The following is a 56,867-nucleotide window of genomic DNA, read 5'->3' as shown; positions in this document are numbered from 1 at the left end:
TACTACGCGAACCGCATGGCCGTCGTCGACCGGGAGCGGCGCCCCTTCGCGGCGCGCTTCGACACCGTGGCGCTCGGGCCGCTGGTCATAGGCGACCTCAGCTGCGGGGCCGACGTCCGGATGAGCTTCGGCGAGCTCGGCGCGTACCACCTCAACGCGCCGCTGAGCGGGACCATGGAGATGCGCCAGGGCGGCGGGTCCACGATCGTCGCGACCCCCACCGAGGCGCTGCTCCTCGACCCGGCGGGGGACACCTTCCTCGACCGCTGGAGCGGGGACTGCCGGACCCTGTCCGTGAAGGTCGGCGCGGCCGAACTGCGCGACCGCCTCGAACAGCTGATGGGCCGGGCGCCGCGCGGGCCGCTCGTCTTCGCGCCCCGCCTGGACATCACCCGCGGCCCCGGCCTGAGCTGGGTGCGCTTCGCCCGCCAGGTCGCCGCCGAGGCGCTCGCGGGGGAAGGGCTCGCCACGCACGAGCTGGTCGCGAGACCTCTGCAGGAGGCGCTGCTCAACGGGCTGCTCCTGGCCGCCGAGCATCCCTGGCGCGAGGCGCTCGCCCACCCGGGCGAGGCGCGGCGCCCGGCCCCGGTCAAGCGCGCGATGGACGCGGTGCGGGAGCGCCCCGAGCACCCGTTCACGAGCACCGAACTGGCGGCCCTGGCCCGGGTGAGCGTGCGCCGACTCCAGGAGTCCTTCCGGGAGTACGTGGGGATGTCGCCGATGGCGTACGTGCGGGAGGTCCGGCTCGACCGGGTCCGCGAGGAGCTGCGGGCGGCGGCGCCGGACGAGGTGAGCGTGAGCGAGGTGGCCTGGCGCTGGGGCTTCGCCCACCAGGGCCGGTTCGCGGCCCGCTACCGGGAGAAGTTCGGCGAGTCGCCGTCCCGGACGCTCCGCGCGGGGCGCTGAGCCCGGGCGTGTGCGCCGGTGCGTGCTCCTGTGCACCAACCCGTCGCGCAATCCGGACAGCTGCCGCGTTCCGCGGCTCGCGATGATCTTCGGCCGGGCCTACGGTGAGCGGGTCAGGTGCGCCAGGGTGCACCGAGGCCCGGGCCCCGGCCGGCTCCCCCGTATCAGTCCGGCCGGGTCCTGCGTACCCCTGTCCGGTCCTGCTCAGTGCGGCCAGCGGGGCGGGTCCACGCAGAAGTGGCCGCCCAGGTAGAGGTCGTCGGCGCTGCCCTCCACCAGGGGGCCCTGCTCGGTGAGGACCTTCTCCGCGTACGCCTCCGAGTCGTCCTCCGGCGCGTAACCGAGCGCCCTGGCCGTGGAGAGGTCCCACCACGCGCGCGTGTTGGCGGACGAGCCGTACACGACCGTGTGGGCCACGTCCTCGGCGGTGAGCGCCGCGTGCAGGAGGCGGGCGCAGTCGCCGGGGCTGAGCCACAGCGAGAGCATCCGTACCGAGGTGGGCTCCGGGTAACAGGAGCCGATGCGGAGGGAGACGGTCTCGATGCCGTGCAGGTCCCAGTAGAGCTGGGCCAGGTCCTCGCCGAAGCACTTGGAGAGGCCGTAGAAGGTGTCGGGGCGGTGCGGGGTGTCGACCGGGATCGGCGGCTCGCCCTCGCGCGGGCGCCGGGTGAAGCCGACCGCGTGGTTGCTGGAGGCGAAGACCACGCGCCGGACGCCCTCCTCGCGGGCGGCCTCGTAGAGGTGGTGGAGGCCGGCGATGTTGGCGGCCATGATCTTCTCGAAGTCGGACTCCAGGGAGATGCCCGCGAGGTGCACGATCGCGTCGACGCCCCGGACCGCCTCGCGCAGCGCCGCGCGGTCCGCGAGGTCGGCGGTGATCGCGTCGGGAGCGCCCGGCACGGGGTTGACGTCCAGCAGGCGGAGCTCGTAGCCGTACGGGGGCAGCAGCTCCCGCATCAGCGTGCCGACGCCTCCGGCGGCGCCGGTGAGCAGGACGGTGCGGGGTGCGGTCATGGAGCGGGTCTCCTCCGTCGAGTGGCGTTCACCTGAGCGGCATTCACATCCGTGGACACGCTAGGAAGGCGTCCGACGGAGCGTCAAGATCCTTGGCTGAACGGCACAATCGCCTTGACCGGCCGATCGGCCTGCTCTAGCGTGCGCAAGGTCAGCGTTCATGTATGTGGGTGATGGTCATACGTATGTACGACGGCCTGTTGTTCTTCCCCGTCACCGCCTTCGCGCCCGACGGCTCCGTCGACCTCGGCACCTTCCGCGCCCATGTCCGCGCCGGCGTCGACGCGGGCGCCGCGGCCGTGTTCGCCTGCTGCGGCACCGGCGAGTTCCACGCCCTCACCCCCGAGGAGTTCCGCGACTGCGTCGCCGCCGCCGTCGAGGAGACCGCGGGACGCGTCCCCGTCGTCGCCGGCACCGGCTACGGCACCGCCCTCGCGATCCGCTACGCGCGCCTCGCCGAGGAGGCCGGCGCCGACGGACTCCTCGCCATGCCCCCGTACCTCGTCGTCCCCGACCAGGCCGGACTGCTCCGCCACTACGCCGAACTCGCCGCCGCCACCCCGCTCGACGTCCTCGTCTACCAGCGGGACAACGCGGTCCTCACCCCCGACACCGCCGTCGCCCTCGCCCGCACCGACGGCGTCATCGGCCTCAAGGACGGCCTCGGCGACCTCGCCCTCATGCAGCGGATCGTCAGCGCCGTCCGCGCCGAGGGGCTCGACCTGCTCTACGTCAACGGTCTGCCGACCGCCGAACTCACCGCCGCCGCCTACCGGGGCATCGGCGTCACCCGCTACTCCTCCGCCGTCTTCTGCTTCGCCCCCGACCTCGCCCTCGCCCACCACCGGGCCCTCGCCTCCGGCGACGACGCCACCGTCGCCCTGCTCGTCGACGGCTTCTACCGGCCGCTCGTCGAACTCCGCTCCCGGGGCCGGGGATACGCCGTCTCGCTCGTCAAGGCCGCGGTGCGGAGGGGCGGTCTGGACGTGGGCGAAGTGCGGCCCCCGCTGAGCGAGCCCGCGCCCGAGCACGTCGACGCGCTCATGCTGCTCGTCGAGCGCGCCAGGGCCCTCCTGGAGCGGCACGGCGCGTGAGACCGGGCCCTCCTGGAGCGGTACGGCGCGTGAGACCGGGTCCTCCTGGAGCAGCGCCGCGCGTGAGGGCGGGTCAGGCCTCCCGGGAGGCGTCCGGCAGCGCCGCGAGCAGCCGCAGCGTCGAGGCGCGGGTGTCGGCGACGTGGGCGCGGGCCAGGGCCTCCGCGCCGTCCTCGTCGTGGTCGCGGACCGCCTCGTAGAGCCGCTCGTGCGCCCCGCACATCGGCTCGCCGTCCGACTGCGCCGAGGTGAGCCGGAAGAGGCGGCGCAGCCGGGAGTCGAGCGGGGCCATCAGGTCCACCAGGAGCGGGTTGCCGGAGAGTTCGACGATCCGGCGGTGGAAGTCGGCGTTGAGCGAGACGGCCTCGCGCAGCCGCCCGGACTCCGCCGCCCTCCTCGCCCGCGCCAGGAGCCGCTCCAGGTCCCGCAACGGGGCGGGGGTCGCGTGCCGGGCGGCGAGCCGCGCGGCCAGGCCCTCCAGGTTCTCCCGTACGTCGAAGAGGTACGCGGCGTCCTCCGGGCCGAACTCCGCCACCACCGACCCCCGGCGCGGCTGCACCGAGAGGAAGCCCTCCGACTCCAGGCGCTGCATCGCCTCGCGCACCGGCACCCGGGAGACCCGCAGCTCGTCGGCGATCTCCCGCTCCACGAGCCGCAGCCCCGCCGGGTAGTCGCCCTCGATGATCCGCTCGCGCAGCTCCACGTACACCCGCTCCCGCAGGGACAGGTGGGTGTCCCCGATGGCGGTGCTGCGGGCGGCGGGGCGGGGGGTGGTCATCGGGAGGGCTCCAGTCGGGAGGGGGAGGTGCTGCTTCCCCGATCTTCGCAGACGGGTTCACGGAGGTCCCGAAGTGAGGGCCCCCAGGCCATTGCCTGGTATTCGGTATACCAGTTACCTTTGCGCCGCGCCGCGGTCACCAGGGGGATCCGGCGCACGCCCCTGCGACTCGTACATACCTTCGCGAAGGAGACACCATGAGCGAGGCCTCCGCCCCGCCCAGGCCCACCGCCCTCCTCGGGGCCACCCTCCCCGACGGCCGCACCGCCGACGTCCACCTGGCGGACGGCAGGGTGAGCACCGTCGAGCCGCACGTCCCGGGCCGTCCCGCCCGGCCCGGCGCGCTCGACCTCGGCGGCGCCCTGCTGCTGCCCGCCCTCGTCGACGGCCACGCCCACCTCGACAAGACCCTCCTCGGCGCCCCGTGGCGCCCGCACCGGGCCACCGTCACCCTGCAGGAGCAGATCGAGGCCGAGCGCGAGTCCCGCCACACCGAGGAGGTGCCCGTCGCCGAACGGGCCGCCGCCCTCGCCCGCCGGATGGTCTCCCTCGGCACCGGACACGTCCGCTCCCACGTCGACGTCGACCCCGACACCGGCCTCGACCACCTGCACGCCCTCCTCGACGTCCGCGAGAAGTTCCGCGACCGGCTCGGCATCCAGCTCGTCGCCTTCCCGCAGTCCGGGGTCGTCGCCGCGCCCGGCGTCGCCGACCTCCTCGACGCCGCCCTCGCCGACGGCGCCGATCTCGTCGGCGGCCTCGACCCCGTGGGCTTCGACGGCGACCCCGACGGGCAGCTCGACATCGTCTTCGGCCTCGCCGAGCGCCACGGCAAGGGCATCGACCTGCACCTCCACGACGGCGGCGAGACCGGCACCGCCCAGCTGCGGGACATCGCCGCCCGCACCGCCGCCCTCGGCCTCGGCGGCAAGGTCGCCGTCAGCCACGCCTACGCCCTCGGCGCCGTCGACGACGCCGAACTCGACCGCACCGCCACCGCCCTCGCCGCCGCCGGGGTCGCGATCATGACCAACGGCCCGAGCGGCCCCGTGCCGCCCGTCCTCCGGCTGCGCGAGCACGGCGTCCGGGTCTTCGCGGGCTCCGACAACATCCGCGACACCTGGTGGCCCTACGGCACCGCCGACATGCTCGAACGCGCCACGATCATCGGCCTCAGGACCGGGCTCATGACCGACCCCGAACTGTCCGTCGCCGCCTCCCTCGTCACGGGCGAGGCCGCCGCCGCGCTCGGCCTCACCGACTACGGCATCGCCCCCGGCGCCCGCGCCGACCTCGTCGCGGTCGCCGCAGGATCCGTCCCCGAGGCCGTCGCCGCCCACCCCCGCAGACTGCTCGTGCTGCACGCCGGAAAGGTCGTCGGCCCCTTCGCCGACGACACCTACCCGGCGCTCGTCCCGTCCGCCGTCCCGTCCGTCGTTCCGTCCGCCGTCCCGTCCGCCGGAGGAGCCGCGTGACCACCGACGCCACCTCCCGTACGGCTCCGAAGACCCCGGAGGCGGCGGGGAAGCTCGCCGCCGGCCGCATCGGCACCTTCGACCTCGTCTTCTTCGTCGTGGCCGCCGCCGCGCCGCTCACCGTCCTCGCCGGCGTCGCCCCCTTCGCCATCGGCATCGGCGGCCCCGGCGCCCCGCTCGCCTACCTCGTCTCCGGCGTCCTGCTCGCCCTCTTCGCCGCCGGGTTCACCGCGATGAGCCTGCACGTCCGCAACGCGGGGGCCTTCTACGCGTACGTCGCCCGCGGCCTCGGCCGCACCCTCGGCGTCGGCACCGCCTACGTCGCCGTCGTCTCGTACAACCTCGTCACCCCCGGCGTCGCCGCAGCCTTCGGCTACTTCGCCGCCGGATCCGTACGGGACGCCACCGGCACCGACGTGCCCTGGTGGCTGCTCTCCGGGCTCTGCGTCCTCGCCGTCGGCGTGCTCGGCTGGCTGAAGGTCACGCTCAGCGCCAAGGTCCTCGGCGTCGCCCTGGTCCTGGAGGTCCTCTCGCTCGTCGTCATGGACGGCGGCATCCTCGGCGAGCGCGGCACCGCCGCCCTCGACACCGCCTCCTTCGCCCCCTCCACCCTCGCCGCCGGCGGCGTTGCGGGCATGTTCGTCCTGGTCATCGGCGCCTTCACCGGCTTCGAGGCCACCGCGATCTTCGCCGAGGAGGTGCGCGACCCCCGCAAGACCGTGCCCCGGGCGACCTTCATCGCGATCGGCTTCCTCGCCGTCTTCTACTCCCTCGGCTGCTGGCTGATCATGGGCGCCTTCGGCACCGACAGGTCCGTGGAGCTCGCCCGCGCCGCCGACGGACCGGAGCTCACCTTCAAGGCCGCCGAGCTCTACGCGGGCGCGTGGCTGGCGGACGCCATGCACGGGCTCATCATCGTCAGCGCCTTCGCCGCCACGCTCGCCTTCCACAACGCCGGAGCCCGCTACCTGTACGCCCTCGGCCGCGAGGGCCTGCTGCCCCGCCGCCTCGGCACGGTCTCCGGGAAGCACGGCTCGCCCGGCGGCGCCGTCATCGCCCAGACCGGCTTCAACCTGGTCATCGTCCTCGCCGGGGCGCTGCTCGCCGCCGACCCGTACGGCGAGGTCTTCCTGTGGACCAACAGCGTCGGCGTCCTCGGCATCATGGGCATGCAGGCCCTCGCCGCCCTCGCCGTCTGGGCCTACTTCCGGCGCGACCGGATGGGCCTCTCGGCCGCCCGGGTCGTCTGGGCGCCGCTGGTCTCCTGCGCCGGCCTCGCCCTGCTCACCGCGCTCGCCGTGGTCCACTTCGACCTGCTCACCGGCCGCACCGGCGCCGTGAACACGGCCCTCCTGGTGCCGCTGCCCGTGGTCCTGGCGGCCGGTCTGTTCGTGGCCCTCCGCATCCGGCGCACGGACCCGGAGCGGTACGCCTCGCTCACGACGGTGGACGTGGAGCGGGACTGAGTACGGGTACGTGTACGGGTACGGGGCGGGGGACCGGCCCCCCGCCCCGTACCCGTACTCCTCGATGCCTCAGACCAGGCGGCCGTCCCGCGCCACCACCCGGCCCGCCCGGACCACCAGGTCACGGCGGGGCAGGTCCACCACCGCCTGCGGCAGGCACTCGCCGTCGACGAGCATGAAGTCGGCGGGGGAGCCCGGCCGCAGGTCCGCCCTCGGCAGACCGAGCAGCTCCGCGCCCCCGTCGGCGGCGAGCCGGAAGCAGCCCTCCAGCTCCTCGTCGAGACGGGCGTCCAGGGCCCAGGCGGCGAGCCAGGAGCGGTGCAGCATGTCCCCGTTCCCGAACGGGCTCCAGCTGTCCCGGACCCCGTCCGAGCCGAGACCGACCGTCACCCCGCGCTCAGCGAGCCGCCGGAACGGCAGGATCGTCGTCGCGGACAGCGCGACCGTGGTGAGCGAGACGCCCGCCTCCGCGAGCAGGTCCGCCGTCTCGTCGAGCTCCCCGCCGGAGAGCGCGGCGACCGCGAAGGCGTGCCCCACGTTCACCCGGCCCTGCAGGCCGAGGGCGCGGGTACGGGCGGCGATGTCCCGCAGCGGCGCGAGGCCCTGCTCGCCCCGGTCGTGGAGGTGGATGTCGAGCCCGAGGCCGTGCTTCTCGGCGAGCCCGAAGACCGTGCCCAGCTGGTCGCCCTCCTGGCCGCCGTCCGCGTCGAACCCGGCCGGGTCGATGCCGCCGATGTGGGTGACGAGCCCGCTCGCGGCGGCCTCCGCCAGGAGCTCGGCCACCCCCGGGGTCCGGACCACCCCGTGCTGAGGGAAGGCGACCAGCTCCACGTCGACGATCCCGGCGAGCTTCCGGGCGGCCTCGGCGACCCCCTCGATCCCGGAGAGCCCGTACGCCGGGGCCACGTCCGCGTGGGCCCGCATCGCGCGCGTGCCCTGGGCGGCGGCGTGCGACATGAGGCGCAGGGCCCGCTCGGCCACCGGGGTCGGCAGGGCGCGGGCCAGCTCCACGTCACCGGCGACGTACTCGGCGATGCCGTGTGCGGGGCGGCGGCTGTGCCAGGGCTCGCCCCAGGAGGTCTTGTCGGGGTGGATGTGCGCGTCGACCAGGGTCGGGAGCGCGAGTCGGCCGGCGCCGTCGATTCGTTCGACCTCGGCGCCTTCCGGGACCCCCGCGACGAGCTCGCCGTCCACGGCGATCAGGTCCTGGGTCTGTCCCCCGAAGGGGCGGACGTCGTGGAACAGGGTGGCGGTGCGGGGCGGCGGGGTCACGGCGGGGGCTCCTCGGGTACGGGGTCAGCTGACGCTCCATTTGGTATACCACGCACAGTGTGGTGCGGGTTCAGGCCCGGAAGCCTCTGGCGCCGGCAAAGGGCGCCGTCCGTTGTGCCCACCCTCCCCCAAGCTCTCGGCTTCGCTCGAGCAGGGGGGACCCCCTTGCCCCAGCGGAACGATTGCCCACAACGGGGTGGGCACCGCCCGGCGGAACGCATGCCCACAACGGGGTGGGCGCAGGCCCGCGACGTCACCAGGCCAGGTCCTCCAAGGCGTCCAGGTCCGGTACCGCCATTGCCACCGGTTCCGAGCCGTCCGCGCCCACCTTCAGTTCCGCCCAGATCGTCTTGCCGCGTCGGGCGTACCGCGTGCCCCAGCGCTCCGCGTACTGGGCGACCAGATAAAGGCCGCGCCCGCCCTCGTCCGTCGTCGCCGCGTGCCGCAGGTGCGGTGAGGTGCTGCTGCCGTCCGAGACCTCGCAGATCAGCGTCCGGTCGTGCAGGAGCCGTACGCGCACCGGGTCGGCCCCGTACCGCACCGCGTTCGTGATCAGCTCGCTGAGGATCAGCTCCGCCGTGAACGCGAGCCCGTCGAGCCCCCACTCCGACAGCTTCGCCGCCGCCGCGTTCCGTACCGGCGACACCGCCGACGGGTCCCGGGGCACCTCCCACTCGGCGATCCGGTCCCGGTCGAGCAGCCGGGTCTGCGCCACGAGCAGCGCGATGTCGTCCCGCTGCGTCGGGGAGAGGAGCGTCGAGAGCACGTCCGCGCAGGTCTGCTCCGGGCTCCGGTCCGGCTGGGCGAGCGTCGACCGCAGCATCCCGAGGCCCGTGTCGATGTCCCGCCCGTGGTCCTCCAGGAGCCCGTCCGTGAACAGGACCAGCTTGCTGCCCTCCGGCAGCCGCAGCTCCGTCGACTCGAACGGCACGTCGCCCAGACCGAGCCCGAGCGGCAGCCCCGGCGACAGCTCGGGGAACTCCACCCGCCCGTCGGGACCCACGAGCGCCGGACCCGGATGCCCCGCGCTCGCCAGCTGGCACAGACCGGACGCCGGGTCGTAGATCGCGTACAGACAGGTCGCGCCGATGATGCCCTCGTCCCGCCGCCGCGCCTCGCCGTTCGCCTCCTCCACCTCCCGGTCCTCGATCCGGCCCGTCAGCTCGTCGAGATGGCCGAGGAGCTCGTCCGGCGGCACGTCCAGGGTCGAGAAGTTGTGCACCGCCGTCCGCAGCCGCCCCATCGTCGCCGCCGCGTGCAGCCCGTGCCCCACCACGTCCCCGACCACGAGCGCCACCCGCGCCCCCGGCAGCGGGATCACGTCGAACCAGTCGCCGCCGACCCCGGCCTTCGCCGGGAGGTAGCGGTACGCCACCTCCACCGCGCTCTGCTCGGGCAGCACCCTCGGCAGCAGGCTCCGCTGGAGCGTCACCGCCATCGCGTGCTCCCGGGTGAACCGGCGCGCGTTGTCGATCGCGACCGCCGCCCGTGCCGCCAGCTCCTCCGCGAACGACAGGTCCTCCTCCCCGAACGGCTCCGGCGTGTCCGCCCGCCAGAAGTTCGCCATCCCGAGGACCACCCCACGGGCGAGCAGCGGCACCGTGAGCAGCGAGTGCATCCCGTACGCGAGGGCCTGCGCCGCCCCCTCCGGATCCTGCGCCCGCCAGCCCTCCGCCCCGGCCAGCTCCGGCTCCACCACCGCGTACCCCGCGTTCAGAGCCTTCGCCATCGGGGTGCTGCGGACGTCGAAGTGGATCGTGTCCCCGACCGGCTGCAGGGGCTGGTCCGGCCGCAGCCCGCTCAGCGCCGTCCGCCGCATCTCCGTGGACGCGGCCACGTCCTCCGGCGGCTCCTCCCCGCGCAGCACCGGTTCGAGCAGCTCCACCGTCGCGAAGTCCGCGAACCGTGGCACCGCCACCTCCGCCAGCTCCTCCGCCGTCCGTACGACCTCCAGCGTCGTCCCGATCCGCACCCCCGCCTCGTACAGCAGCTGGAGCCGGCCGCGGGCCACCGCCGCCCGGCCGGTCACGGCCGCCAGCTCGGTGGTGTCCCGCATCGTCATCACGCACCCGGACTCCGAGCCGTGCTGCAGGGTGGGCCGCACGCTCACCGCGAGCAGCCGGTCGCCCGCCCGGTGCACCTCGTCCGTCGCCGCCCGCCCCGACTCCAGGAGCTCGACCGTACGGGGATCGAGACCCAGCTCCGAGACGTGCTGCCGCTCCGCCTCCGCCGTCAGGCCGAGCAGCCGGCGAGCCTCGTCGTTGGCGAGCAGCAGCCGGTGGTCGGGGCCCACGATCAGGACCCCTTCCCGCACGGCGTGCAGCACCGCCTCGTGGTGCTCCTTCATCCGGGTCATCTCCGCCGGCCCGAGCCCGTGGGTCTGCCGCCGCAGCCGCCCGCTCACCAGGGCCGCCCCGCCCACGGCGACCGCCAGGGCGCCGCCCGCCGCGCCGACGAGCAGCGGCAGCCGCTTCTGCACCGACTGCGAGATGCTCTCCACCTCGATGCCGCTGCTGACCAGGCCGACGATCCGGCCCTTCGCGTCCACCACCGGGACCACGGCCCGCACGGCGTCGTTCGGCGCGCCCCGGAACAGCTCCGTGTACGACTCGCCGTCCACCGCCGCCCGCGAGAGGTCACCCTTCGCCTTCTGACCGATCAGCGCCGGATCCGAGTCGGTGTACCGCACCCCGGAGGGGCTCAGGACCGCGATGAAGTCCACGCCCGTGGCCAGCCGGGTCGCCTCCGCCCGGTTCTGGAGTTCCGCCGTCGGATCGGGCGAGGTCAGCGCCGCGTCGATGCCGGGCGCGTGCGCGAAGCCCTCCGCGACCGCGAGCGAGCGGATCCGGGCGTCCCGCTCGGTGTCCCGCCGCTCCTGCTGGAACGTCACGAACGCCGCCACCGCGATCACCAGGAGCGCGATCAGCGCCTCCAGGGCGAACACCTGCCCGGCGACGCTCCGCAGCCCCGTCCGCCGGCCCTTCCCTTTCGGGTGCGCCTGCCCCCGTTCCTGCCCCCGCCTCGTTCCCCGGTACCTGGCCGTCATCCCGTGCTCCGGGCGATCAGGAGCGCCACGTCGTCCGGCGCGCCCGGCCGACGCAGCGCCCGCAGGAGCAGGTCGCAGGTCTCCTCGAGGGGCCCGCGGGCCTCGTCGAGGAGGCGTACGAGCAGGGCGAGCCGATCGTCGATCGCCTCGGTACGGGTCTCGATCAGACCGTCCGTGTAGAGCACCAGACGGTCCCCGGGCCGGAACGGCACCCGCGCCGTCCGGAAGATGCCGCCGCCGACCCCCAGGGGCACCCCCGTGGAGAGCCGCACCAGCTCCGCCGGCCCGTCCACCGGGACCCGGACGGGCGGCAGATGGCCCGCGTTCGCGATCCGGCACCGCTGCCGCACCGGGTCGTGCACGGCGAACAGACAGGTCGCGATGTAGTGCTCCAGGCCCGCCGTGATCCGGTCCAGATGCCGCAGGACCTGCGCGGGGGACAGGTCGAGGTCGGCGAACGCGCAGGTCGCCGTCCGCAGCCGGCCCATCGTCGCCGCCGCGTCGATCCCGCTGCCCATCACGTCCCCGACGACCAGCGCCGTCTTGTCGTCGGGCAGCGCGATCACGTCGTACCAGTCGCCGCCGACCTCGCTCGACGCGTACGCCGGCTGGTAGCGGGCGGCGACCTCCAGGCCCGCCCGCTCCGGGGGAGACCCCGGCAGCAGACTGCGCTGGAGCGTCACCGCCGAGTTCCGCACGCTCTGGTACCAGCGCGCGTTGTCGATGCTGACGGCCGCGCGCGCCGCGAGCTCCGTCGCGAGCAGCACGTCGTCCCCGTCGAACGGCAGCGCGTTGCGGTCCCGCTTGAGGTCGAGCGCGCCGAGCACCTCGCCGCGCGCGATCAGCGGCACCGCCAGGTACGAGTGGACCCCGGCCCGCGCGAGCAGCTCGGCGGCCTCGGAGTTCCGCGCGATCCGCGCCAGGTCGCCGGGGCCCACGTGCTCCACCAGGACCGGCAGACCGGTGTGCACGCACCGGGTGACCAGCCGGTCCGCGCCGTACATCGCGACTTCCCCGGGCGGGTCCGCCGCCGGCAGCGCCTCCGTGCTGCCCTCCGCCTTCACCGCGAGCGCGCGGAACAGCTCGGGCCCCTCCTCGGGCGCGCCCGGCCTGCGCACCGCCAGGACGGAGTCGAGGACGTCGACGGCGGCGATGTCCGCGAGCGCCGGCACCACGACCGAGGCCAGCTCGTCGGCCGTCCGCTCCACCTCCAGGGTGGTGCCCACCCGGGCCGAGGCGTCCGCGATGAGCGCGAGCCGCCGCCGGGACCGGTCGGCGGCCGCGTCCGCCAGATGCCGCTCGGTCACGTCGATCACCGAGGCCGCGACGCCCAGGATGCGGCCCTCGGAACCCTCCAGGCGGTAGAGGGAGACCGTCCAGGCGTGGTCGTGGTCCGGGTCCGCGGGCGTCCGCCCCACCGTGGGGTGGTCGAGCAGCGGCGTCCCCGTGCTGAGCACCGTGCGCAGCGCGGAGTCGAGCGTCACGGCGTCGAGCATCGGCAGCATGTCGCCGATCCGCCGTCCGAGGTGCTCCGCGGCCGGGATGCCGTTGATCCGCTCCAGGGCCGGGTTCACCAGGACGTACCGCAGCTCGGTGTCGAGGACGGCGAGGCCGATCGGCGACTGGGAGACCAGCCGGTCCGAGAGCGCGAGCTCGGTCTCGATCCGCTCGACGGCGGCGGCGTCGGCGGCGATCCCCAGGGCGTAGAGGTCGCCCAGGTCGTCGGTGAGCCGCATGTTGCGGAACTCCACCCGCCGGGTGGAGCCGTCCTTGTGCCGTACGGGGAAGGTGCCCGCCCAGGCCGTGCCGCCGCGCAGCACCTCGCCGAAGAGGCGCATCGCCTCCTCGCGGTGGTCCTCGTCGACGATCAGCCGGGCCACGTACTGCCCGAGGGCCTCGTCGGCGCGGAACCCGAAGAGGGTCTCCGCCTGGGGGCTCCACAGCACGATGCGGCCGCGGGCGTCGATGACGACGGCGGCGACGCCGAGCACGTCGAGGAGTCCCTTGCCGTCCAGGGGCACACCGGCCCGCCCCGTCGTCCCAGGGAAGGATCCGGCCGTCACCCTGCCCTCCTCCCACTGCGCCCGCGCGCCTCCCTCCATGCTCCCCGCCCACTGCCCGCCCCGCTCGTTATGGCCCCGCACCCGGCTGAGCGCCGCCCCCGCCCCGCGCGGGCCGCGCCCGCGCCCGTGTGGGGCCCGCACTCGGCTGGGCGGTGCCCCCCCGCCCGTTGTGGGCGCCTCGTGCCGCCCCCGTTGTGGGCAATCGTTCCGCTGGGGCGGAACGGGTGGGCACAACGGGCCCGCGCCCTGCCGGCGCCAGAGGCTTCCGCGCCTGAGCCCGCACCACGTCGTGCGGCGCCGTTGGGGTGCGGGTCAGGGAGCAGGGGGCGGAGGCGCCGCCGAGGGCGCCGTCCCGTGTGCCCACCCGTCCCGCCCTGCGGGACGATTGCCCACACGGAAGCCGAGGCCCGCCGCCCAGGCGACGCCCGCCAGCGCCAGCAGCGGGAGCAGTACCCGGGCGTCCGTCACCGCGACCAGCCCCGCGCCGAGCGCGATCGCCAGTGCGTTCGGCGCCATGACCAGGGTGTTCGCGGTCGCCGCCACCCGGCCGACGGCCTCCGGCGGGGCCTCCTTCTGGACCGCCGTCATCACCGCGATCAGGACCCACGGCATCCCCAGGCCGATCATCGCGCTCGCCGCCAGGGCCGTCGCCTCGTACGGCAGCGCTCCCCGTACCCCCACCGCCACCGCGAACAGCGCCAGGCCGACGGCGGCGAGGGTCCGCTCCGGGATCCGGCGGAGCAGCGGGCCCGAGACCAGGCCCGCGAGGACCGAGCCCACGCCCTGGACCGCGTACAGGACACCGACGTACGCGGGCGCGTGCCCGAGCCCCTCGTCCACGACGGCGTAGATCGCGGCGCCGTTCACCCCGGCGAGCAGCATCGTGAACGCGCCCGTCGCCACCAGCGGCCGCAGCGGGCGCGAGGCCCGGAGGAGCCGTACGCCCTCGGCCGTCTCGCGCCACCAGTTCCGGGACTCCGGCCGGGCGGGAGGCGCCTCCCGGACCGGCATCAGCGCGAACACGCCGGCCGCGACCGCGAAGGTCACCGCGTCCAGGAGGGCGACGGGCCCGCCGCCGTACGCGGCGAAGAGCCCCGCCGCGACCAGCGGGGCGATCAGCTTCATCGACTCGTTCGCCGTCATCCGCAGCCCGTTGAACGTGCCGAGCCGGTCCTCGTCGACCACGTTCGCCATCAGGGCCTGCTCCGCCGCGTCGTGGACGGAGCCCTGCGCCCCGTAGAGGACGAGGACCGCGAAGAGCAGCCACACCCGGTCCGCCGACTCCACCCACAGCAGGAGCGGCAGCAGGCACGCCATCGCCAGGTTCAGGACGACCATGAGCGGTCTGCGCCGCACCCGGTCGGCGAGCGTGCCGAGCAGCGGCCCGAGGAGCACGGGCGCCCACAGGGCGAAGGAGGCCAGGGCCGCCAGGCTGTCCGAGCCCGTGAGCGACTTGACCCAGATCCCGGAGACCAGCCACATCGCCGTCGTGCCGAATCCGGAGACGACGACACCTGTCAGATACCAATACCAACGCATGGCCGAAGGCTGGCGTCTGAGGCGGTCCGCGGGGATCGGTCAGATGCCCTAGGAATCAGGGCCTGCGGCCCCTCCGCCACCCCGTCACATCCGGCGATCGCCCTGGTCGGGCGGTGTTCCGGCGCCGCGGGGCGCCGGACCCGCGACGGCCCGCAGCGCGGCGTGCGCCGCCGCGCACAGCTCGTCGTCCTCCGGTACGGACCGCCAGCTGCCGTGCTCCACCGGCCGCTCGTCCGCGTCGAGGAACGCCCGGAGCGCGGGTACGGCGGGCGCGGCCGCCGGGCCGATCCGGCCGAGCAGCCGGACCGTCTCGGTGACCGACCGGGTGACGCCCCCGCCGGTGTACGGCTCGATCGCCGCCACCAGCGCGGGCACCACCTCGTCGGCGCGACCGGTGACCCGCCACAGCGCCTCGCCGGCGCGCAGCGGCAGCCAGCCCGTGTCGTCCCGGTGGAGCAGTTCCCGCAGCCGGTCCGTGTACGGGGCTCCCGCCGCGCCGAGCTCGCCGAGCAGGGCCAGGGCCTGGGCGTCCCCGTACGGCTCCGCGAGCCTCGGGAGCAGCAGCTTGCGGGCCGGCTCCCGGTCGCCCGTCAGCCGTCCGTACGCGAGGGCCAGCATGGCCGGCGCGAACGGCCGGCCCGGGGGCCGGACGCGCAGCAGGACCCGCAGCCGCGCCCGGTCCACGGCCGCCGCGGCCTCCGGGCCGATCGCCGAGAGCGCGTCGAGCGCCCAGACGGCGCCGTCGGTCTCAAGGAGGCCGATCAGCTCGGGGATCGCCGGCGCGGCGGCCGGGCCCCAGTCCGTCAGGACCTGGCAGAGCGCGCGTCGGGCGTCGAGGGAGCCGGCGGCGGCGAGCGCGGCCCGCAGCGGCGGCAGCAGCACCTCGGCGTGGGCGGCGAGCGGGCCGAGCGTCTCGTGGAGGCTCAGGTCGTGCGTCCACCAGCTCGGCGAATGGACCGAGCAGTACGCGAAGCCGAGCCGCTCCCCGGCGAGGCGGCGGGCCAGCGGCTCCGCGCAGCACGGGTCGCCGGTCCGGGACAGCGCCCACAGGGCGTGGTCCTGGGCGGGCAGGTAGGCCTCGCCCTCGTCCGTGACCATCGCGGAGAGCCGGTCCGCCCACGGCCGGGCGGCGGTCCCGCACATGCCGAGGACCCGGGCGGCGAAGAGCCGGTTCTCCGGTTCCGGGTCGCCGAGCAGGGCCGCCACCGCGGGCAGCAGGGCCGGTACGGCCGAGCGCCACCGGCCCAGCTCCCCGGCGGCCGCCTCCAGGGCGCCGCGCCGGGTCGTCGCGTCGGCGTGTCCGAGGAGCTTCGCGATCAGGCCGGTGACGGCGGTGCGGTCGGCGCCGAGGAGCCGGAGCGCCTGCGTGACCGACCGGCCGCCCAGCTCGCCGCCGGCCAGCACCTCGGCGACCACGCGCGCGTGCCGTGGATCGGCGGTGCCGGGCTGGGCGGCGCGCAGCGCCTCCACGGCCCGGAGCCGTACGCCGGGTTCGACCCCCGGCCGGGTCAGGTCCCGCAGCCGTCCGACGGTCCGCTCGTGCTCCCGGTCGGCGTGCGGGGCGAGGTCGCGCACGGCCTCGACGATCCCGTGCCGGACGGCGGTGTCGGTCTCCGTCTCCCAGCGGGCCCACAGCAGGGCGAGCACCTCGGCGGCCCGCGGCCGGGCCTCGCCGAGCGCCTCGGTGACGGCCCGTCGTACGTCGGCGGACGGATCGTGGAGGAGGGGGAGGAGGACCGTGACGGCCGCGTCCCAGGCCTCCGCCCAGCCGCGGGCGACCCAGCGCGGTTCGACTCTGTTCCCCTCGCAGGCGAGGCACGCGACGAGGTCCAGGAGGTCCGCCCGGACCGTCACGGCCGGATCGGCGGCGGCGCGGACGAGGAAGGGAAGGGCCGCCACGGCGGAGGAGACTACGCAGCCGCCGCTGTGGTGGATGTTCGTGAGGAGTTCGTCGGCGGCCTCCGCCGCCTCGTCCGGCCGGTACAGGGCCCGGAGAAGGCCGGGGACGTCGGTGGCCGCCCCGTACGCGTGTTCCAGGGAGCCCCAGGCGATGTCGTCGATCCCGTCCGGCTCACGCATGCGCCACCGCCCGCTTCTCGTACCGCAGCGCGACCCCCGTCACCACCGCGCCGAGCCCCTCCCACAGGCCCACGCCGAGGAAGCCGGACGGGGCGCGGCCGGTGACGACCGCCAGGGTGAAGACCGTGAAGGTGAGCAGCCGGAAGGGGACCGTCCAGCGGAAGAAGGGCTTCCAGTCGGCGAGGGCGGCCAGGACGTAGTAGACGCCCATGTTGAGCGCGGCCATCGAGGAGGCCGTCAGGAACACCAGGGTGTGGTCGCCGTCGGCGCGCCCGCCCGCGGGCACCGGCTCGAAGCCCATGACGGTGAGCAGGGCGTCCGGGACGACCAGGCCCACCACCCCCAGGGCGGCGGCGAGCACGCCGAAGACCGCCATGGTCCAGCCGGACAGGGAACGGGGCAGGCGCACGGCGGTCCTCCGCGAGGTGAGTGCAGGGTCAGCGGATCGAATACGTGCTCGGTCCACGAGCGTGACCCTGCATATCGTGCGACGGGGACCCGCGGCCAATCGGCCCCCGTCTCCCGTCACTTCACGTCACTTCACTTCAGCGCGGCTTCCATCATCTTCTGCGCCACCGGGGCCGCCAGGCCGTTGCCGCTGACCTCGGAGCGGGCCGCGCCCGAGTCCTCGATCATGACCGCGACGGCGACCTGCTTCCCGGTCGAGGCGTCCTTGGCGTACGAGGTGAACCAGGCGTACGGCGTCTTGCTGTTGTTCTCGCCGTGCTGCGCGGTGCCGGTCTTGCCGCCGACCTCGGCGCCGTCCACCGCCGCGTTGGTGCCGGTGCCCTTCTCCACCACGGTCACCATCGCGCTGCGCAGCTGTTCGGCCGTCGAGGAGGAGACGATCCGCTCGGTGTCCCCGTCCTTGTACGAGGTCAGCGCGTCGCCGTCGGAGTCGACGACCTCCGAGACCATGTGCGGGGCGGCGAGCAGGCCGTCGTTGGCGATCGCGGCCGACACCATGGCCATCTGCAGCGGGGTGGCGGTCACGTCGAACTGGCCGATGCCGGTCAGCGCCGTCTGCGCCTTGTCCATGCCGGAGGGGTACACGCTCGCGTAGGCGCGGACCGGGACGTCCAGCTCGGCGTCGTTGAAGCCGAACTTCTCCGCCATCGCCCTCACCTTGTCCTGCCCCAGGTCGGCGGCCATCTTGCCGAAGACGTTGTTGCAGGAATAGCGGAGCGCGGTGCGGATCGTGGCGTTCTCGCAGGGCGCGGAGGCGTTCTCGTTCCTCAGCACGGTCCGGGTGCCCGGCAGGGTGTACGGGTCGGGACTCTTCGTCGCCGTGTCGACGGAGCCGTACAGGCCGTCCTCCAGGGCGGCGGCCGCGACGACCAGCTTGAAGGTGGAGCCGGGCGGGAGCGGCTGCCGGAGCGCGCGGTTCACCAGCGGCTTGTCCTCGTCGGCCATCAGCCGCTTCCAGACGTCGCCGTCGTTCGTCCCGGAGATCTTCGACGGGTCGTAGGACGGGGTGGAGACCATGGCGAGGATCCGGCCGGTCGCCGGGTCGACGGCGACGGCCGCGCCCTTCTTGCTCCCGAGCGCCCGGTAGGCGGCCTTCTGCACGGCCGGGTCGATCGTGGTGACGACCGTGCCCGGCTGCTGCTGCTTGCGGGTGACGGCGTCCACGGGGTTCTTCAGCCGGTCGTCGGTGCCGTCGAGGACCTTGGAGTAGATGCCCTCCAGCTGGGTGGCGCCGTACGCCTGCGAGCTGTAGCCGGTGACCGCCGCGTACAGCTTGCCGTCCGTGTACGTGCGCTTGTACGCGAGGTCCGATCCCTCCGTCCTCTTCGAGCCGGTGACCGGGGAACCGGCCACGACGATGTTCCCGAGCGGCTGCGCGTACTGCGCGATGGTCTTCCGCCGGTTCTTCGAGTCGTCCGCGAGCGCCTTGCCTTCGTACGCCTGTACCCAGGTGGCCCGCCCGAGGAGGGCGAGCACCAGGACCAGGACGAAGACCGACGTGTGCCTGATCGTCTTGTTCATCGCACTGGTGGGGACGAACGGGCCGGTGCCGGACGTTCCGGATGTGGCCCGTTTCTCAGCCAACCTTCATGTCCGAGGACCATGTGATCATGTGGGGGCCCTGGGGAGGGGCCCGAGACGCACGGGGTGAGGAGTCGGTGTGAGCAGGGGCGGGGAGCAGGACGGTTCGTCCGTGCCGGACGAGGTGTGGGAGGAGTTCCTCCGGACCTCCGTCGAGGGCGCGGGCGACGCGCCGAAGGAGCCGTCCGCGCGGGCCCGCGAGGTCGCCGGCCGGCTGCGGGCCGAGCCTGCGGAGCCGACGCCGTGGCGCGCGCACACGCCAGCCGGGCGCCCCCGGCGGCGCAAGGGCTGGTACGTGGCGGGGCTCGTGGCCTGCCTCGTGCTGCTCGTCGTGGCCCTGGACCCGGGCGGCTTCGTCGGCTGGTCCGGCGGCGACGGCGACCCGGCCGGGAAGCCCCTCGCGCAGGAGTCGGAGCGGCCGGACCAGGCACCGCCCGCCGAGCCGGGCGGACGGCCCACCCTCGACGAGCCCTTCCGGGGCTCCCCGGCGGCCCACTGGGCGAACGGCACGGCCGGCATCACCGTGCCCCCTGCCAGGGCGACCGGCTGGATGACGAAGGCCGAGGTGGAACGCGCCCTCGCGCGGACCCGCGACTTCCTCGCCGCGTCCGGCCTGGACCCGGCGGTGCTGCGCGGCGGACGCCCGGAGAAGGCGATCGCCCTGATGAACCCGCACCAGAAGGACGTCCAGACCTACGTGACGACCTCCCTGGCCGCCCCCGGCAAGGACCACGACCCGCTGCTGCTCTTCAGCCGCTTCGACCCGGCGCAGGCGCGCCCGGCCGGCGACGTGGTGAAGACCCGTGGCCGGATGAGCTTCCGGGAGGGGCGGCTCGGGGCCCTGGAGGTGACCGCCGACGTCACGTACGTGTACCCGGTCGCGCCGGCCGGCGGCGGCGACGAGGTCGTGCGCGTGATCGTGCGGCGGGAGACCGTGGTGAGCTGGGACGACCCGTCGAAGGTGATCACCGAGAAGGGCACCTTCAGTCTCCTGTCGTACAAGACCGACATGACGAACGGCGGCTGCGACAACGCCACCGGCTATTTCCGGCCGGAGTTCGGCGGGGGAGGGCCCGCTACGAGTGGCGAGGCGGTCGACCCGTACGACCGGACGGGACCGATCGCCGAGGGCCGCGCGGGCTGCGGGACCGCGACGCGCTCATAAGCCGACGACGACCAGCCCCCACCACCCGTTGATGGCCGGCGCCCCGCCGTTGTGGGCCCGCGCCCGCCCCGTCGTGGGCCTGTGCCCGCCCCGTTGTGGGCATGCGTTCCGCCGGGGCGGAACGGGTGGGCACAACGGAACGGCGCCCTTGCCGGCGCCAGAGGCTTCCGTGCCTGAACCCGCACCCTGTGTGCGCCGCGCGGTCGGTGCGGGTCAGGGCGCGAAACGCCTAGGCCCGGCTGGGGGCACCGTCCCGTGTGCCCACCCGTCCCGCCCCAGCGGGACGATTGCCCACACGGGCGGGGGCGAAGGCCCAGCCGGGCGCGGGTCACACGGCACCTGGGCGAAGGCCCAGCCGGGCACGGGCCCACACGGCGGGCGGCGGAAGGACACCGCCCAGCACGGGCGCGGGCCCGCACGGGCAGGGGCGCCGTCCACACGGGCGCGGGTCCGCGCGGGTGCGGGGCCGGTTAGTTCGCTCCCGTGAAGCCCGACTCGTACGCCAGGATCACCGCCTGCGTCCGGTCCCGCGCCCCCAGCTTCGACAGGACCGCCGCCACATGCGTCTTCACCGTCGCCGGCCCCACCCCCATCCGCTCGGCGATCTCCGCGTTCGTGAGGCCCGTCGCCACCAGGCGGAGCACCTCCGCCTCCCGTTCGGTGAGCCGTGCCACCCAGGGCGGTGCCACCGGCGGCCGGCGGCGGGCGTGTTCGGCGGCCAGGCCCCGTACCGCCGCCGGGTAGAGCAGCGAGTCGCTCCGCGCGACAAGCCGGACCGCGCTCACCAGTTCCTCCGCCGCCGCCCGCTTCAGCAGGAAGCCGGCCGCGCCCACGCGCAGCGCGTCGTACACGTAGGAGTCGTTCTCGAAGGTGGTCACCACCACGATCCGCGGCGGCTCCGCCATCCCGGCGAGGATCTGCTCGGTGGCCCGGATCCCGTCGATCTCCGGCATCCGCACGTCCATGAGGACGACGTCCGGCCGCTCGGCCCGCACCACCGACACCGCCTCGGCGCCGGTGGACGCCTCGCCGACGACCTCCAGGCCGGGCTCCGCGTCCAGGATGACCCGCAGGGCCGTCCTGACCATCCGCTCGTCGTCGGCGAGGACGATCCTGATCGCCGGGGCGCTCACCGGGGGATCCTCGCCGTGAGGCGCCACACCGCACCGGCCGGACCGGCGGAGGCGGTGCCGCCGAGCAGCCGGGCCCGCTCGGCGATCCCGCGCAGGCCGCGCCCGCCGTCGGGCCGGGTGACCGGGGGCCGGTCGGGCAGGGGGTTCTCCATGGTGATCTCCAACTCCTCGGTACGGGCGTCGAGTCGTACGGTGACGGGCGCGCCGCCCGCGTGCCGGGCCGCGTTCGTCAGCCCTTCCTGGACGATCCGGTACGCCTCCCGGGACAGCGCCTCCGGTACGGAGTCCAGCGCCCCGTCCACCGTCAGCGCCACCCGCGGCCCGGCGCCCCGCATCAGGGCCTCCAGGGCGTCGAGCCCCGGCCCCACGCCCTCCTCGACCTCCTCGCCCCGGCGCAACAGGCCCAGTACCCAGTCCAGTTCGCCGACCGTGCGCCGGGTGGTCTCCTCGATCGCGGTCAGCGCCTCCCGTACGAACTCCAGGTCGGCCTTGTCGCCGTCCAGGACCCGGCGGGCCGCGCCCGCCTGGAGGGTGACCGCGCTCAGGGCGTGGCCGACCGAGTCGTGCAGTTCGCGGGCGAGCCGGTTGCGGGACTCGGCCTCGGCGGCGCGCCGTTCGGCCGCCGCGAGCCGGTCCGCGGGGCTCGGCCCGAGCAGCCGGGGCGCCTGCCGGGCGAGCAGGGCGCCGGTCGCGGCGGCGACGGCGGCGAGCGCGAGGAGCATCAGCAGGCCCGCCGGGAGCGCGGCCCAGACCCACCAGGGCCGGTCGAGCCCCCAGTACCGGCCGAGTTCGGAGTCCCGGAGGGCCGGCGAGAACGGCAGCGCCATGACGGCGACCGCGAACGGCGGCAGGGCGAGCGTCGCCCCGCTGATCAGCGCCCCGGCGCCCAGGTGGAGGGTGAACCAGCCGGCCGTCCGGACCCTGGCCTCCCGGCCGCGCGCCGGTCCGTCCGCGAACCGGTCCGCCGCCACCCCGCACAGGGCCCGCGCCGCCGCCACCGACATCGGCCGGGCCAGCGGGAAGAGCGCGACGACCGCCGCGAGCGGCAGCCCCACCGCGTACGCCCCGAACTGCACCCCGAGGCCGCCGTTGAACATGCCGCCGTCGTCGAGCAGCGGCCCCGTGACGAGGGTGCCGACCATCCAGAACGGCATGAACAGCGCGCCGCCCAGGATGAGCTGGAGCCAGCGCAGCCTGGCCCGCTGCCCGAACAGGGCCGTCACCGGTCTCACGCCCCGGCGCTCCGCCGCCGAAGGAACAGTGCCACGCACGCGGCGAGCAGGAACCCGGTGATCATGTCGCCAGCGTAGGACAGCTGTACGAGCCCGGGGACGTGCTTCGACGGATCCGGATCCGGCAGCAGCGCCACGAGTGACAGGTAGGCGCCCCAGCAACCCGCGGCACCCGAGGCCGTCCAGGCCAGGGCGAGCGTGGTGCGGACCCGCAGCCGGGCGGGCCGGCGCAGCACCAGGAAGAGGGTGAAGGCGACGGCGACGACGACGAACACGAGCCGGTCGGCCTCCAGGACGTAGTCGTCGGAGTCGCGTTCGGCGATCATCCGGGCGGACAGGCCCGTGATCGAACCGGTCGCCCACAGCAGGTGGAGCGTGGCGGGCACCAGGGCGACGACCGCGCCGGCCACGGCGAGGAGCCGAGCCCCGGGCCCGGACGTGCGGGCGGAAAGATCACCGAGCCGACCCTGCCACAGATGGCTCCAGCGGTCCCGGGCGTACAGGGCGAAGAGGGTGCCGAGGGCGAGGCCCTGAAGGATGAACCCGCCGTAGACGACGCCGAACACCCACTCGTCCAGGAAGGGTTCGCTGGGCGCGGCGGCCTTCGCGTCGCCGGTGACGAGGGCGACCGCGAGCTGCGCCGGATAGCCGGTCATGATCGGGGCGAGCAGCCCGGTCGCCGCCCACATGGGGAGGGCGAGCAGCCAGGCGGGGAACCGGCGGCCCCAGGCCTGGGTGAGGAGCAGGGCGAGGACGACGACGAGGACGTCGGCGACCACCGAGACCGCGTTGACGGCCGCCATCAGCTCCCGGCGCTCCAGGAGCACGCTCCCGGCCGGGATGCCGAGCTCGCTGCCCGCCACCCAGGCGACCTTGAGCGAGATGTACGGGAGGCAGGCGAGGATCGCGAGGGCGCGCAGCGCCCGGCGGGCGGCGTTCGGACGGTGGCCGGCGGCGGGCGCCGGGGCGGGGAGGTGCGCGGTCTGTGTCATGGCTCCACGCTCCCGCGCGGGCCCCGGCCGCCACCTCCTGCCGAACGGTGAACCGCCTCCGCCGCACGGGGGAGGAGCCCTCCTCCTCTCTCCCTGGATTGACCCATGTTTCCGACGGTCGATTGCCCCTGCCGGGAAGGTCAATGGCCTCCTAGGGTGGTGATCATGAACGAGATCGAGACCTTCGCCCCGCTCCTCACCCGCGCCGCCACCGCCGAGACCACCGCCGACCCGAGCAGCGTGATGACCCTCCTCGCCGACTCCGACACCACCGGCGGGCAGCTCACCAGCTACCGCTCCTCGTTCGCGAAGGGCGCGGTCGGCGCCCCGGCGCACTTCCACACCAAGGCCTCGGAGATGTTCTTCGTGCTCGGCGGCTCGCTGCAGGTCCTGGTCGGCGAGGAGCTGACCGTCCTGGACCAGGGCGACTTCCTCCTCGTCCCGCCGCACACCCCGCACGCCTTCGCGGCGGCGCCCGGCGCCGAGGCCGACGTCCTCTTCGTCTTCACGCCCGGCATGGCCCGCTTCGACTACCTGCGCCTCCTCGGCCGCGTCATGCGGGGCGAGGCGAGCGTCGAGGAGATCAAGGCCTCCTCGGAGCAGTACGACAACCACTACGTCGAGAGCCCGGTCTGGCAGAAGGCCCTCGCCGACCGCGCCTGAGCGCGCGCGTCACAGGCGGCGGGTCGCCAGGGCAGGCCGATCCCGTACGTCACAGGCAGCGGGGCGCAAGCGCCGGCCGACCCCGCGCGTCACAGGCGGCGGGTCGCAAGCGTCAGTCGGTCCCGCGCGTCGAACAGCGCGTCCTTGATCATCTGTTCGTGGGCCGGGGTGAGCCGTGCCACCGGCACCGAGCAGCTGATCGCGTCCCGCGCCGGGGTCCGGTAGGGGACCGCGACGCCGAAGCAGCGCAGCCCCAGGGTGTTCTCCTCGCGGTCCACCGCGTAGCCCTGCTCGCGGACGGCGTGCAGCTCCTCGATGAGCTTCTCGCGGTCGGTGATCGTGTGCTCGGTCAGCGCCGGGAGCGTCTCCGGGAGCAGCTTGCGCACCTGCTCGTCGCTGTGGGTGGCGAGCAGCGCCTTGCCCAGCGCGGTCGAGTGCGCGGGCAGCCGGCGCCCGACCCGGGCGAACGGCCGCAGATAGTGCTGGGACTGACGGGTCGCCAGATAGACGACGTTGGTGTCGTCGAGGCGCGCCAGGTGGATGGTCTCGGTGGTGTCGTCGGAGAGCCGGTCGAGGGTGGGCCGGGAGGCGGCCACCACCTCGTCGCCGTCGATGTACGAGGTGCCGACGAGCAGCGCCCGCACCCCGATCCCGTACCGCGTGCCCGTCGCGTCCGTCTCCACCCAGCCCAGCTCGACGAGGGTGCGCAGCAGCATGTACAGGCTGGACTTGGGGTAGCCGACGGCCTCCTGGACGGTGGCGAGCGAGTGCATTCCGGGGCGGCCCGCGAAGTACTCGAGCAGTTCCACGGTCCGCACCGCGGACTTCACCTGTGCCCCACCCGCGTCGGCAGTCGCCATGGCCCCTCGCCCCTTTTCCGTTGTCCGGCCGCCCACCGGCCGCCCCGGCCGGACGGGGCCCTTGTGGAGACGGCCGGGCCGTCAATAGAGTCCCGTCCGGATGTGTTCATCCACGGGAACGGTGTTCAGAGTAGCGAACAGGGGCGTGGCGGTGGCGGCAGAACCAGTGTGGAGTGTGGACCCCCGGACCGGGAAGCCGCGCGAGCAGGTCGCGGTGGAGGCCACGGCCGAGGAGGTCGACCACGCCGTCCGGGCCGCGCACGCCGCCCGCGGGGCCCTCGCCGATCGCGTGGTCCGGTCCGCCTTCCTCCGTACCGCCGCCGACCTCCTCGACGCCTCCGGCGAGCACGTCGTCGAGGCGGCCGACGCCGAGACCGCCCTCGGGCCCGTCCGCCTCACCGGCGAACTGGCCCGCACCACCGCCCAGTTGCGGGCCTTCGCCGAGGTCGTCGAGGACGGCTCCTTCCTCGACGTCCGGATCGACCTCCCCGACCCCGCGGCCGCCCCGCCCCGGCCCGACCTGCGCCGCTGGAAGATCCCGCTCGGCGTCGTCGCCGTCTACGCCGCGAGCAACTTCCCGCTCGCCTTCTCCGTCCCCGGCGGCGACACCGCGAGCGCCCTCGCGGCCGGCTGCCCCGTCGTGATCAAGGCCCACCCCGACCACCCGGCCACCTCCGAGCTCTGCGCCTCCCTGCTGCGCCGGGCCGCCGCCAAGGCCGGCCTCCCCGAGGACGTCGTCGTCCTCGTCCACGGCTTCGACGCGGGGGTGGAGCTGATCCGCCACCCGCTCGTCGCGGCGGCCGGCTTCACCGGCTCGATCCGCGGCGGCCGGGCCCTCTTCGACGCGGCCGCCACCCGGCCCGTCCCCATCCCCTTCCACGGCGAACTCGGCTCCCTCAACCCGGTCGTGGTCACCGAGGCCGCCGCCGCGGAGCGCGCCGAGGAGATCGGCGCGGGCCTGGCCGGCTCCATGACCCTGGGCGCCGGCCAGTTCTGCACCAAGCCCGGCTTCGTCCTCGCCCCCCGCGGAGCGGACGGCGACCGCTTCCTCGACGCCCTCACCGCCGCCGTCAGCGAGACCGAACCGTCTGTCATGCTCGACCACCGGATGCGGGACGCCTTCGTCGCCGGGGTCGCCGAGCGTGCCGCGCTCCCCGGCGTGGACACCCCGGTCACTCCCGGCGCGGGCGGCGCCCACACCGTCAGCGCCGGCGTCCTCGCCGTCGACGCCGCCGTGCTCGCCGACGGCGGCCACCACCTCCTCCTGGAGGAGTGCTTCGGGCCGGTCACCGTCGTCGCCCGCTACTCCGGCCGGGAGGAGGTGACCGCCGTCCTCGGCCTGCTGCCCGGCAACCTCACCGCCGGCCTGCACATCGCCGACGAGGACCCGGACGCGGCCCCGCTGCTCGCCGAACTCACCCCGCTGGCCGGCCGCGTCCTCGTCAACGGCTGGCCGACCGGCGTCGCCGTCGCACCCGCCCAGCACCACGGCGGCCCCTACCCGGCCACCACCTCCACCTCCACCTCGGTCGGCGCGACCGCGATCGAGCGCTGGCTGCGCCCGGTCACGTACCAGTCGACGCCCGACCACCTCCTCCCGCCGGAACTCCGCGACGGCAACCCGCTGGGGCTGCCCCGGCGCTGACGGGTCAGAGGACGGTCAGAGCCTGACCACGATCTTCCCGAAGTGCGTGTTCGACTCCATGAGGCGGTGGGCGTCGGCGATCCGCTCCAGACCGTCGAAGGTCTCGGCGATCACCGGCGCCAGGGAGCCGTCCCGCAGCCCCGAGCCGATGAACCCGGCCGCGAGCCGGCGCCCCTCCGCCGTCCTGGCCAGTGCCCCGTTCGCGTACGTGTGCGTGGTCAGCGGCCAGTTCCGCGACAGCTCGACCGGCCGCGGGTCCAGCCAGCCGTAGAGCACGGCGGTGCCACCGGTCCGCAGCGCGTCCCCGAGCCGGGCGAAACCGGGCCCGCCGATCGCGTCGAAGGCCAGGTCCGCGCCCGCCCCGCCGGTGATCCGCCGCACCTCCTCGACCAGGTCCTCGGTGTCGGTGGTCACCACGTGCGCCGCCCCCAGTTCGAGGAGCCGCTTCCGCTTCCCCTCGCCGCGGGTGGTGGCGATCGGTACGGCCCCGACCCGCAGCGCCGTCTGGACCGCGGCCGTCCCCACCCCGCTCGACGCGCCCGTGATCACCACGTGGTCGCCGGGGCGCAGCCCGCCGGTCAGCGCCATGCCTCCGTACGCGGTGAAGTAGCCCAGCCAGACCGCAGCCGCGGTCACCGCGTCCACGCCCTCGGGCCGGGCCACCACGTACTCCTCGGGGAGCACCACCCGCTCCGCGTGCACGCCGTACGTCCCGAACTCGAAGTTGGCCGCCGCCATCACCGGATCGCCCGGGGCGTACGCCGTGACCCCCGCGCCGACCGCCTCGACCACGCCCGCCGCCTCGTAACCGAGCCGTGAACCCGGCAGTGTCGCCGGGTAGTAGTAGGTGCCGGCGCGGAACAGGGCCTCGGCGCGGTTGAGTCCGATCGCCTCGACGCGGACGAGCACCTCCCCGGGACCGGGCGCCGACAGCGGCACCTCCTCGACCTTCAGGACCTCGGGACCGCCGAGCTCGTGGAACAGAACTGCCTTCGTCGTCATGCCTGTTGTCGTCATGACCTCGACGTTAGGAAGGACCGGCAAGACGATCCATGTCTCCTCGGCTTCCCACCATGTCCGATCGTCTCGCACGCTATCGTTCGGGTCATGGACGTACTGAGCGATGCCATCGCCGCCATGCGCACCGGGCGCCCCCACTCCTCCCGCACCGTCCGCTTCGCCCCCTGGGGCTTCCGCTTCCCGCCGAGCAAGGGCGCCGGATTCCACGTCGTCCTCCAGGGCACCGCCTGGCTGCTGCCCCCGGACGGCGGCGCCCCCGTCCGGCTCGGCCCCGGCGACGTCGTCCTCCTCGCCCACGGCACCGGCCACGGCCTCGCCGACCGGCCCGACACCCCGCTCGTCGACGCCCTGCCCGCCCCCGACGGCTCCTGGCCCACCCGGCCCGACCGTGGACCCGTCGGCGCCGAGGAGACCCTGCTGCTGTGCGGCGCCTACCAGCTCAGCCGGGCCCGCGCCCACCCCCTGCTCACCGACCTGCCCCCGTACGTGCACCTCCCGGCACGCGTCGGCTCCCACCCCCGGCTGCGCGCCGCCGTCGACCTGCTCGGCGCCGAACTCGCCGAGCCCCAGCCGGGCTCCGACGCGATCGTCCCCGCCCTCCTCGACACCCTGCTCCTGTACCTGCTGCGCACCTGGTGGCTCGCCGAACGCGGCGACCGCTCCACCGGCTGGTCGGCCGCGCTCAGCGACCCGGCCGTCGCGGGCGCCCTGCGCGCCCTGCACGGCGACCCCGCCAGGGCGTGGACGGTCGAGGAGCTCGGCGCGCTCGGCGGCCTCTCCCGCGCCGCCTTCGCCCGCCGCTTCACCGCCCTCGTGGGACGGCCGCCCCTCGCGTACCTCACCTGGTGGCGCATGACCACGGCCGGCCGCCTCCTCCGCTCCGACGACCTCCCCCTCCGCGCGGTCGCCGAACGCTCCGGGTACTCCTCGGAGTTCGCCTTCGCCAAGGCCTTCAAGCGGGAGTACGGGGTGGCGCCGGGCCAGTACCGGAAGGGCGCTTAGCGACTCGTTACGGGGTGGGACCCGGCCAGTACCGCAAGGGCGCCTAGCGGGTCCGGCGGCGCGGCAGCCGCAGCGAGACCAGGGTCGTCACGGCCAGCAGCCCGGCGCTGATCAGGAGGCTCGTGCGCAGGGCGCTCGCCATGTCCTGGGCCGCGAGCGAGCCGAAGACCGCGATGGCGAGCGCGCCCGCCGTCTGCCGGATCGCGTTCAGGAGGCCCGCCGCCGTGCCCGCCCGCTCCGCCGGGACCGCCTCCATCATCGCCGCGATCAGCGGCGGCAGGGAGAACCCGGCGCCCAGCGCGAGCGGCACGAGGAGCAGGGCCTGGGCCACCCGCGAGGAGTCCGCGTCCACGGTGAGCAGGCCGAGGAGCCCGGCCACCGCGACCGTCTGGCCCACGACGATCGGCAGCCGCGCCCCGTACCGCCCGGCCACCCTCGCCGACAGGACGTTCACCCCGGCGAGCAGCCCCGTCATCGGCAGGAACATCAGCCCCGCGCCGAGCGCCGAGAGCCCGAGGACCTGCTGGAAGAAGAGGCCGAACACGAAGACCATGCCGTAGAAGGCCACGCTGTTCGCCGAACCGGCCGCCACCGCCACCGCGACCGTCGTGTTACGGAACAGCCCGAGCGGGACCATCGGATGCCGCCGCCGCGCCTCGATCAGCAGGAACGCGGCGAAGGAGACCACCGCGACCCCCAGCGCCCACCAGGCCTCCGTGCCGCCCTCGATCGCGGCGAAGGTCAGCGCCCCGAGCGCCGTCATCGCCGTCAGCTGCCCCGGCAGGTCCAGCGGGGCCGGCCGGCGCTCCGAGCGGGCGACCCGGGTCAGCAGGACGAGCGCGAGGAGCCCGAGGGGCAGGTTGATGAAGAAGATCCCGCGCCAGCTCCAGGCCGTGGTCAGCGCCCCGCCCGCGACCGGGCCGAGCGCCACCGCGACCGTGCCGCCCGCCGCCCACAGCGACACCGCACGGGCCCGCCGCGCCGGATCGCCGTACGCCTCCCGTACGAGGGCGAGGGAGGCCGGCAGCATCACGGCCGCCGCCGCGCCCTGCACCGTCCGGGCCGCCAGGAGTCCGGGGAGGCCGGGGGCCAGCCCGCAGGCGGCCGAGGCGAGGGCGAAGACGACGACCCCCGCCCCGTACGCCCGGCTCGCCCCGACCCGGTCGGCGAGGGCTCCGCTGGAGAGCAGCAGCGCGGCGAAGGCGAGCGTGTACGAGTCGACCACCCACTGCAGGCCCGTCATCCCGGCCCGCAGGTCGGCGCCGATCGCGGGCAGGGCGACGTTCACGACGGAGGTGTCGAGGGTGATGAGGGCGAAGCCGAGCATGGCGGCGGCGAGGGCGGGGCCGGGGGAGGAGCCGGGGGATTCGCGACGGACAACGGGGGCCTTGGAGAGGGCTGTTGAGGACATGCGCCCAGCTTCGTCAGCCGAAGGCCCGTACAGTAGTGGCTCGAATGCCATACGACCGGAGGTTCTGGCCATGCCGTCGAAGCCGTCCTCGCCCGGCGCGTCCGGAGCGTCCCCCGCCTCCCGGGTGCGGCGCGTCGCCGTGATCGCCGCCCCGCCCGTCTCGATGTTCAACCTGGCCATCCCGGAGATGCTCTTCGGCAAGGTCGAGATCGACGGCCGACCCGGGTACGAGACGGTCATCTGCGCCCCCGACCCCGGGCCCGTCACCACCACCGGCGGCCTCGACTTGATCGTCCCGCACGGACTCGAAGCCGTCGAGGGGGCCGACACCGTGATCCTGGCCGGCAGCGGCGCGTACGAGGATCCCGATCCGCGCGTCCTCGACGTCCTGCGCGCCTCCGCCGACGGGGGCAAGCGGATCGCCTCCATCTGCACCGGCGCCTTCGCGCTCGCCGAGGCCGGACTGCTCGACGGCCGGGCGGCGACGACGTACTGGGCGTACCGGCCGCTGCTCGCCGCCCGGCACCCGGCCGTCGACCTCCAGGACGACGTCCTCTTCGTCCAGGACGGTCCCGTGCTCACCTCCTCCGGATACGCGGCGGGCATCGACCTCTGCCTGCACGTCATCCGCACCGACCACGGCGCCGCCGTCGCCAACGCCGTCGCCCGGCTCGCGCTCGTCGCGCCCGTCCGGCCCGGCGGCCAGACCCAGTTCACCCAGACCCCGCTGCCGCCCGAGCGAGGGGTCTCCTTCGCCGACACGCGCGCGTGGGCGATGGAGCACCTCGACGAACCCCTCGGCCTCACCGACCTCGCCCGGCACGCCGGGGTGTCCGTCCGCACCCTCTCCCGCCGCTTCCACGCCGAGACCGGCGTCAGCCCGCTCCAATGGCTGCTCCACCAGCGCGTCGAGCGGGCGAAGGAACTCCTGGAGACCACCTCCCTCCCCATGGACCAGCTGGCCCGCGCGAGCGGCCTCGGCACGGCGGACTCCCTCCGTCAGCACCTGCTGCGCCGCACCGGCCTCACCCCGAGCGCCTACCGGGCCTCCTTCAACCGCCTGACGGGCGCGGGCACGGCCTGACGGCGGGGTGCTCCGGCTCACACCGGGGCCGGAAACGGAATGAACCGGACCGACGCGCGCGTTCCCCACGGCGTACACACCCCCGTACACCCCACCGGCAACCCCTCGGAGAGAAGTCACATGCGCGTCGAGATCTGGAGCGACATCGCCTGCCCCTGGTGCTACATCGGCAAGGCCCGCTTCGAGAAGGGGCTCGCGGCCTTCGCCCACCGCGACGACGTCGAGGTCGTGCACCGCTCCTTCGAGCTCGACCCGCACCGCGCCAAGGGCGACACCGGTCCGGTCCTGGAGATGCTGGCGAAGAAGTACGGCCGCACCCTCGACGAGGCCCGCGCCATGGAGGCGCACGTCGCGTCGAACGCGCACTCCGAGGGCCTCGCGTACCTCACCGACGGCCGCGACCACGGCAACACCTTCGACATCCACCGGCTGCTTCACCTCGCCAAGGAGCGCGGCCGCCAGAGCGAGCTCCTGGACCTGGCCTACCGGGCCAACTTCGCCGAGGAGCGCTCCGTCTTCGACGCCGAGACCCTGGTGGCGCTCGGCGTGGAGGCCGGTCTCGACGAGGCCGAGGTCCGGGCCGTCCTCGCCGACGAGACCGCCTACGCCGAGGCCGTACGGGAGGACGAGCGCGAGGCCGCCGAACTCGGCGCCAACGGCGTGCCGTTCTTCGTCCTCGACCGCCGCTACGGCGTCTCCGGCGGCCAGCCCGCCGAGGTCTTCACCCAGGCCCTGGAGCAGGCCTGGCAGGGCCGCGTCCTCCAGCCGGTCGGCACCGACGCGGAGGTCTGCGGCCCGGACGGCGCCTGCGAGGTCCCGCAGGCCTGATGACGCGCCCGGTCCGGGGTGGGGGGCGTCCAGCAGACCGCCCCCGGCCCCGGACGGGCAGGCTTTCAGCAGACCGCCCCCGCCCCGGACAGGCAGGCCTTCAGCAGACCGCCCCCGCCCCCGACGTGCAGCCGCCCTCCTCGTCCGTCTCCTTCGTCAGGTTCTCGCCGACGAGGCCGAGCAGCCGGGCGAGCTCCGTCCGTTCGGCCGGGGCGAGCCCGGCCAGGGTGCTCTCCTCCAGGTCCGCCCAGGCGCCCTCGACCCCGGCGCGCAGGGCGAGGCCCTGCTCCGTCGCCTCGACCAGGACCGCGCGCCGGTCGGCCGGGTCCGGGCTGCGGCGGACGTATCCGCACTGCTCCATGCGCTGGAGCATCTTCGTCACCGTGGAGGGGTCCAGGCCGAGCGAGTGGATGAGCTCCGACTGGCGGACCGCCCCGCAGTCCCACAGGCGCATCATCATCAGCTCCTGGCCCGGGTAGAGGCCGAGGTCCCGCAGCCGCCGCCCCATGGCGATCCGGTGGAGCCGCGCGACCCACGCGAGGGTGTGGCTGACGGTCCCGGCGCAGGCGCCGGAGGGCTGCGGCCCCGCGGACGGGGCGGTACAGACGGGGTCGGTTCCTGACATGCGGGCTCCTCGGGACGGCTCTCCCCACAAGATTACCTTGGTCGGCCAATGAAATGGGTTACAGTGGCATCGGCCCAATTAGTTGGCCGACCACATATTCCATGTGAGGGACAGCCGTGACCACTGCATTCGACCCGATCGACCTCGCCGGAACCCGCCTCGCCAACCGCATCGCGATGGCCCCCATGACCCGCAGCCGCGCCAACGGCGAGGACGGCACCCCGTCGGCGATCGTCGCCGAGTACTACGCCCAGCGCGCCTCCGCCGGCCTGATCATCACCGAAGGCATCCAGCCCGTCCCCGAGGGCCAGGGCTACCCCAACACCCCCGGCCTCCACAGCCGCGAGCAGATCGCCGCCTGGCGCGAGGTCACCACCGCCGTCCACGAGCGCGGCGGCCGGATCTTCGCCCAGCTCATGCACTCCGGCCGGATCGGCCACCCCGACATCCTCGACGGCGACCTCCACCCCGTCGGCCCCTCGCCGATCGCCGCCGCCGGCCAGGTCTACACGCACGAGGGCCCCAAGGACTACGTCGCCCCGCGCGAGCTCACCGGCGACCAGGTGCACGAGGCGATCGCCGGCTTCGCCTCCGCCGCCCGCAACGCCGTCGAGGCCGGCTTCGACGGCGTCGAGATCCACGGCGCCAACGGCTACCTGATCCAGCAGTTCCTCGCCTCCGGCTCCAACCACCGCACCGACGAGTGGGGCGGCCCGGTCGAGAACCGCATCCGCTTCGCCGTCGAGGTCGTCAAGGCCGTCGCCGCCGAGATCGGCCCCGAGCGCACCGGCCTGCGCATCTCCCCGGCCAACACCCTCAACGACATCAGCGAGACCGACACCGACGAGCTCTACACCCGGCTCGTCACCGCGATCGAGCCCGTCGGCATCGCCTACCTCCACGTCCTGGAGACCGGCCCCGAGCGCCGCCCGCTCGTCCTCGACCTGCGCAAGCGGTTCGCCGGCACCTTCATCCTCAACCCGGCCACCGGCGCCGACCCGACCGGCGCCGAGTCCCTCGCCCTGATCGAGGACGGCACCACCGACCTCGTCGCGTACGGCAGGCTCTTCATCGCCAACCCCGACCTGCCCGCCCGCCTGAAGACCGACGGCCCCTACGCCTCCCCGAACCCCGCCACCATGTACGCCGGCGGCCCCGAGGGCTACATCGACTACCCCGCGCTCTGAACCCCGGGCACGCGAAAGGGGCGGGGGTCCGACCCCCGCCCCTTCCCCGTACGCACGGCTACCAGGCCTCCGTGACCGCCCGGCGCGCGCCCTCCAGGTCCACCGCACGGCCCGACTCGCCGAGCGCCGCGCCCAGGGCCGCGAGCGAGGACTGCACGGCACCCGGCGTCGCGTCCACCCCGTAGTGGTTGACCCGGATCATCTCCTTGGCAAGCGCCCCGCCGCCCGCGATCAGCGGCAGCGACGGATCGGCCGCGAGGGCCTTCGCCACCAGCTCCGAGGCGTCGAGACCCGCCGGCACGCGGAGCGTCGTCGCCACCGGCGCCGCGTCCTTCGCCTCGTACACGTACGGCTCCAGACCGCCGCCCAGGGCCAGCGCGCCCGCGCGGGTCGCGGCCGCCGCCGAGGCGTGCCGGGCCATCAGCGCGTCCAGGCCCTCGGCCTCGATCCGCTCCACACAGGCTTCGAGGGCCAGCATCTCCAGCTGCGCCGGAGCGTGCAGCAGAGCCTTCCGGCCGCCGTCGATCCAGCGCTCCTTCCAGTCGAGGAGGGAGAGGTACGAGCGGCGCGGCGCGGCCGGGTTGGCGGCGAACCGCTCCCAGGCCCGCGCGCTCACCGACACCGCCGACACGCCCGCGGGGCCGCCCATGGCCTTCTGCGCGCCGATGATGCACATGTCCACGCCCCAGGCGTCCGGCAGCACCGGCTCGGCGCCGATCGACGCCACCGCGTCCAGGTAGAACAGCGCGCCGTGCGCCCGCACGACCTCGCCGATCTCCGCCACCGGGTTGGTGTTGCCGGTCGCCGCCTCCGCGTGCACGAGCGACACGAAGTCGATCTCCGGGTGCTCGGCGAGCGCCCGCTCCACCTGCTCGGCCGACACCGCCGTGTGGAAGGGCACCTCCAGGTCGACCACGGTCGCCCCGCAGTCCCGCAGCCAGTTCCCGAAGGTCTGCCCGTACGGACCGGTGACGACGTTCAGCGCGGTCGAACCGGCCCGCGCGCCGCTGCGGATGCACCCCTCCAGGGGCAGCAGCGCCTCGCCCTGGGTGATCACCACGTCCTGCTCCGTGGAGAGCAGGGCGGCGACCCGGCGCTCGATCGACGCGAAGTGCGCGGCGGTCAGCGGGGCCAGGTCCAGCAGCGGATGTGTCACGGTCACGGAGGTTCCTTCTTCGGTGTCGCACGCGTGTCGTATGCGTGTCGCATACATCGGGATGGAGCTCGTGCCAGCGTAAGCGCTCCGCCCGGCGGGGAGGCGACGCGCCGTCACGACGGCGTTCGGAGCGTGTCACAGGGCTCGTACCGTCGGCCCCGGACGCTTCCCTACGGGGCCCTGTCGGTGGGATGTTGCGGGCCGGAGCGGTGCCGCAGGAGCCCGCCGGGAGGAATGGGGTGGACACCATGGTCAGAAGCACCGGAAGCGGGAGAACCGGCGTGCACGACAGAGCGCTGCTGCGCCGGGCGGCGGTGGCCGCCGCGGCGCTCGCCGTCACCGCGCCGCTGACCCTCTGCGCCGCGGGAGCGGCGGGAGCCGCGGGGACGGCGGTGACGGCGGTGACGGCGGTGACGTCCGGGACGTCGGGGGTGTCCGGGACATCGGGGGCGTCCGGGGCCGTCGACGCGGAGGTCGCGGCCGTCTCGGCGTGGTCGACCATAGGCCGCACGATCGTCTTCGCCCGCTACGACGCGGCGGAGCCCATCGAGGACCTGTACGGGATCTCCCCGCTCGGCGGCACGCCCGTCCGGCTCACCCACACCCCCGACGTCAGCGACGTGATGCCCAGCTGGTCCCCGGACGGCACGCGGGTGGCGTTCCTGCGCTACAGCCTCGACGGCACGATCGACGGCATCTGGACGATGAACGCCTCAGGTGGCGACCTGAAGCTCGTGCCCGGCACCAAGGACGCCTCCGACCCCGCCTGGTCCCCGGACGGCACGCGGATCGCCTACTCCCGGCCGGTCGACTCCCAGCGCGAGATCTACGTGGCCGACGTCGACGGCACCCCCGCCACCCGGCTCACCACCACCCCGGAGGACGAGTTCCACCCCACGTGGTCCCCGGACGGCAAGAACCTGGCGTTCAGCCGCGCGGACACCACCTCCGGGAACAGCAGGCTGCTGCGGATCGAGCTGTCCACCCTGACCCAGACGCCGATCACCCTCGCCTTCTCCCAGGACTGGACGCCCGACTGGTCGCGCGGCAACCGGATCGTCTTCAGCCGGCTCGACTCCACCGGCTTCACCCACCTCTACGACATCCGCCCCGACGGCTCGGGGGTGCGCCAGATCACCTCGGGCCAGGCCAACGACAAGTTCCCCTCCTGGTCGCCGGACGGCAGGCGCCTGGTCTTCACCCGGGGCGGCACCGACGACGCCGACCCCGAGCACCTCTTCCTGGTACGGGCCGACGGCACCGGCCTGAAGCAGCTCACCAAGACCGCCTCGCACGACCTGGAGGCCGACTGGCGCCCGTGACCCGCCCGCTCGACACGGCTCGTAGAGTGCGGGTATGAGCGATCACGAGGTGCTGCACGTGAAGGGGCGGGTGCTCGTCGGCCCGGAGGACGTACGCGACGAACTGTGGTGCGTCGACGGCCGGATCACCTTCGAGCGGCCCGCCGCCGAGGCCGTGACCGTGGAGGGCTGGGTGCTCCCCGGCCTCGTCGACGCCCACTGCCACGTGGGACTCGACCGGCACGGCCCCGTCGACGAGGCCACCAGCGAGAAGCAGGCCCTCACCGACCGGGACGCCGGGACGCTCCTCATCCGGGACGCGGGCTCGCCCTCCGACACCCGCTGGATCGACGAGCGCGAGGACCTCCCGAAGGTCATCCGGGCGGGCCGGCACATCGCCCGCACCCGCCGTTACATCCGTAACTACGCCCACGAGATCGAGCCCGCCGACCTCGTGGCGTACGTCGGCCGCGAGGCCCGCCGCGGCGACGGCTGGGTCAAGCTCGTCGGCGACTGGATCGACCGGGAGGCGGGCGACCTCACGGCCTGCTGGCCGCGCGCCGAGGTCGAGGCGGCCATCGCGGAGGCGCACCGGCTCGGCGCCCGGGTCACCGCCCACTGCTTCGCCGAGGACTCGCTCCGGGACCTCGTCGAGGCCGGCATCGACTGCATCGAGCACGCCACCGGGCTCACCGAGGAGACGATCCCGCTCTTCGCGGAGCGGGGCGTCGCCATCGTCCCGACCCTCGTCAACATCGCGACCTTCCCGCACCTCGCCGACGGCGGGCAGGAGAAGTTCCCCCGCTGGTCGGCCCATATGCGCCGGCTCCACGAGCGCCGGTACGACACCGTCCGCGCCGCCTTCGACGCGGGCGTGCCCGTCTTCGTCGGCACCGATGCGGGCGGCTCCCTCGCCCACGGCCTGGTCGCCGAGGAGGTCGAGGAGCTGACGAAGGCCGGGATCCCGCCGATCGACGCGCTCGCGGCCACCGCCTGGGGGGCCAGGGCCTGGCTGGGCCGCCCCTCCCTGGAGGAGGGCGCCCCGGCCGACCTCGTCGTCTACGGCGAGGACCCGCGCGCGGACGTCCGCGTCCTCGCGGCACCGCGCCGGATCGTCGTCAACGGCAGGGTCGTGGGCTGAGCGCCCCCACCGGTCGGGGGCCGGGTGACCGGGCCGAGGGGCGGGCCCCCGGCCGGTCGGCCGGCCGGGCCGGGCCGAGCCCAGCCCCGGCCCGTCAGCGGCTCAGGAACGCCAACCGGGCCCGCTTCTCCGGGATGAAGACCTCCGGCAGGTCCACCTCGGGGAGCACGACCTCAGGGCCCAGCTCGAAACCGGCCCGCACCATGCGGGCGATCGCCTTCTCGTTGGCGGCGTCGGGCTCGATCACGATCCGGGTGCGGTCCTTCAGCGAGAAGTCGACGAGCGCGACGAGCAGCCGGCCGGTGAAGCCCGGCTCGGGGGCGAGGCCCGGCGCGACGAGCAGGTGTACGCCGATGTCGCCCGGCCGCACCTCGTAGCACTCGCTCACCCGGTCGGCCCCGGGGTCGTACGTCTGGAAGAGGGCGACCGGCTCCCCGTCCCGGCCGACCAGGTAACCGTGGTGCGTGGTCAGCGAGTCGAGGTGCGCGTAGATCTCCCGTACCTGTTCGACGGTGGTCCCGGCCATGCCCCAGAAGCGGGCCCGCTCCTCGTTGACCCAGCCGTGCAGGAGCGGGGCGTCGCCGTCGGGGTCGACCGGGCGGACCGTGACGGTTCCGAAGCCCTCGACGGTCTGGACGTGTACGGCGGTGGTCATCCCTGCTCCTTCGTGAGCTTCTGCCAGTCGGTGGTGACGGGGGCGAGTTCGCCCCGCAGCCACAGGGGGAGTTGGTCGCGGTGGTGCGGGTCGCCGGGGACGCCGGACGCGCCGAACGGCACGATCCAGCGGCTCCGTTCCCGGTCGGCGAGGTCCCAGACGTACCGGGCGGCGGAGGCGCGGGCGCTGCGGTCGGTCCACCCGGGCACGCTGGACGTGGACAGCACGCAGTCGTGGTCCCCGCCGAGCCCCGGCCACTGCCCGTCGTCGGGATCGGGCAGCGCCTGCCAGGGCGCCAGCCGGTGCGTCACGCCCCAGGCGGCGGGCGGCTCGCCGGCGCCGACCTCGTCGAGCGCCTCGCGCACGATCCGGTCGACGTCCCCGGCGGGCACGGGCCCGGCCACGAGCAGCGTCTCCAGGGCGTACGCGACGCGCGGCCCGAGGAGCAGCCAGGGCCGGAACAGCTCGGGGTACGGGGCGGGTTCGCGCAGCGCCGCGAAGGCCTCGTGCGCGGCGAGGCGGCGTACGACGGCCCCGCGCACGGCCGCGTAGAGACCGGCGTCGGTGCTCTGCGCGTCCATCCGCCGGTCCCAGGCGAGCAGCCGTTCCCGGACGTCGGAGCCGGCGGGGGAGAGGCCCTCGCCCGCGCGTCGTACCGCCTCCAGGAGGCGGGCCGCCGAGGGGTTGTCGGTGTCCGCGTGGACCGCGGCCGTCGTCTCCGGGGTCCAGGCCGCCGAGGCGCCGAGCAGCTCCTCGATCCGGTCCGCCCGGTGCGGCGGGGCGAACTCGACGCCCAGGGGCGCGGCCAGGCCCCGGGCGTTGGCCATCACGGCGTGCCCGCGGACCTCGGCGCGGGGCAGCGGCGCGGGCGCGTCGGCCCAGGCGTGCGCCGGGTCCCAAGCGGGCACGACGCGCAGGGAGTTGGTCCGGTTCCGTACGGGCACGTGGCCGGCGACCCGGTGCAGGAGGCCGCCCCGGGTGTCGGCGGCCTGGACGACGTTCACCGGCTCGACCCAGCAGTCGAGGGCGGCGTCCACGTCGGCGACGGTCCGGGCGCGGAGCAGCGCGGGCAGCACCCCGAAGCCGAGCTCCCCGGTGACCCGGGGCGGGTACCGCAGGGCGAGGGCCTCCCAGCCGTCGGCCGCGCCACCGTCCGTGTCGACGACCACCGGCCCCCGGGCCGTCTCGATCGCCTCGATCACCACCGGCTCCGCGCCCGCGACCTCGATCGTCTCCCGGTGTACGGCCGCCGGGGCCCAGCCGTCCGGGCCGAGGGCCTCCACGCTCCCGTCGGGGAGCCGGCGCAGTCGTTCCCGGTACAGGTCCTGGTAGTCCGCCATCGCGTTGGTGATCGCCCAGGCCACCGGCCCGGTGTGGCCGAAGTGGGCGAGTCCGGGGACGCCGGGCACGGCCAGGCCCACCACGTCGTACGCGGGGCAGGCGAGCCGGATCTGCTGGTAGACGCCCGGCGCCTCGACGAACCGGTGCGGGTCGCCGGCCACCAGGGCCGCCCCGCTCGCGGTCCGTTCGCCGGAGACCACCCAGCCGTTGGAGCCGGCGGTTCCCGGGCCGTCCGTCGCGAAGAGTTCCGTCCACTCCTCGCCGAGCCGCCGGGCGACCTCGTCCCGCCACAGCTTGGTGGGGAAGCCGGCGAAGAGGATGTGGGTCGAGAGCCAGACGGCGAGCGGCGTCCACGGCTCCCACCGGCCGGGCGCGAGGCCGGTCCGCGCGAACTCGGGTGCGCGGTCGGCGCCTTCGGCGAGACCGTCGTTGACCCCGTCCACGTACGCGCGTACCCACGCGGCCGTCGGCGCGTCGGTCTCTTCGAGCCGTGCGAAGCAGCGGCGGGCGGTGTCGGCGAGCCGGGCCCGCCGGACGAAGGCGTCCCAGCCGAGCTCGGCGGCGCCGAGGAAGGCGGCGGTGGTGCCCTGCGCCCGGTGCCGCTCGACCTCCAGCTGCCAGGCGCGGTCGCGGGCGGTGACCCGCCCCTGGGCGAAGGCGAGTCCGTCCGGGTCCGCGGCCCGTAGATGGGGGACGCCCCAGGCGTCCCGGTAGACCTCGATGCTCACGGAGCCCTTCTCGGGTTAGGTTAGGCTGGCCTAAATTAGGCTACAGGAGTCCGGGATCCGCCACCGTCGCCGGGTTGACGATCCGTGACCCGGGCCCGACCCGGCTCGTTCTCACCCATCCCGCGCGCACCACCCCGTACGAAACACGCGGGACAACAGGGAATGGTTGTATGGAGAAAAATCGAAAATGAACACGGAAACCCCCCTTTGGAGTGAACTCACGTCAGGCGACTGCCGGTTCACTCTCCGTGCGTAAAGATTCCGGTGTCTCAAGTCGCCGAGGCCGTGCCGACCCACCGTCCCCGTGGTGAGCGGCCGGCGACGCCATGTCTCCTGTGGGGGTTCCACCATTTTGAACAGCAACACCTTCCGCATGCCCGTACGTCGCACCGCCGCCGCCGCGACCGTCGCCGCCCTGGCCGTCGGACCCGTGCTCCTCGCGGCCCCCGCGGCGCACGCCACGGGCGGCGAAGGGCGCGCCACCGCCGCCGTGCTGCGGGCCGGCCTTGACGTCTCCCTCCTCGGCAAGACCGTGAACGTGCCGGTGCGGGCCTCCCTCAACGAGGTCAAGGCGCCCGAGAGCGAGAACGAGACCGCGCTCTCCGTGAAGGTGCAGGGGGCCGAGGGCGGGGAGCCGATCGACCTCCTCAAGGCCGACGTCGCCACCGCGGACGCGACCGTGGACGAGAAGAAGGCCGAGGGGTACGTCAACCTCGTCAAGGCCCGGGTCCACGTCCCCGGCATCCCGCTGCTCTCGCTCATCGAAGTCGAGAAGGTCACGTCCAAGGCGCTGTGCGAGGTGGGGAAGAAGCCGGTCGCCCAGTCCAACGTCCTCGGCCACGTCACCGTGTTCGGCAAGAAGACCACCCTGTCCGCGGCCGGCCGGACCCGGGTGAGCGTGCCGGGCGTCGGACAGGTCACCCTGGACCTCTCCCGTACGTCCACGACCTCCCGCACCGCCGCGGCCACGGCCCTCGAACTCAAGGTGGAGGTCAACCCGCTGAAGCTCGGCGTCGCCGAGGTCAACGGCACGGTGACCCTCGCCGAGGCCACCTGCGAGACGCCCAAGGGCGCGGCCCCGACCGAGAAGCCCACGGAGAAGCCCACCGAGAAGCCGACCGGGCAGCCCACGCACCAGCCGACCGGGCAGCCCACGCAGCAGCCCTCGGTCAAGCCGAGCGACGCCGGCGGCATCAAGACGAACAACGGCGGCACCACGCCCACCGAGAACCTCGCCGAGACCGGCTCCAGCTCCACCACCCCGTACATCGCGGGCGGGGCGCTCGCCCTCCTCGTCGCCGGCGGCGGCGCCCTCGCCGTGACCCGCTCGCGCGCCCGCAACCGCGGCTGACGGCCCGAGGGGGAAGCGCCGGGGGGCGCCAGGAGGGGGAACAAGGGCCCGGGGAGGGCGGCGGTGACGACACCGCCCTCCCCGGGCCCTTCCGCGTACGCCCCGGGTGTCAGCCGCCGATCAGCAGCGCCTGGTCCAGCGCCTGCAGGAAACGGTTCGTCGTCACCCGGTCCCGGACCGCGAGCCGCAGCCAGTTCCGGCCGAGGCCCGGAAACGTGTCGCCCCGGCGGGCCGCGAACCCCAGCGACCGCAGCCGCTCCCGTACCGCGTCCGCCCCGTCGATCCGCAGCAGTACGAAGGGGCCCTCGGCCCCCGCCACCGTCCGCACCTCGTCGAACTCCGCGAGCCCGGCGAGCAGATGGGCCCGCTCCACGCCGATCCGGTGCGCCGCGTGCTCCGCCTCCGCGAGCGCCGCCCGCGACATGCAGGCCTCCGCCGCCACCAGGGCGGGCGTCGACACCGGCCACAGCGGCTGCGTCCGCTCCAGGGCCGCGATCGTCTCCGGCTCGGCGAGCACGTACCCGATCCGCAGCCCGGCGAGCCCCCAGGTCTTGGTGAGGCTCCGCAGCACCACGAGCCCCGGCACGTCGGTCCGCCCGGCCAGCGACTCCCGCTCGCCCGGCACCGCGTCCATGAACGCCTCGTCCACCACCAGGACCCGCCCCGGACGGGCGAGCGCGGCGATCGAGGCGGCCGGATGCAGCACGGAGGTGGGATTCGTCGGGTTCCCGATCACCACCAGGTCCGCGTCCTCCGGAACCATCGCCGGATCGAGCCGGAAACCGTCCTCCTCGCGCAGCAGCACCCGGCCCACCTCGTGCCCGGCGTCCCGAAGCGCCGCCTCCGGCTCGGTGAACTGGGGGTGCACCACCACCGGCCGCCGCACCGGCAGCGCCCGCGCGAGCAGCACGAACGCCTCCGCCGCGCCGGCCGTCAGCAGCACCCGGTTCGACGGCAGGTCGTGCCGCTCGGCGACCGCCGCCCGCGCGGCCCGGCCGTCCGGATAGGCCGCGAGACCCGTCAGCGAGTCCGCGATGCGCTCTCTCAGCCAGTCCGGCGGGGTGTTCGTCCGGACGTTGACCGCCAGATCGATGAGTTTCTCGTCCCGGACCTCGGCGTCACCGTGGTGGCGCAGGTCGTGGGCGTCGGTATCCGTGTGCGTGTCCATGGCCGCCGTCGTGTGGGGGGTGGGGATGGTGGGGGGTGAGCCAGGCTCGCCAGCGATGTACCCGTGAGTCAAGGGCAACAACCGTGCGACGGACGTCACTTGGTTCGAACGAAACGGTGCAAATGCGGCGATTGCACAGGTCGCGCGCTGTGATTTCCGCTTCGGGACGAGAAGAACGACGCCTTCCGGGCCCGTGGACAGGACGCCCCCGCCCCGCCCGGCGGGCGGCCCCGCCGGCCCCTCAGACCCCTCAGGCCCCTCAGACCCCTCTGATCCCGCCGGCCCCTCAGGCCTCTCCAGCCCCACCAGTCCCGCCGCCCCCACCGGCCACGCGCGCCCGTCCGCCCCCGCCGCAAGCAGCGCCGCCGCCTCCGCCACGGACGCCGTGCCCGTCGCGGCCAGCGGCAGCTCCGAGGGATGCGGTACGGGTACGGCCGCCAGCTCCCCGGCCGTGAACCCGCGCACCGGCACCCCGAGCGCCGCCGCGGCCGCCACGATCCCCGGCTCCGCCGCCCGCGCGTCGAGCGTGGCCAGCGACCCGACCTCCGCGCGCGTCAGGCCCGCCTCCCGCAGGACCGCGTCGACGAGCGCGAGGATCTCGCCCACCGGCGTGCCCGACCGGGCCCCGACGCCGAGGTGCGCGGTCGCCGGGCCATCGGATAGCAAAGGCCCATGGCTGTAGTCGTCGCGCTCGGCGCGTTCCTCATGACGCTCTTCGGCGGCTGGGTCGCCGGACGCGTCACCGACCGCCGCCACCTCGTCCTCGGCCTCGCCGGCGGACTGATGCTCGGCGTCGTCGGACTCGACCTCCTGCCGGAGGCCCTGGAGGCCGCGGGGAGGAAGGTCTTCGGCGTCCCGGAGGCCCTGCTGCTGTTCGTCGGCGGCTTCCTCTTCGCCCACGTCGTCGAGCGGCTCCTCGCCGTCCGCCGGGCGGCGCACGGCGTCGGCGCCGACGAAAGGATTCCCCAGGTCGGCCTGACGGCGGCGGCCGCGATGGTCCTCCACAGCCTCATGGACGGCATCGCGCTCGGCGCGGCCTTCCAGGTCAGCGGCGGCATGGGCGCCACCGTCGCCCTCGCCGTCATCACCCACGACTTCGCCGACGGCTTCAACACGTACACGATCACGAGCCTCTACGGGAACGCCCGCCGCAAGGCCCTCGCGATGCTCGTCGCGGACGCCGTCGCCCCGCTCGTCGGCGCCGGACTCGCCACCCTGTTCACCCTTCCGGAGGAACTGCTCGGCTGCTATCTCGGCTTCTTCGGCGGCGCCCTGCTCTACCTCGCCGCCGCCGAGATCCTGCCGGAGGCCCACCACGAACACCCCGCCCGCTCCACCCTGCTGTGCACGGTGGCGGGCGTGGCCTTCATCTGGCTCGTGGTGGGCGTCTCCGGCGGCTGAGCTCACGCGCAGTGCTCCACGAACCGCGCGGCGACCTCGGGGGACCCCGCCCAGTGGGTGTGCACATAGCTGGCGTGCACCCCGCCCTGCACGAAGCCCTCCACCCGCCGCTCCGGCTGCCGCAGGCCCCAGGCCGCCAGCGGCCCGGCACCCGGCTCGATGACGGTGCGGTGGAACTCGTGTCCCCGCAGCCGTGCCCCGGCCGGAGCGAGGACGCTGTCGCTCACGGCGACGGCGTCCCGGTAGCCGAGCGTGAGCCGCTCCGACATGCGCGCGTCGGCGTCGAGCACCCCGCACATCGGGTGGCCGTCGAGCGACCGCGCGAGGTAGAGCAGCCCGGCGCACTCGGCGGCGACGGGCGCGCCGGACGCGGCGAGCTCGGCGACGGCCTTCCGGAGCGGCTCGTTGGCGGACAGCTGCTCGCCGTACATCTCGGGGAAGCCGCCGCCGATGACGAGCCCGCTCGTCCCCTCGGGCAGGGCCTCGTCCCGGAGCGGGTCGAAGGTGACGACCTCGGCGCCGGCGGCCTGGAGCAGCTCCGTGTGCTCGGCGTACGAGAACGTGAACGCCGCCCCGCCGGCGACGGCGATGATCGGTTTACGGCCAGGCTTGTCGGCCGTCTGCGGGCCGGTGGTCGGGTTGTGCCCACCCGTTCCGCCCTGCGGAACGCCTGCCCACAACGAGGCGTGCAGCTCAGGCGCGCTGCGGGCCAGCGCCAGCAGCGCCTCCATGTCGCACCCGGCGAGAACCTGCTCCGCCTGCGCGGCCACCGCCTCCACCGCCTGGGCCTGCCGCTCGGCGACCGGCACCAGGCCGAGGTGCCGGGACGGCGTCGCGACGGCGGGCGCCCGCCGGAGGACGCCGAGCACCGGCACCCCCGACTCCCCGAGCGCCTCCCGCAGCAGATGCTCGTGCCGGTCCGACGCGACCTTGTTGAGGATCACGCCCCCGATCCGCACCTCCGGATCCCAGGACGCGAACCCGTGCACGAGCGCCGCCACCGACCGCGACTGCGAGGACGCGTCCACGACGAGGACGACCGGCGCCTTGAGCAGCTTCGCCACCTGCGCGGTGGACGCCAGCTCGCCCTGGTCGGCGGCCCCGTCGTACAGGCCCATGACCCCCTCGACGACGGCCAGGTCGCAGCCGCGCGCCCCGTGCAGGAAGAGCGGCGCGATCAGCCCCGTACCGCACATGTACGCGTCGAGGTTGCGGCCCGGGCGGCCGGTCGCGAGCGCGTGGTAGCCGGGGTCGATGTAGTCGGGGCCGACCTTGTGCGGGGAGACGGCCAGACCACGGCCGGCGAACGCGGCCATCAGGCCGGTCGCGACCGTGGTCTTGCCCGCGCCGGAGGACGGCGCGGCGATGACGAGACGTGCTACCACTCGATGCCCCGCTGGCCCTTCTGACCGGCGTCCATCGGGTGCTTGACCTTGGACATGTCGGTGACGAGATCGGCGAAGTCGAGGAGCTCCTGCGGCGCGTTGCGGCCGGTGATGACGACGTGCTGCTGCCCGGGCCGGTCGCGCAGCACCTCGACGACCTCCTTGACGTCGATCCAGCCCCAGTGCAGCAGGTAGGCGAACTCGTCGAGGACGTAGAACTTGTACTTCTCCTCGGCGAGGTCCCGCTTGACCTGCTCCCAGCCCTCGCGGGCCTTGTCCTCGTGGGACTGCTCGCCCTCGGCGACCTCGCGCTGGATCCAGGACCAGCCCTCGCCCATCTTGTTCCAGGTGACCGTGCCGCCCTTGCCGGTCTCGCCGAGCGCCTTGAGGGCGTTCTCCTCGCCGACCTTCCACTTGGCGGACTTGACGAACTGGAACACCCCGATCGGCCAGCCCTGGTTCCAGGCGCGCAGCGCCATGCCGAACGCGGCCGTCGACTTCCCCTTGCCGACGCCGGTGTGCACCATCACCAGTGCCCGGTTGCGGCGCTGACGGGTGGTGAGACCGTCGTCGGGCACGACGGTCGGCTGTCCCTGCGGCATTAAGCGGCCCTCCTGGTGGCGTTGTCTGCTTGTACGTCTCTGACGAGGCCGGCGATCGAGTCGGCGCGCAGCTCGTCCAAGGTCACGGCGGTGCCGCCGAGTTCGCGCGCCAGGTTCCCCGCGAGCCCGAGCCGCACCGGCCCGGTCTCGCAGTCCACGACCACGCTCGCCGTGCCGTCGGCGGCGTGCAGCCGCGCCGCGCGGGCCGCGAGCGCCACCGGGTCGGCGCCGCCGCCGGTCGCCCGCCCGTCGGTCACGACGACGAGCAGCGGGCGGCGCGAGGGGTCACGGAGCCGTTCGACCCGCAGTACGTCATGGGCCTTGAGCAGCCCGGCGGACAGCGGCGTACGGCCTCCGGTCGGCAGCTTCTCCAGGCGGGCGGCGGCCGCGTCCACGGACGAGGTCGGCGGCAGCGCGACCTCGGCGTCCCGCCCCCGGAAGGTGACGAGGCCGACCTTGTCGCGCCGCTGGTAGGCGTCGAGCAGCAGCGAGAGCACGGCGCCCTTCACGGCGCTCATCCGCTGCCGGGCGGCCATCGACCCGGAGGCGTCCACGGCGAAGAGCACGAGATTCCCCTCGCGCCCCTCCCGGGTCGCCTGCCGCAGATCGTCCCGGCGGACCACCAGACCGGGCCCGGACCGGCCGCGCGCCCGCTGGTGCGGGGCGGCGGCCTGCACGGTCGCGGCCAGGTGCAGCTTGGTCAGCGCGCCCCGGGGCCGGGTGGATCCGGTGGTACGGCCGTGCTCGGTGCGGGCCCGGGAGCGGCGCCCGGCCGCGCCCTCGCCGAGACCGGGGACGCTCAGCACCTTCGTACGGAAGGGCTCGCCGGCCTTGACGGCGGCGCGTTCACCGGCGCCGGCGCCCTGCGGGGCAGGCGCGGGCGCGCTCTCCGGGACCTCGGCGGACTCGGGCGCAGGCCCCTCGGGCCCGTCACTCTGCGGCGGAACGCCCCCGCCGCCACCACCGTCCGGGCCGCCGTCACCGGGCCCGTCCGGCTCGGGCTCCGGATCCTCGTCATCGCCCTTGAACTGCTCCAGGGTCTCGTCGAGCTTGTCCTCGTCGAGGCCGGGCGCGTCGAACGGCGAGCGCCGCCGGCGGTGGGGGAGGGCGAGGAGTGCGGCCTGCCGTACGTCCTCCGAGGTCACCTCGGTCCGCCCGGCCCAGGCGGCGAGCGCGGTCGCGGTGCGGGCCATCACGATGTCGGCGCGCATGCCGTCCACCTCGAACGCCGCGCAGGTCGCGGCGATCTGGAGCAGCACCGCGTCCCCGAGGGTCACCTGCGGCAGCAACGCCCGGGCGGTGACGATCCGTTCGCGCAGCGCGGCCTCCTCGCCGGCCCAGCGGGCGGCGAAGGCGGCGGGGTCGTCCTCGAAGGCGAGCCGCCGCCGGACGACCTCGACGCGCTGCTCGGGGTCCCGGGAGGCGGCGACCTCGACGGTGAGGCCGAAGCGGTCGAGCAACTGCGGCCGCAGCTCGCCCTCTTCGGGGTTCATGGTCCCGACGAGCAGGAAGCGGGCGGCGTGCCGTACGGAGACGCCCTCGCGCTCGACGTGGGAGGCGCCCATGGCGGCGGCGTCGAGCAGGTGGTCGATGAGGTGGTCGCTCAGCAGGTTGACCTCGTCGACGTACAGGATCCCCCGGTGCGCGGTGGCGAGGAGCCCCGGCTCGAAGGCCTTCACGCCCTCGGCGAGCGCCTTCTCGATGTCGAGCGCGCCGACGAGCCGGTCCTCGGAGGCGCCGACGGGCAGCTCGACCATCCGCGCGGGACGGACGGTGCCGGGCGCGTCGTCGTGCGGCCCGTCCGGGCAGCCCGGGTCGGGGGAGGCCGGGTCACAGCTGAACCGGCACCCCGCGACCACCGGGACCTCCGGCAGCAGCTCGGCGAGCGCACGGACGGCGGTGGACTTGGCGGTCCCCTTCTCGCCCCGCACGAGCACCCCGCCCACGGCCGGGCTGACGGCGTTGAGCAGCAGCGCGAGCCGCAGATCGTCCATGCCGACGACGGCGGTGAACGGATACCGGGTGCTCATCGGGTGGTCACTCCTTCGGTACGTACGGATTCCTGGACCGCGCGGCCGCTCACGGCGCACCCGGCGGCACGAACGGCAGCCCCTCCGGAGCGCCCTGCTCGATCAGCCGCAGCAGAGCGTCCGTGTCCGCGTGTTCCTCGATCAGGTCGCCGAGCCGGTCGAGCTGCTCCTCGCGCAGTGCGCCGAACGAGGTGTCGGGGGCCGGTACGAACCGTCGTCCCGCCGCCGCCGCGACCTCCCGCAGGAACGCCCGCCGGAACCCGTCGCTCTCCAGCGAGCCGTGCCAGTGGGTGCCCCACACGGAGCCGACCCGGCATCCGTCGAGGAACGGCTCACCACCCCGCACGTCGGCGACGCCGTGGTGGATCTCGTACCCCTCGACCTGCTCGCCGAGCGCCTCGCCGACCGGCCGGGCGAGGGTCTTCTCGACCCCGAACCGCACCCGTACGGGCAGCAGCCCGAGCCCGTCCACGACACCGGCCTTCGACTCGACCTCGTCCTCGATGCGCTCGCCGAGCGCCTGGAAGCCGCCGCAGATGCCGAGCACCGGCCGGCCCTCGGCCGCGCGCCGGACGAGGGCGTCCGCGAGGCCCCGCTCGCGCAGCCAGGCGAGGGCCTTGACCGTGCCCCGGGTGCCCGGCACGACCACGAGATCCGCGTCGGCCAGCTCCTCCGGCCGGTCCACGAACCGCACGATCACACCCGGCTCCGCCGTCAGCGCGTCCACGTCGGTGAAGTTCGACATCAGCGGGACCGCGCAGACCGCGACCCGCAGCACGTCCGCGCCGACCGGCGGCGCGACGACCGACTCGCGGACGGTGCCCCGCAGCGAGACCCGCAGGCCGTCCTCCTCGTCGATGCCGAGCCCGTGCGCGTACGGCAGGACACCGAAGGTCCGGCGCCCGGTGAGCCCGTGCAGCATGTCGAGACCCGGCTCAAGGAGCGTCACGTCGCCCCGGAACTTGTTCACGAGGTAGCCCGCCACCAGCGACTGGTCCTCCGGCGCGAGCAGCGCCGTCGTCCCGAAGAACTGGGCGAAGACCCCGCCCCGGTCGATGTCCCCGACCACGACGACGGGCAGCTTCGCGGCGCGCGCGATGCCCATGTTCACGATGTCCGTGCGCCGCAGGTTGATCTCGGCCGGACTCCCCGCCCCCTCGCAGATCACGGCGTCATACGTGCCCCGGAGTTCCTCCAGGCACGCCATCACCGGCTCGAAGAGCGTCTGCTGCCTGCCCCCGTGGTAGCCGCGGGCGCTCATCTCCCCGACCGGCTTGCCCATCAGGACGACCTGGCTGGAGCGGTCGCTGCCGGGCTTGAGCAGCACCGGGTTCATCAGGGCGCTCGGCTCCACCCGGGCGGCCTGTGCCTGCATGGCCTGCGCGCGGCCGATCTCGGCGCCCTCCCGGGTGACGAAGGAGTTCAGGGACATGTTCTGTCCCTTGAACGGCGCGACCTTGATGCCCTGCCGGACCAGCCAGCGGCAGATGCCGGCCGTGACGACGCTCTTGCCCGCGTCGGACGTGGTCCCGGCGACGAGCAGCCCCCCACCCCTCATGCGTTCCTCCGCTTCAGCGCGCTCGCGATCATGCGGCCGCCCACGCAGGCGGCCAGGGTCAGTCCGGTGACCCGGCGGGAGAGCCGGACCGCGCGGTCGATGTCGGCGACCTCGACGGGCCGCCCCTCCCCGTTGAGGACGGGCCGGTGCTCGACCCGCCCGGCGTACGAGAGGGTCCCCCCGAGCCGTACGCCGAGGGCGCCCGCGAAGGAGGCCTCGACGGGGCCCGCGTTGGGGCTCGGGTGCTTCGAGGCATCCGACCGCCAGGCCCTCACCGCCCCGCGCGGGTTCCCGCCGGCGACGGTCGCGAGGACGGCCGTCAGCCGGGCCCCGGGCCAGCCGGCCAGGTCGTCGAGGCGGGCCGAGGCCCAGCCGTAGCGCCGGTGGCGGGGGGACTTGTGGCCGACCATCGCGTCGAGGGTGTTCACCGCGCGGAAGCCGACCAGGCCCGGCACGCCCGCGACCGCTCCCCAGAAGAGGGCGCCCACGACCGCGTCGGAGGTGTTCTCGGCGACGGACTCGACGACGGCGCGGGCCATCGCGGGACCGTCGAGGGACTGCGGGTCGCGTCCGCACAGGTGCGGCAGCCGTTCCCGGGCGACCTCCAGGTCCCCGGCGGCGAGGGCGCCGCCGATCGCGCGGGCCTCGCGCCCCAGGGTCGTACCGCCGACGACGGCCCAGACGGAGGCGGCGGTGAGGGCGACGGAGGCGGCGCGGCTGCCCCGTACCGTACGGGCGGCGAGGGCGCCGGCCGCGACGGTGGCACCGGCGCACACCGCGGTGTGCAGGGCGCCCCAGCCGCGGTGGTCGTGCCAGAGGGCCTTCTCGACCCGGCCCGCGGCCCGGCCGAAGGCGGCGACGGGGTGGCCGCGGCGTGGGTCGCCGACGAGCAGGTCGACGGCGAGACCGGCGGCCGCGCCGTACGCGAAGATGCCGGTGGCTCGGGAAGGTCTGGGGCTGCGGCCGGGCATGGCGCTGTGTCCTCACTCAGGGTCCGCGCCCTGGATCGACGTGACCGGCGGCGAGAGTTCCTGACTCCCGGACCCTTCGGATCCGGTCACAGTGGCGGGACCGCGCCGGAATCGCACCGGACTTCCTCTACTGCCGCCGTAATGGCCTCGGCAGTCCACCACGGCCCGAGAACACCCGTCAACTCACCCTTGACCTGCGCCGCGTCACTGTGCGAAGCACCACAAACACGACGGCGGCGGGGCGGCCCGCACCCGAAGGTGCGGGCCGCCCCGCCGGTCACGCCCGACGCGTCAGGCGACGATCAGGTAGATGCCGTACGCCACGGCCGCCAGGCACAGGGCGAAGCAGGCGTAGGCGCCGGTGCGGGCCAGGGTGGCGGAGCCTCCCTGGGCGGCGGCCTGCTCCTGCTTGGAGAGGCCGACGACACCGAGGGTGAAGAGGCCCACGAGGGCGACGGTCGCCACGAGGCTGACTCCGAAGACAGAGCCGAGAGCTGCCCAGTCGATCTTCATGCTTGGTTCCAGTTCCTTAGACCGCGGCGGGGGCCGGGGGAGCGGCCGGGTCCGTGGGGACCGGCGCGGGGATGGTGGTCTTCAGGTCCTCGTCCGCGACGGCGGCGACGGAACCGGCCGGCGGCGGGGTGACGGCGGCCATCGCGGTGGTCACGACGCCGTCCGGCTCGGCGCCGGTCTCGACCTCGTTGACGTTGGTGTGGTCGACCGGCTGGCGGCGGGAGACGAGCCAGATGCCGACGCAGGAGGCGGCGAGGAAGGCGGCGACGACGTAGACGCCCCACTGGCCCTGGCGGGCGACGTACTCGGCACCCGCGCCGACCAGGCCGGCGGCCGGCAGGGTCAGGCCCCAGGCGACGAACATGCGGGTGGCGGTCGACCAGCGGACGACGCCGCCCTTGCGGCCCAGACCCGCACCCATGACGGCGCCGGAGACGGAGTGCGTGGTGGAGAGGGAGAAGCCCAGGTGGGAGGAGGCCAGGATGACCGTGGCCGCGCTGGTCTGGGCGGCGAAGCCCTGCTGCGGCTGGAGGTCGGTGAGGCCCTTGCCCATGGTGCGGATGATGCGCCAGCCGCCGAGGGCCGTGCCGAGCGCGATCGCGGTACCGGCGGAGACGATGACCCAGACGGGCGGGTTGGAGCCGGGGGCGAGGGTGCCGCCGGCGACCAGCGCGAGGGTGATGATGCCCATCGTCTTCTGGGCGTCGTTGGTGCCGTGGGCGAGGGAGACGAGACCGGCGGAGGCGATCTGGCCGACGCGGTAGCCCTTGGCCGTGTCCTTCTCGGAGGTCTTGGCGCCGATCTTGTACGTCAGCTTCGTGGCCAGCGTCGCGGCGATACCGGCGACGATCGGCGCGGCGACGGCCGGGATGAGGACCTTGCTGACGACGACCTCGCCGTTGACGCCGCTGACGCCGATCGAGGCGACGGTCGCGCCGATGAGGCCGCCCATCAGGGCGTGGGAGGAGCTGGAGGGCAGTCCGACCAGCCAGGTCACCAGGTTCCAGAGGATCGCGCCGACGAGCGCGGCGAGGATCACTTCGGGCTGGATGCCGTCCTCGTTGACCAGTCCCTTGGAGATCGTCTTGGCGACCTCCACGGACAGGAACGCGCCGACGAGGTTCAGCACGGCGGACATGACCACCGCCGTCTTCGGCTTGAGGGCACCGGTCGAGATGGTCGTGGCCATCGCGTTCGCGGTGTCGTGGAAACCGTTCGTGAAATCGAACACTAGAGCTGTCACGACCACAATGGCGAGCAGCAGCGTGATGTGTTCCATTTACCCAGGCAATCGTTCGACGTCAGTGTTGCGTTGAACGTAGGCAACCTGGGTGAACGGAAGATGAACTGGGCCGGGCGGCATGGTGTCCCTAACCAGTGTCAAGAGGTTCCGCTTCTCGCCCCGGAGTGCCCGGTGTCCACGATGCGGTCACCCCGGAACCACGGGCACCCCAGTCCTCCCGGGGCACATGCGACCTGTCCCGCTTCCTCCCCCGGCGTCCCGTTCCGCTCCCTGGACATGACCGTCCGACCGGAGGACCCCGCGGAGGAGACCCATGTCACTCCCCGGGGCGACCCTTCCGCTTCCCCCCTGCCGGGTCCGTCCGGTGGCAGTCCCACCCCGTCCTGCCGACACTGGGGAGGTGCGCCCGGCTACAGCGACGGCAGCGGCCGTCACCACCCTGATCGGTGTCGGCGCGGCCGCGGTGGCGGTCGGCCGGTACGCCAGCGACGTCGCCCTCAAGGCGCCGTCCGGACGACCACTGCCCGGAGACCCGGGACTCACCGTGCACGCCACGGACCCCGAGCGGATCACCCTCACCCGCAGCCTCGCCTCGCTGCGCCCCGGCACGTACGGGATGGAGGCCCCCGGCCTGCACGCCGTCCTCGGCCCCGTCCTCGACCGGGTCCCGCACACCGCCGACACCGTCGTCCGCCGCCTGGAACGGGTCGAGCTCGGCGCCCCCGGGCCCGGCGCCCGCGTCCGGCTCACCCCCCAGCTGCACCGGGGCACCCCGATCAGCGCCCTCGGGCTCGCCCACGAGGACGTCGAGATCCCCGGCGAACTCGGCCCGCTGCCCGCCTGGCTCGTCGCGGCCCCCCGCACCACCTGGGTGATCGCCCTGCACGGCCTCGGCACCACCCGCGAGCACCCGCTGAACCTCGTCCCCTTCTACAACCGCCGCAAGATCCCCGTCCTCGTCCCCGCCTACCGGGGCGACGAAGGCGCGCCCCCCTCCCCGGACGGCCTCGCCCACCTCGGCGACTCCGAGTGGCGGGACGTCGACGCCGCCATCCGCTACGCCGTCCGCCGGGGCGCGCGGAAGGTCGTCCTGCACGGCTGGGGGACCGGCGCCACGATGGTCCTGCGCGCCGCCGCCGAGTCGGGCGTGCGCGACCGGATCAGCGGCCTCGTCCTCGACTCCCCGGTCCTCGACTGGGAGGCCACCCTCCGCAACCTCGCGGCGGCCCACCACGTCCCCGGCCCCCTGCTCCCGCTCGCCGTCCGTGCCGCCCAGGGCAGGACGGGACCGCACGGCGACCTCCTCCAGGAGGCCTCGGAGCCGGGCGCCCTGCGCGCCCCCGTCCTCCTCTTCCACGGCCCCGACGACACGATCGCCCCCTGGGAACCCTCCGTCGAACTCGCCGCCCGCCGCCCCGGTCAGGTCAGCCTGCAGACCGTGCGGCACGCCCCGCACGCCTCCATGTGGAACGCCGACCCGAACCGCTACGAGGAGTCCCTGCGCCGCTTCCTCACCCCGCTGCTCTGAGGGCACTTCCGAGGCTCTCGCGGCGCCCGTTCCGACGGGGCGTCCGATTCCGATTGGGCTTTCGGGCCGTCAGCGGGAAGACTGCCCCCGTGACGTCTCGAAAGCCCGATGAACCATTGGCGCGCAACTCCAGACTCCGACTCGTCCGCCCGCGGGCGCTGGCCACTGCCCGACGGGCCGTGACGACCCGGCGCACCCGGCCGGCGCCGCGGCCGCCCGAGGGGACTCCGCCCCGCGCGGAGCTCGCCCGCCAGGCCCGGCACGTCCTCGCCGACGCCGTACGGATCGCCCGCTGGGCCGCCGTCGAGCGCGGGGCCGACCTCGCACCCCGTACCGGCCCCGGAGCCGGACCCGCCCAGGAACGGGCCGCGGCCGCACTGGACCTGACGCCCGGCCAGATCCGGGCCGGCTGGGACCGCGCCCGGCTCGCCGGACTCGTCGAACTGCACGGCGACACCGCCCGCCCCGGCTGGCGCCTGCACGCCTGGGACCGCGACGACTCCGCCGTCCTGCGCGGCTGGGTCGCCCTCTTCGACGCCTGGTCCCTCGTGCACCCGGCCCCCGAGGGGGTCGCCCCGAGCGCCGTCGCCGAGGTCGTCGAGGCCGTCCCGCAGGTCCTCTCGCTGCTCCAGCTCTCCCAGGGCCCCGTCCTCGTCCCCGCCCTCCTCGACCTCCTCGGCCAGCGCGTCGAGGAACTCCGCGAGGAGCGCTGCGAGGTCCCCGCGACCGAGCAGACGCCCGAGTCCGCGGACGCCCCCGCAGGGGACGGGCTCCCCGCCCTCCTCGACTGGGCCCTGGAGGGCCTGGCCGCCGTCGGCGCGCTCACCCTGGACCCCGGCACCGACGAGCGCCAGGCCACCCTGACCCCGCTCGGCAACTGGGCGGTCTGGGTCAAGCTGGAGCAGATCTGCGTCGCCGCGCAGAGCCCCGCGGGCAACATCGAGCAGTCCGCCGAGGACATGCTCCGCGGCTGCGCCCGGCTCACCCCGGGCCCGGCCCGCGACGAGTACCGCGCCTGGCTCGCGGCCCGGACCCTGTCCAGCGCCGTGAGCGAACTCCTCGCCGTCGCCCGCGGCGAGGACGCCCTCCTGCGCGGGCTCGCCTTCGAGGCGCTCCGCGTCGTCGGCGCGCCCGCAGAGGCCGAGGTGCGGGCCACCGTCGCCGAGCCCTCGCTGCGCCCGTACGCGCTGCTCTGGATCGCCGAGTACGAGGGGGCCGACCCCGACGACGCCCAGGAGGTGCTGACCCGCGAGGAGTCGACCTGGCTCTGGGTCGACACCGCGGCGGCCGTCGCCGACCACGGCGAGAGCGAACTGCTCGTCCGCCACCTCGACTCCGCCGTGCAGGGCACCGTCCCGGCGCTGCTCGACGAGGTCCGCGCCGTCGGCCACCCCCGTACCGTCCAGGTCCTGGTCGCTCTGGCCGCCGCCCACCCGGACCCGGCCCTGGCCAAGGCGGTCCGCCGGGCCGCCTTCCAGGTCCACACGGGCGGAGCCTGACCCGCCCGGACGGGCCGGACCCGACGGCGCCGGGAAGCCGAGCCCGCCGGGTCCGACCCTGCACCGCGCCCCGAGGGAGCCGAGCCCGCCGGGGCCGACCCTGCACCGCGCCCCGAGGGAGCCGAGCCCGCCGGGTCCGACCCCGCACCGCGCCGCCGAGGGAGCCGAGCCGCCCGACCCCGCCCTACCCCGCGCCGCCGGGGGCGTACGTGCCGAAGCTCCACACGTTGCCCTCGGCGTCCCGGGCCGTGTAGTCCCGGGAGCCGTACTCCTGGTCCGTCGGCGGCAGCACGATCTCGATGCCGTGCTCCATCGCCCGGGCGTGGTGCTCGTCGACGTCGTCCACGCGCACGTACACCGCGGTCGGTCCGCCGTCGGCCATGAGCTTGTCGAACGCGGTGCCGCTGCCCTTGCTGCCCAGCATCACCATCCCGTTCCCGCACTTCAGCTCCGCGTGCATCACACGGCCGTCCTCGCCCTCGTACACGGCGTGTTCGGTGAAGCCGAAGCCCTCCGTGAGCTGTTTGATCGCCGCCTTCGCGTCCGCGTACCGCAGCGCCGGACAGATGTCGGGTGTCCCAGCCATCCCGATCACTCCCTCTCGATGTGACCTGGATCTCAGTCTGGCAGCCGCCACTGACAACTCAGCGGAAGGTGTTGCACCGGGCCATGTCGCCGCTCCGGTAGCCCTCGTAGAACCACTGCTGCCGCTGCGCCGCCGAACCGTGCGTCCAGTTCTCCGGCGTCACCCGCCCCTGGAACCGCTCCTGGATCCGGTCGTCGCCCACGGCCGCCGCCGCGTCCAGGCCGTCCCGGATGTCCTCGTCGGTGAGCCGGGTCAGCAGCAGCCGGCCCGTCTTCTCGTCGGGGGTGGTCGTCGCGTGCCGCGCCCAGACCCCGGCGTAGCAGTCGGCCTGGAGCTCGACCCGCACGGCGTTGGAGTTCGCGCCGGTCCGCCCGTCCTGGGCGCGGCTCAGGGTCCCCATCAGGTTCTGGATGTGGTGGCCGTACTCGTGCGCCACCACGTACGCCTGGGCGAAGGGCCCGCCGGTCGACCCGAACTTGGTCCGCAGCTCGTCGAAGAAACCCAGGTCCAGATAGACCTGCCGGTCCCCGGGGCAGTAGAAGGGCCCGACGGCCGAGCTCGCCGAGCCGCACGCGGTGCCGACCTGCCGGCTGAACATCACGGTGGCGGCGCTCCCGTAGGTCCCGCCCCGGCGCGGGTACTCGCTCCGCCAGTAGTCCTGGACGCTGTTGACGACGGCGACGATCCGGCAGTCCTGGCGCGTGTTGGCGTCCGAGCCCTTCTTGCAGCTCTGGTTCACCTGGGCCGCGGACGAGGAGCTCGCGGCCGGCTCGTCCCCGCCGGAGGAGAGCCCGAGTTGGTCGGGGCCCACCCCGAAGAGCACGCCGAGGATCAGTGCGACGAGGCCGATGATGCCGCCGCCGACGGTCGCCCTGCCGCCCGGGACGCGGCTGTTCCGGACGTCCCGTACCTCCGAGGTGTCCAGGTCGGCGTCGTCGTCGAACTGCACGGTCCACCACCCTCCGCGTCGCTGTCGCGGCAGTGGCCGCCGTCCTGCGCCGAGTATCAGGTGATCTCGCGCCTGTCGCCCCTTTTGAGAGGCAATGGCGCGAATGTGAGAAACATCCGAAAGTGCCCGCGTC

Annotated in this window: 46 protein-coding genes and 1 riboswitch (1 of these 47 running past the window's edge); of the genes, 17 read left to right on the top strand and 29 right to left on the bottom strand. The window is 74.6% G+C overall.

Annotated elements, in window-relative coordinates; all coding sequences use genetic code 11:
* Nucleotides 1-906: the 3' portion of an AraC family transcriptional regulator gene (locus SVTN_RS09135; RefSeq protein WP_063782246.1), read on the top strand. 90 nt of this gene lie to the left of the window's left edge; 906 of the gene's 996 nt are visible here — the last part of the coding sequence; its start codon lies off the left edge, out of view; it ends in the stop codon at nt 904-906.
* Nucleotides 907-1,110: 204 nt separating this feature from the next.
* On the opposite strand, the gene SVTN_RS09130 is transcribed toward SVTN_RS09135, so the two are convergent.
* On the bottom strand, nt 1,111-1,920 hold the full coding sequence (locus tag SVTN_RS09130) for an NAD-dependent epimerase/dehydratase family protein (protein ID WP_041128623.1): 810 nt from the start codon (nt 1,918-1,920) through the stop codon (nt 1,111-1,113).
* A gap of 173 nt (nt 1,921-2,093) precedes the next feature.
* Between SVTN_RS09130 and SVTN_RS09125 the strand changes: the two genes are divergently transcribed.
* A complete protein-coding gene (locus SVTN_RS09125; protein ID WP_245727480.1) occupies nt 2,094-3,014 on the top strand; it encodes a 5-dehydro-4-deoxyglucarate dehydratase in 921 nt (306 codons plus the stop codon).
* A 73-nt stretch (nt 3,015-3,087) separates the two neighbouring features.
* On the opposite strand, the gene SVTN_RS09120 is transcribed toward SVTN_RS09125, so the two are convergent.
* Nucleotides 3,088-3,792, bottom strand: a complete 705-nt coding sequence (locus SVTN_RS09120; protein ID WP_041128621.1) for a GntR family transcriptional regulator — start codon at nt 3,790-3,792, stop codon at nt 3,088-3,090.
* A 197-nt stretch (nt 3,793-3,989) separates the two neighbouring features.
* On the opposite strand from SVTN_RS09120, the gene SVTN_RS43115 reads away from it, so the two are divergent.
* Nucleotides 3,990-5,267 (top strand): amidohydrolase, encoded by a 1,278-nt coding sequence (locus tag SVTN_RS43115; protein WP_107072739.1) that lies wholly within the window; start codon nt 3,990-3,992, stop codon nt 5,265-5,267.
* Nucleotides 5,264-6,733: an APC family permease gene (locus tag SVTN_RS43110; RefSeq protein WP_041128620.1), complete on the top strand. Its 1,470-nt coding sequence runs from the start codon at nt 5,264-5,266 to the stop codon at nt 6,731-6,733. The genes SVTN_RS43115 and SVTN_RS43110 overlap by 4 nt, the downstream gene beginning before the upstream one ends.
* Before the next feature lie 69 nt (nt 6,734-6,802).
* On the opposite strand, the gene SVTN_RS09105 is transcribed toward SVTN_RS43110, so the two are convergent.
* From SVTN_RS09105 to SVTN_RS09075, 7 genes are all read right to left on the bottom strand, one after another.
* Entirely contained in the window at nt 6,803-8,005 is a 1,203-nt protein-coding gene (locus tag SVTN_RS09105) for an amidohydrolase (protein WP_041128619.1), read from the bottom strand.
* Nucleotides 8,006-8,258: 253 nt separating this feature from the next.
* Complete coding sequence (locus SVTN_RS09100; RefSeq protein ID WP_041128618.1) at nt 8,259-11,051, bottom strand: SpoIIE family protein phosphatase; 2,793 nt, start codon at nt 11,049-11,051, stop codon at nt 8,259-8,261.
* A complete protein-coding gene (locus SVTN_RS09095; protein WP_041128617.1) occupies nt 11,048-13,114 on the bottom strand; it encodes a SpoIIE family protein phosphatase in 2,067 nt (688 codons plus the stop codon). Before SVTN_RS09095 ends, SVTN_RS09100 begins: the two co-directional genes overlap by 4 nt.
* A 312-nt stretch (nt 13,115-13,426) precedes the next feature.
* Nucleotides 13,427-14,653 carry an MFS transporter gene (locus tag SVTN_RS09090; protein ID WP_078908263.1) on the bottom strand — a complete coding sequence of 409 codons (1,227 nt, stop codon included), beginning with the start codon at nt 14,651-14,653 and terminating at the stop codon, nt 13,427-13,429.
* A gap of 84 nt (nt 14,654-14,737) precedes the next feature.
* Nucleotides 14,738-16,732 (bottom strand): HEAT repeat domain-containing protein, encoded by a 1,995-nt coding sequence (locus tag SVTN_RS09085; protein WP_052499030.1) that lies wholly within the window; start codon nt 16,730-16,732, stop codon nt 14,738-14,740.
* Nucleotides 16,725-17,108 (bottom strand): hypothetical protein, encoded by a 384-nt coding sequence (locus tag SVTN_RS09080; protein WP_052499640.1) that lies wholly within the window; start codon nt 17,106-17,108, stop codon nt 16,725-16,727. Before SVTN_RS09080 ends, SVTN_RS09085 begins: the two co-directional genes overlap by 8 nt.
* 164 nt (nt 17,109-17,272) lie before the next feature.
* Nucleotides 17,273-18,721, bottom strand: coding sequence for a peptidoglycan D,D-transpeptidase FtsI family protein (locus tag SVTN_RS09075; protein ID WP_041128615.1), 1,449 nt, complete (start codon nt 18,719-18,721; stop codon nt 17,273-17,275).
* A 139-nt stretch (nt 18,722-18,860) separates the two neighbouring features.
* Here SVTN_RS09075 and SVTN_RS09070 point away from each other — a divergent pair, with 139 nt between their 5' ends.
* Nucleotides 18,861-19,946 carry a hypothetical protein gene (locus SVTN_RS09070; protein WP_167352199.1) on the top strand — a complete coding sequence of 362 codons (1,086 nt, stop codon included), beginning with the start codon at nt 18,861-18,863 and terminating at the stop codon, nt 19,944-19,946.
* Nucleotides 19,947-20,416: 470 nt separating this feature from the next.
* Here SVTN_RS09070 and SVTN_RS09065 read toward each other — a convergent pair whose 3' ends face one another.
* The 3 genes from SVTN_RS09065 to SVTN_RS09055 are packed head-to-tail and all read right to left on the bottom strand — an operon-like array spanning nt 20,417 to nt 23,303.
* On the bottom strand, nt 20,417-21,034 hold the full coding sequence (locus SVTN_RS09065; RefSeq protein ID WP_052499639.1) for a response regulator transcription factor: 618 nt from the start codon (nt 21,032-21,034) through the stop codon (nt 20,417-20,419).
* A gap of 41 nt (nt 21,035-21,075) precedes the next feature.
* Nucleotides 21,076-22,311 (bottom strand): sensor histidine kinase, encoded by a 1,236-nt coding sequence (locus SVTN_RS09060; RefSeq protein ID WP_041128614.1) that lies wholly within the window; start codon nt 22,309-22,311, stop codon nt 21,076-21,078.
* Nucleotides 22,308-23,303, bottom strand: a complete 996-nt coding sequence (locus SVTN_RS09055; protein ID WP_041128613.1) for a hypothetical protein — start codon at nt 23,301-23,303, stop codon at nt 22,308-22,310. The genes SVTN_RS09060 and SVTN_RS09055 overlap by 4 nt, the downstream gene beginning before the upstream one ends.
* A gap of 165 nt (nt 23,304-23,468) precedes the next feature.
* On the opposite strand from SVTN_RS09055, the gene SVTN_RS09050 reads away from it, so the two are divergent.
* Nucleotides 23,469-23,966 carry a cupin domain-containing protein gene (locus tag SVTN_RS09050; RefSeq protein ID WP_041133714.1) on the top strand — a complete coding sequence of 166 codons (498 nt, stop codon included), beginning with the start codon at nt 23,469-23,471 and terminating at the stop codon, nt 23,964-23,966.
* Nucleotides 23,967-24,055: 89 nt separating this feature from the next.
* On the opposite strand, the gene SVTN_RS09045 is transcribed toward SVTN_RS09050, so the two are convergent.
* Complete coding sequence (locus tag SVTN_RS09045) at nt 24,056-24,826, bottom strand: IclR family transcriptional regulator (protein ID WP_041128612.1); 771 nt, start codon at nt 24,824-24,826, stop codon at nt 24,056-24,058.
* Nucleotides 24,827-24,977: 151 nt separating this feature from the next.
* Between SVTN_RS09045 and SVTN_RS09040 the strand changes: the two genes are divergently transcribed.
* A complete protein-coding gene (locus SVTN_RS09040) occupies nt 24,978-26,471 on the top strand; it encodes an aldehyde dehydrogenase (NADP(+)) (protein ID WP_174518244.1) in 1,494 nt (497 codons plus the stop codon).
* A 15-nt stretch (nt 26,472-26,486) separates the two neighbouring features.
* On the opposite strand, the gene SVTN_RS09035 is transcribed toward SVTN_RS09040, so the two are convergent.
* The gene (locus tag SVTN_RS09035) at nt 26,487-27,488 is read right to left on the bottom strand and encodes a zinc-dependent alcohol dehydrogenase family protein (RefSeq protein ID WP_041128611.1); all 1,002 of its coding nucleotides are present in this window, start codon (nt 27,486-27,488) and stop codon (nt 26,487-26,489) included.
* A 90-nt stretch (nt 27,489-27,578) separates the two neighbouring features.
* On the opposite strand from SVTN_RS09035, the gene SVTN_RS09030 reads away from it, so the two are divergent.
* Nucleotides 27,579-28,493 carry an AraC family transcriptional regulator gene (locus SVTN_RS09030; RefSeq protein WP_041128610.1) on the top strand — a complete coding sequence of 305 codons (915 nt, stop codon included), beginning with the start codon at nt 27,579-27,581 and terminating at the stop codon, nt 28,491-28,493.
* 43 nt (nt 28,494-28,536) lie between these two features.
* On the opposite strand, the gene SVTN_RS09025 is transcribed toward SVTN_RS09030, so the two are convergent.
* Nucleotides 28,537-29,904, bottom strand: coding sequence for an MFS transporter (locus SVTN_RS09025; RefSeq protein WP_041128609.1), 1,368 nt, complete (start codon nt 29,902-29,904; stop codon nt 28,537-28,539).
* 70 nt (nt 29,905-29,974) lie between these two features.
* Between SVTN_RS09025 and SVTN_RS46125 the strand changes: the two genes are divergently transcribed.
* The gene (locus SVTN_RS46125) at nt 29,975-30,988 is read left to right on the top strand and encodes a GlxA family transcriptional regulator (protein WP_052499029.1); all 1,014 of its coding nucleotides are present in this window, start codon (nt 29,975-29,977) and stop codon (nt 30,986-30,988) included.
* A gap of 120 nt (nt 30,989-31,108) precedes the next feature.
* Entirely contained in the window at nt 31,109-31,816 is a 708-nt protein-coding gene (locus SVTN_RS09015; RefSeq protein WP_041128608.1) for a DsbA family oxidoreductase, read from the top strand.
* A gap of 100 nt (nt 31,817-31,916) precedes the next feature.
* Here the strand turns inward: SVTN_RS09015 and SVTN_RS09010 are convergent, their stop codons facing one another.
* Nucleotides 31,917-32,441: a MarR family winged helix-turn-helix transcriptional regulator gene (locus tag SVTN_RS09010; protein WP_041128607.1), complete on the bottom strand. Its 525-nt coding sequence runs from the start codon at nt 32,439-32,441 to the stop codon at nt 31,917-31,919.
* A gap of 116 nt (nt 32,442-32,557) precedes the next feature.
* On the opposite strand from SVTN_RS09010, the gene SVTN_RS09005 reads away from it, so the two are divergent.
* The gene (locus SVTN_RS09005) at nt 32,558-33,628 is read left to right on the top strand and encodes an alkene reductase (protein WP_041128606.1); all 1,071 of its coding nucleotides are present in this window, start codon (nt 32,558-32,560) and stop codon (nt 33,626-33,628) included.
* A gap of 58 nt (nt 33,629-33,686) precedes the next feature.
* Here SVTN_RS09005 and SVTN_RS09000 read toward each other — a convergent pair whose 3' ends face one another.
* Nucleotides 33,687-34,784, bottom strand: coding sequence for a pyridoxal-phosphate-dependent aminotransferase family protein (locus SVTN_RS09000; protein WP_041133711.1), 1,098 nt, complete (start codon nt 34,782-34,784; stop codon nt 33,687-33,689).
* A 281-nt stretch (nt 34,785-35,065) separates the two neighbouring features.
* On the opposite strand from SVTN_RS09000, the gene SVTN_RS08995 reads away from it, so the two are divergent.
* Complete coding sequence (locus tag SVTN_RS08995) at nt 35,066-36,106, top strand: DPP IV N-terminal domain-containing protein (RefSeq protein WP_041128605.1); 1,041 nt, start codon at nt 35,066-35,068, stop codon at nt 36,104-36,106.
* Nucleotides 36,107-36,140: 34 nt separating this feature from the next.
* Nucleotides 36,141-37,226, top strand: a complete 1,086-nt coding sequence (locus SVTN_RS08990; RefSeq protein WP_041128604.1) for an amidohydrolase family protein — start codon at nt 36,141-36,143, stop codon at nt 37,224-37,226.
* A gap of 94 nt (nt 37,227-37,320) precedes the next feature.
* Here SVTN_RS08990 and SVTN_RS08985 read toward each other — a convergent pair whose 3' ends face one another.
* Nucleotides 37,321-37,881, bottom strand: a complete 561-nt coding sequence (locus SVTN_RS08985) for a GNAT family N-acetyltransferase (RefSeq protein ID WP_041128603.1) — start codon at nt 37,879-37,881, stop codon at nt 37,321-37,323.
* Nucleotides 37,878-39,950, bottom strand: coding sequence for a penicillin acylase family protein (locus tag SVTN_RS08980; RefSeq protein ID WP_041128602.1), 2,073 nt, complete (start codon nt 39,948-39,950; stop codon nt 37,878-37,880). The genes SVTN_RS08985 and SVTN_RS08980 overlap by 4 nt, the downstream gene beginning before the upstream one ends.
* A 352-nt stretch (nt 39,951-40,302) precedes the next feature.
* On the opposite strand from SVTN_RS08980, the gene SVTN_RS08975 reads away from it, so the two are divergent.
* Complete coding sequence (locus tag SVTN_RS08975; RefSeq protein ID WP_041128601.1) at nt 40,303-41,301, top strand: SCO1860 family LAETG-anchored protein; 999 nt, start codon at nt 40,303-40,305, stop codon at nt 41,299-41,301.
* 109 nt (nt 41,302-41,410) lie between these two features.
* On the opposite strand, the gene cobC is transcribed toward SVTN_RS08975, so the two are convergent.
* Complete coding sequence (gene cobC / locus SVTN_RS41925; RefSeq protein ID WP_245727881.1) at nt 41,411-43,075, bottom strand: Rv2231c family histidinol phosphate aminotransferase CobC; 1,665 nt, start codon at nt 43,073-43,075, stop codon at nt 41,411-41,413.
* A gap of 66 nt (nt 43,076-43,141) precedes the next feature.
* Between cobC and SVTN_RS08960 the strand changes: the two genes are divergently transcribed.
* Nucleotides 43,142-43,870, top strand: a complete 729-nt coding sequence (locus SVTN_RS08960; protein ID WP_041128598.1) for a ZIP family metal transporter — start codon at nt 43,142-43,144, stop codon at nt 43,868-43,870.
* Between the two features lie 2 nt (nt 43,871-43,872).
* On the opposite strand, the gene SVTN_RS08955 is transcribed toward SVTN_RS08960, so the two are convergent.
* The 7 genes from SVTN_RS08955 to SVTN_RS08925 all read right to left on the bottom strand — a co-directional run bounded on the left by SVTN_RS08955 (nt 43,873) and on the right by SVTN_RS08925 (nt 52,208).
* Nucleotides 43,873-45,255: a cobyrinic acid a,c-diamide synthase CobB gene (locus SVTN_RS08955; protein ID WP_041128597.1), complete on the bottom strand. Its 1,383-nt coding sequence runs from the start codon at nt 45,253-45,255 to the stop codon at nt 43,873-43,875.
* Nucleotides 45,249-45,857 carry a cob(I)yrinic acid a,c-diamide adenosyltransferase gene (cobO, locus tag SVTN_RS08950; RefSeq protein WP_041128596.1) on the bottom strand — a complete coding sequence of 203 codons (609 nt, stop codon included), beginning with the start codon at nt 45,855-45,857 and terminating at the stop codon, nt 45,249-45,251. The genes SVTN_RS08955 and cobO overlap by 7 nt, the downstream gene beginning before the upstream one ends.
* Entirely contained in the window at nt 45,857-47,887 is a 2,031-nt protein-coding gene (locus SVTN_RS08945) for a putative cobaltochelatase (protein ID WP_041128595.1), read from the bottom strand. Before SVTN_RS08945 ends, cobO begins: the two co-directional genes overlap by 1 nt.
* A 49-nt stretch (nt 47,888-47,936) precedes the next feature.
* Nucleotides 47,937-49,445, bottom strand: a complete 1,509-nt coding sequence (locus tag SVTN_RS08940; protein WP_041128594.1) for a cobyric acid synthase — start codon at nt 49,443-49,445, stop codon at nt 47,937-47,939.
* Nucleotides 49,442-50,416, bottom strand: coding sequence for a cobalamin biosynthesis protein (locus SVTN_RS08935; RefSeq protein WP_041128593.1), 975 nt, complete (start codon nt 50,414-50,416; stop codon nt 49,442-49,444). Before SVTN_RS08935 ends, SVTN_RS08940 begins: the two co-directional genes overlap by 4 nt.
* Nucleotides 50,417-50,451: 35 nt before the next feature.
* Nucleotides 50,452-50,591: riboswitch (cobalamin riboswitch) on the bottom strand.
* A gap of 116 nt (nt 50,592-50,707) precedes the next feature.
* Complete coding sequence (locus SVTN_RS08930; RefSeq protein WP_041128592.1) at nt 50,708-50,929, bottom strand: hypothetical protein; 222 nt, start codon at nt 50,927-50,929, stop codon at nt 50,708-50,710.
* Nucleotides 50,930-50,945: 16 nt separating this feature from the next.
* On the bottom strand, nt 50,946-52,208 hold the full coding sequence (locus tag SVTN_RS08925) for an inorganic phosphate transporter (RefSeq protein ID WP_041128591.1): 1,263 nt from the start codon (nt 52,206-52,208) through the stop codon (nt 50,946-50,948).
* A gap of 364 nt (nt 52,209-52,572) precedes the next feature.
* Here SVTN_RS08925 and SVTN_RS08920 point away from each other — a divergent pair, with 364 nt between their 5' ends.
* Nucleotides 52,573-53,700, top strand: a complete 1,128-nt coding sequence (locus SVTN_RS08920; protein ID WP_041128590.1) for an alpha/beta hydrolase — start codon at nt 52,573-52,575, stop codon at nt 53,698-53,700.
* A gap of 89 nt (nt 53,701-53,789) precedes the next feature.
* Complete coding sequence (locus SVTN_RS08915) at nt 53,790-55,199, top strand: hypothetical protein (RefSeq protein WP_078908261.1); 1,410 nt, start codon at nt 53,790-53,792, stop codon at nt 55,197-55,199.
* 184 nt (nt 55,200-55,383) lie between these two features.
* Here the strand turns inward: SVTN_RS08915 and SVTN_RS08910 are convergent, their stop codons facing one another.
* Both SVTN_RS08910 and ypfJ read right to left on the bottom strand, forming a co-directional pair.
* Nucleotides 55,384-55,785 (bottom strand): VOC family protein, encoded by a 402-nt coding sequence (locus SVTN_RS08910; RefSeq protein ID WP_078908731.1) that lies wholly within the window; start codon nt 55,783-55,785, stop codon nt 55,384-55,386.
* A gap of 58 nt (nt 55,786-55,843) precedes the next feature.
* Nucleotides 55,844-56,734, bottom strand: a complete 891-nt coding sequence (gene ypfJ / locus SVTN_RS08905; protein ID WP_041128587.1) for a KPN_02809 family neutral zinc metallopeptidase — start codon at nt 56,732-56,734, stop codon at nt 55,844-55,846.
* Between the last annotated feature and the right edge of the window lie 133 nt (nt 56,735-56,867).

Source organism: Streptomyces vietnamensis (genome assembly GCF_000830005.1).
Taxonomy (GTDB): Bacteria; Actinomycetota; Actinomycetes; order Streptomycetales; family Streptomycetaceae; genus Streptomyces; species Streptomyces vietnamensis.
This window is presented reverse-complemented; position numbering and strand designations above follow the sequence as displayed.

Coding starts and splice junctions, on each gene's coding strand:
- SVTN_RS09075 (WP_041128615.1), bottom strand. CDS start 18,721: ATGAACAAGACGATCAGGCACACGTCGGTCTTCGTCCTGGTCCTGGTG.
- SVTN_RS09045 (WP_041128612.1), bottom strand. CDS start 24,826: ATGGCGACTGCCGACGCGGGTGGGGCACAGGTGAAGTCCGCGGTGCGG.
- SVTN_RS46125 (WP_052499029.1), top strand. CDS start 29,975: ATGCCGTCGAAGCCGTCCTCGCCCGGCGCGTCCGGAGCGTCCCCCGCC.
- SVTN_RS09080 (WP_052499640.1), bottom strand. CDS start 17,108: ATGGCGGTCTTCGGCGTGCTCGCCGCCGCCCTGGGGGTGGTGGGCCTG.
- SVTN_RS09030 (WP_041128610.1), top strand. CDS start 27,579: ATGGACGTACTGAGCGATGCCATCGCCGCCATGCGCACCGGGCGCCCC.
- SVTN_RS09100 (WP_041128618.1), bottom strand. CDS start 11,051: ATGACGGCCAGGTACCGGGGAACGAGGCGGGGGCAGGAACGGGGGCAG.
- SVTN_RS09065 (WP_052499639.1), bottom strand. CDS start 21,034: ATGGTCAGGACGGCCCTGCGGGTCATCCTGGACGCGGAGCCCGGCCTG.
- SVTN_RS08960 (WP_041128598.1), top strand. CDS start 43,142: ATGGCTGTAGTCGTCGCGCTCGGCGCGTTCCTCATGACGCTCTTCGGC.
- SVTN_RS08935 (WP_041128593.1), bottom strand. CDS start 50,416: ATGCCCGGCCGCAGCCCCAGACCTTCCCGAGCCACCGGCATCTTCGCG.
- SVTN_RS09130 (WP_041128623.1), bottom strand. CDS start 1,920: ATGACCGCACCCCGCACCGTCCTGCTCACCGGCGCCGCCGGAGGCGTC.
- SVTN_RS09035 (WP_041128611.1), bottom strand. CDS start 27,488: ATGACGACAACAGGCATGACGACGAAGGCAGTTCTGTTCCACGAGCTC.
- SVTN_RS09015 (WP_041128608.1), top strand. CDS start 31,109: ATGCGCGTCGAGATCTGGAGCGACATCGCCTGCCCCTGGTGCTACATC.
- SVTN_RS08925 (WP_041128591.1), bottom strand. CDS start 52,208: ATGGAACACATCACGCTGCTGCTCGCCATTGTGGTCGTGACAGCTCTA.
- SVTN_RS09125 (WP_245727480.1), top strand. CDS start 2,094: ATGGTCATACGTATGTACGACGGCCTGTTGTTCTTCCCCGTCACCGCC.
- SVTN_RS09050 (WP_041133714.1), top strand. CDS start 23,469: ATGAACGAGATCGAGACCTTCGCCCCGCTCCTCACCCGCGCCGCCACC.
- SVTN_RS43115 (WP_107072739.1), top strand. CDS start 3,990: ATGAGCGAGGCCTCCGCCCCGCCCAGGCCCACCGCCCTCCTCGGGGCC.
- SVTN_RS09055 (WP_041128613.1), bottom strand. CDS start 23,303: ATGACACAGACCGCGCACCTCCCCGCCCCGGCGCCCGCCGCCGGCCAC.
- SVTN_RS08940 (WP_041128594.1), bottom strand. CDS start 49,445: ATGAGGGGTGGGGGGCTGCTCGTCGCCGGGACCACGTCCGACGCGGGC.
- cobO (WP_041128596.1), bottom strand. CDS start 45,857: ATGCCGCAGGGACAGCCGACCGTCGTGCCCGACGACGGTCTCACCACC.
- SVTN_RS09090 (WP_078908263.1), bottom strand. CDS start 14,653: ATGCGTTGGTATTGGTATCTGACAGGTGTCGTCGTCTCCGGATTCGGC.
- SVTN_RS09085 (WP_052499030.1), bottom strand. CDS start 16,732: ATGCGTGAGCCGGACGGGATCGACGACATCGCCTGGGGCTCCCTGGAA.
- SVTN_RS08930 (WP_041128592.1), bottom strand. CDS start 50,929: ATGAAGATCGACTGGGCAGCTCTCGGCTCTGTCTTCGGAGTCAGCCTC.
- SVTN_RS09010 (WP_041128607.1), bottom strand. CDS start 32,441: ATGTCAGGAACCGACCCCGTCTGTACCGCCCCGTCCGCGGGGCCGCAG.
- SVTN_RS08910 (WP_078908731.1), bottom strand. CDS start 55,785: ATGGCTGGGACACCCGACATCTGTCCGGCGCTGCGGTACGCGGACGCG.
- SVTN_RS09025 (WP_041128609.1), bottom strand. CDS start 29,904: ATGTCCTCAACAGCCCTCTCCAAGGCCCCCGTTGTCCGTCGCGAATCC.
- SVTN_RS08945 (WP_041128595.1), bottom strand. CDS start 47,887: ATGAGCACCCGGTATCCGTTCACCGCCGTCGTCGGCATGGACGATCTG.
- SVTN_RS08990 (WP_041128604.1), top strand. CDS start 36,141: ATGAGCGATCACGAGGTGCTGCACGTGAAGGGGCGGGTGCTCGTCGGC.
- SVTN_RS09120 (WP_041128621.1), bottom strand. CDS start 3,792: ATGACCACCCCCCGCCCCGCCGCCCGCAGCACCGCCATCGGGGACACC.
- SVTN_RS08985 (WP_041128603.1), bottom strand. CDS start 37,881: ATGACCACCGCCGTACACGTCCAGACCGTCGAGGGCTTCGGAACCGTC.